Below are 41,584 nucleotides of genomic sequence, written 5' to 3'. Positions count from 1 at the left end.
TGACCTTGTCTGCTGATGCTGCCCTCCCATTACTGGTTGAACATTCCAAGGCGGACATCCGCTTGAACACTAGCGGGGAAAGGATTTTGGAGCCCTTTCCAACTCCCCCGAACGACTTCGAGTCGCGCGTATAACTATGTATTAAGTGTCAGATCAGCTAGATAAGACCCCTATTACCCGGTATTATCCAGCAGATCCACGAGATAATACCTGGATCTTAAGGAATTAAACATCATTTCTGCTGGATAAGTCCGTAACATCCGGGTGTTATCCAGTAGATTTGAGGGTTAAGTATAGGTTTTGGGGGTATTATCCAGCACTTGCACTGGATAATACCCCAAAGTTAGGGGTTATCCAGCATCTGCCTATGTCACCTCCGCCACGCCTGCTTGACCAAGTGAGGGAAGCAATTCGCCTCAAGCATTTCAGCCTTAAGACCGAGAAATCTTACGTACACTACATCCGAGACTTCATCTTGTTTCATAACAAGCGGCACCCGAAGGAGATGGGTGCTGATGAAATCCGGGCATACCTTTCGCATCTAGCCATTCAACGAAACGTAGCCTCCTCGACCCAGACGGTGGCGCTAAGTGCCTTACTGTTTCTCTACCGTCAGGTGCTTCATATTGACCTACCCTACATTGACGACATTGAGCGGGCTAAGAAGCCTGAGCGGCTACCCGTAGTGTTTAGTCGTTCTGAGGTGAAGCAAATTTTGGCCCATCTCGATGGTGTAGAGCACCTTATCGTCAGTCTGCTCTACGGCAGCGGCATGCGCTTGATGGAAGGGTTGCGACTGCGGGTAAAGGATTTGGACTTTGGTTATGGCCAAATTACTGTGCGAGACGGTAAAGGGAAAAAAGATCGCCAAACTATGCTGCCCAAGTCTCTAGAAGTTCCTCTCCAGCTTCAGCTTCAGAAGGCTAAAAAGCTACATGAGCTAGATCTATCGATGGGTTATGGCACTGTTGAGCTGCCTTATGCGTTGGATCGAAAGTATCCCAACGCTAATCAGGAGTGGAGTTGGCAGTTTGTATTTCCATCTTGGAAGCGCTCGGTTGATCCTCGAAGTAAGGTCGTGCGACGGCATCATGTCTACGAGCAGTCCGTGCAGCGTGCTGTGAAAAATGCCCTTCGGCAAGCTTGCATTGCCAAACATGGGGGTTGTCATACGTTTCGCCACAGTTTTGCTACCCACCTGCTGGAAGATGGCTACGACATTCGCACAGTGCAAGAACTGCTGGGCCATAAGGATGTCAAAACCACCATGATTTACACCCATGTGCTGAATCGGGGTGGGCGGGGGGTGCGCAGTCCGTTGGATGGGTAGGGGGCAAGGATAATTGTTACCCTACGGTTGACGGTAGAGACCTACCCCACTATGCTCTTACATTAAGCCGTTCAACCGAACGGTGACCACACAGAACTCGAAAGCTTTGGCGCTGTCCGCAGGTGTGCGACCACCTACGAACAGCTAACCCCGCAAGTCTAACCAGCAGATTGCGAGGCTAGGATCAACCCTAGCACCCAGTTTGCACGTCCAGCGTGGGTGGCTAGGGTTTTCGCGTTCTGTTTTCCTCAAACCCACCCCTGATCCTCCCAGGAGGGGATGGCGGCGAAGGGTTTGTTCTCTGCAAACGCAAAAAAGGAAACAGAACCGATGTTGCAATATCTTGAACCAGGCGCAGGGGCTGCGTCCGGCAGTGCGTCTAGCCTGCCGCCGTCGGCCAGCAATCCCCGCCCGCCTCGACCCGAGCGAGTGCGCCATCTGCTCTACGGCAGCCTGCCCGCCCTGGACCGGACGATTAAAATCCTCCATGCCCTGGGTTATGCCGAGCCCAACGACTGGAGTGAGCCCTTGCCGATTCCCCAGGGTGGAGGGGCTCCCCCAGCCGTTAACTCCACCGAGGAGACGCCACCGAGCCCAGTCGAGGGGGCTCTACCGAGCGGAGTCGAGGTATGGATGGTGATTTTGACCAAAACCATCCTGCTAGAGTAGTCTGCAGATTCAGACCTCGGCGGGTTAGCCCTGTTTTTTTGGCTCTAGAGTGCCAGTACAGGTTTTGAATTTAGAATTAACAAACCTAGAAATTTAGTAGCGTCAAGGTCCGAAATCCCCTCCTTGGGAGGGGTAGGGGTGGGTCAACTCAAACCCGAAGAACCCACCCCGCCCTTTCCTGCGGAACGCTTTTCCTCGGAACGCTTCGCGAACGCGAACGGGCACCCCTCCGTCGGAGGGTTTGAATTTGACTTAATTCGGCACAATTTCTGTGACCACACCGCCACCGTCCACCACCACGGTTTGCTGATCTAGGCGACCCACTGCCCGGGGGCCATTCAGGTTAATGGTTGGATTCACCTGGCGGTAGTTGACTCGACCTTCGGCCACGAGCACCTGGTCATTGACGGTCCAGGTCAAGTTATCGGTGGTTAAGCGGGATTGATTTTCCTGGCCAATGGCGACCACATCCTGGGACAGGTAAACCACTTCATCGGCCAGGTTCATGCGGCCCCGACGGGCCGTAACGCGCACCTGGGCTTCGGGGTGAACCACCGTCAGGGGTTGATTGATGGTGACCAATTCTGTCTCCACCTGCCAGTCCACAGCGTCGCTGGTCACCCGCAACGGCATCTCTAGCATGTCCATGGCCACCTGGCCCCGCAGGGTAACCAGGGCGTCTGCCAAGTCCACCGCTCCCCGCTGACCCACAATCACATCAGAGATACTGTTGTTTTTGAACTGCTCGACCCGTAGGGGTTGAGGGCTATCGATGCGCTCTTCCTCCCAGTGCCACACCAGTTCTTCTGCCTGAAGCTTTAGCCAGGGCTCTTGGCGAGGGTCCTCGACAACCGTACTAGCGACCACTTGGCCCAAGAGCTCCATGCGGTTATCGCGGTTGTAGACTCGGGCTTCCTGGGCTGAGGCTCGCAGTTGGGGGTGGCTGCCGGTGATTTGGTTGCGAATCACCAGTCGGTCCTCATCGGGACGCCACTCCAGTTCGTTGCCCCGTAGAATGGCATTGTTTTTGATGCCAGTGGCCACAATGTTGCCCCGCAGAAAAATTACCCGCCCGTTTTCCTGCACTTCCCCAGTGTCGGCGGTGACTTCGTAAATGGCCTCGCCGTCCTGAAACAGTTGCCCATCGGGGCGCACAATGTAGGCGATTTGTAAGTCGGGGCTGTAGGTGACCTCGTCCCCCTTCACCCGCCACATAGGGTTCCCTTCCTCGTCGGGTTGTTCTAGGGTGACATCCCGCAGGGTCAGGCCAGGTTCGGTCACCTCAGAGTCTTCCGTCAAGTCAGTGCCAGGGAGCACCGCTGGGTCGGTGGTTAGAAAGCTGTACAGCGCGATCGCAGCGCCAAGCCCCAGCACCCCTGCAGCTATGATTCGCCATTTCACCATGCTATCGACTCCCCTGTTAGGCGATTATCCCCCCGTCAGGGGGCAGGGCTGTACCCCTCCTATTCTGGCAGGTTGCCGTCAGGATTAACCATGACCGGTAGGGGCCGATACGTATAGCTGTGGTTATTCGTTGTGGGGTTGCGGGGTAGCTTTTTAATGTCATCTTTGACCCCATCCAGGTCGATGTAGCGATCGGCCACGTTAATCAGACTATCGCTCGTCATCGAGCGCAGGCTGACCACTTCAATGCGGGCTCCCCGGTAGCTGGCGGCATCGGCGGCATAAGCCAGATCACCATCGCCGCTAACCAAAACAGCCGTGTCATAGTAATCCACAAGGGCCACCAGATCGACGGCAATTTCGACATCCAGGTTGGCTTTTTTAGAGCCATCCGGCAGTTGCACCAGGTCTTTGGCAATCACCCGATAGCCGTTACGGCGCATCCACAACAAAAAGCCCTGCTGCTTTTCATTGGTGCGGTCTACCCCGGTATAGAAAAAGGAGCGGAACAGGCGAGAACCAGCCGTGAGCTTGCAGAGTAGCTTGGTATAGTCAATTTCAATTCCAAGCTGTAGCGCCGCATAAAACAGGTTGGAACCATCAATAAAAATGGCCACCCGCCCCCGGTTACCAAGCACCTGCTCGGGGGTAAATATAGCGTCTTCACTTATCAAAGAATGGGCATCTAACATGAGTTTTTATCCGTTGTCTTCTTATGGCTTTGATGTTATTGGGGCTTAAAAGGAGCAAAATAGGCTAATTAATCATCCAGCAGCTATTAAGTCGTGGGCATAGCCTGGGGTAGTTCGAGACGCTGAAATACTGGAGAGGTTTGGCCAAGGGGCTGACCAGCGGGCAAGTATCCCCAGCAGGCATGATCGCTAAAGGGGAGGCGATCGCCAATGGATTTATCGTTAAAGTCGGCATCGAACCCTAGCTGCCGGTAAATGTCGATGCTAATGGCGGGAATCACCGGCGACAACAGATAGGCCGCTAACCGTACCGACTCCAGGACGGCATAGAGCACCTGTTCAGTTTCAGCCTGCTTGCCCTGCTTGTATAAACTCCAGGGGGCTTGTTCGTCTAGGAATTTGTTGCTGGCCTGCACCAACGCCAGCACTGATGTACAGGCCCGACTAAAGTTGAGGTTGGTGTAGGCTACAGTCACAGTATCGGCCAGGGGCTGACCTAGAGCTTTTAACTTGTGATCAGGGGAAATAACGCTAGCATCAACATCAGGTACCCTTCCTTTACAATAGCGCGCCGCCATCTTGGCTGTGCGATTGAGTAAGTTACCCAAATCGTTAGCTAGATCAGCATTGAGCACATTGATAAACCGGGTTTCGCTGAAGTCGCCATCTTTGCCAAACTCAATTTCTCGCAAGAAATAGTAGCGAACGGCATCTGCACCGTACTTTTCGGTCAGCTCTACCGGATCGAGGGTATTCCCTAGACTTTTGCCCATCTTTTGGCCATCTTTGGTCAAAAAACCATGGCCAAAGACGCGCCCAGGTGTCGGCAACCCCGCCGACATCAGCATAGCTGGCCAGTAGACGGCGTGAAATCGCAGGATATCTTTGCCAATCAGGTGAATGTTGATTGGCCACCATTGGGCGATCGCGGCATCTAAGTCCGGCGTTTCTGACGGATCTTGTAGGGCAGTTACATATCCCAACAGGGCATCAAACCACACATACAGGGTGTGCTCTGGATCGGTAGGGACTGGAAATCCCCAATCTAGATTCACCCGAGAAATTGAAAAGTCCTGTAGCCCCCGTTTGACAAAGCTCAACACCTCATTACGGCGAGTCTCTGGCTGAATAAAGTCAGGTTGCTCAGCGTACAGTTTCTCCAAAGATTCCTGGTATTTAGATAAGCGGAAGAAATAATTTTGCTCATCTCGCCATTCCACCGGCTTGTTGGTATGGATAGGGCAATGCTTGTTGGGCAGCAGATCGCGCTCTTCTTTGAATTCTTCGCAAGAGACACAGTACCAGCCCTGTTGCTGCCCCTTGTAAATGTCGCCCTGGTCCCACACCCGCTGAAAGAACTGGTTCACAATAGCGTGATGCCGCTCTGCGGTTGTGCGGCTAAAGCGATCGTAGGCAATATTCAGTTGCTGCCACAGCCGTTCAAACCCAGCCGCCACCTGATCGCAATGCTGCTGGGGGGGCACATCCCGCTCTTGAGCCGTGCGCAAAATCTTTTGTCCATGCTCATCGGTGCCGGTGATCATCAACACCCTGTGCCCCACTAGCCGATGGAACCGAGCCACCACATCAGCCGCAATTGTCGTGTACGCACTACCGATGTGAGGCAGATCGTTAACGTAATAAAGCGGCGTTGTAATTGAGAATTTTTGCGTTTTAGCGGGGGATGGGGTCATAGAAAAAAAGTGGAAAATTACCCTCCTACAATGCTCTTTATCATAACAGTAGGGGTTGTTAACGATGGCCGAGAAACAGGTGACCTAAAATCCCCTAGAAAAATCTGGGTAAGTTCTAGTAGAGTAACAGCCGCAATTTAGGCCAATCGAAAATGACCCGAAACATTTAATGATCTGCCCAACGCCAGTCAACGGCCAAGGGCAAGATAACTAGCTGGGGCAGTTTACGGTTTTCGGCTTACGGCCTGCCTAGAACCTGACATCCTCAGCAACGGTGGCCGTCATGCTGCCAGCCAATACTAGTCATCAATCAGGCCAACTCGGCTGGGGGGCCAGAAGCGGACCAAGGCCCGGCCAATAATATTTTCAGCAGGTACAAACCCCCAAGAATGGCTGTCATAGCTGCTATTGCGGTTGTCTCCCAGCACCAAGTAAGACTCATCGTCAACCTGTTCAGGCCCCCACTCATAGCTGGGGGGGGCCATGATGTAGTCTTCTTCCAGGACAACGCCGTCAACAATCACCTGCCCATTACTGACTTCGACCACCTCCCCAGGTAGCCCAATCACCCGCTTAATAAAAGCATCCCGTCGTTGGCCAGGAGGTGTGAGACTGTCTGGGGGCCAAAACACAACGATGTCCCCCCGTTCTGGCGGGTTGAAGTTATAGCTGATTTTCTCCACCACCAGGCGATCGTTAATCTGCAGAGTGGGCTCCATGGAGCCCGATGGAATATACCGGGCCTCAGCCACAAAGTGACGAATTCCCAGAGCCAACACCACACTCAAGCCAATGGTTTGCAACCCCTCTACCCAAGGATTATGACGCTGCTTGGTGGGATCTACCTTGGGCAGGGGTGTCCCTGGGGGTTTTTCTACGGAAGGATCTGGTGGCAGTGGTGATTTATCAGGCTGGTCGGTCACAGGTATTATCCCCGCAGTTAGGCGATAGTAAACAGTGGATGAAAAAGAGCTTCTGAATCAAAAGCAGCTATTCACAGATCATACTCACAGATTTTACCCTTGGGGTAATCTTGGCAGACGGTTTAGAACTTGGCCCTAGGATTAGCGGGGGAGCAAATCATCTGACCACAGTCCCTTTGCGTCTAGCCAAGCACGGCTGTAAATGCGTGACTGGTAACGGGAGCCACTGTCACACAGCACAGTAACAATCCGGTGACCTGGCCCCATTTGCTGAGCCAGTTGCACCGCCGCCGCCACGTTGATCCCCACTGAACCGCCCATAAATAGCCCATCTTTATACAGCAGTTGGTAAATCGTTCGCAGGGCATCAGCGTCGTTCACTTGAAGGGCATCGTCAATCGGTACATCTTCCATGTTGGCGGTAATCCGGCTGTTACCGATACCTTCGGTGATGGAGTTACCCTCCGGTTTAATTTCCCCGGTTTTGATGTAGCTGTAGAGGCCGCTGCCCATGGGGTCAGCCACGACGCAGCGGACCTCAGACCGTTGCTCCTTTAAGAACAGGGCTGTACCGGCATAGGTGCCACCGGTGCCAGTAGCGGCAACCCAGCCGTTAATGGTGCCCTCGGTTTGGGCCCAAATTTCGGGGCCAGTGGTCTCGTAATGGGCTCGACGGTTGGCCAGGTTATCAAACTGGTTGGCCCAAATGGCGTTCTCCATCTCATCCGCCAGGCGACCCGAAACTTTCACGTAGTTGTTGGGGTCTCGATAGGGAACGGCGGGCACGGTTCTAACCTCGGCCCCCAGGGTGCGCAGCAGGTCAATCTTTTCTTGGGACTGGGTTTCGGGAATCACGATCAAGCAGCGGTAGCCTTTGGCGTTACAGATGTGGGCCAGACCAATGCCAGTATTGCCCGCAGTGCCTTCGACCACGGTACCGCCGGGTTTTAGCAACCCCTTCTCTTCGGCGTCTTTGATGATGTACAGGGCGGCCCGGTCTTTCACCGAGCCCCCGGGATTAAGAAATTCGGCTTTGCCTAAAATGTCGCAGCCGGTGGCTTCACTAACGCTATGCAGGCGAATTAGGGGGGTATTACCGACGGTGTCAACAAAACCGTGCTTGATATCCATACTCTTTGTAATCGTTGACAACAGCTGGAGGTGCTTCTTCATCCTACGGTGAAATGGCCCGCATCTCGGCTAGAATCGGGTTGCCTAAGGCGATTCGGTGCTCATGTCTGCTGATGTTTTCCTATGCTACATCCCGAGGCTTTAATTTTTGATGTGGATGGCACCCTGGCCGAAACCGAGCGGGATGGGCACCGGGTAGCCTTTAACTTAGCGTTTCAGGAGTTTGACTTGCCCTGGTACTGGCCGGTGGGCCTGTACGGCCAGCTGTTGCGGGTGGCGGGGGGCAAGGAGCGGATTTGCCACTACATTAACCGCTACCAACCGGCATTTCGGCGGCAGCAAGCGGTGACCGTTGAGTCCGAACTAATTGTGGCGCTTCATCAGGCTAAAAATTGCCATTTCCAAGCGTTGCTGGCTCAGCAGGTGATTCCGCTGCGGCCTGGGGTGAAGCGGTTGCTAACAGAAGCCCGACGGCAGGGGATACGGTTGGCGATCGCGACCACCAGTGCCAAAGATAATGTCATCCCGCTGCTGGAAACCCTGCTGGGTGCAGAGGCGCCCACCTGGTTTGAATGCATTGCCGCTGGGGATATGGTAGCCGCCAAGAAACCGGCCCCGGACATCTATCAACTGGTGCTCAGTGCCATGGATCTAGACCCGGCCCGCTGCCTGGTGTTTGAAGATAGCCAGCAGGGGTTGGAGGCGGCGATCGCAGCGGGGCTGCCCACGGTGGTCACAGTGAACGACTACACCCGCAACCATGCCCTAGAGGGGGCAGCCCTGGTGATCAGCCACCTGGGGGAGCCTAACCTGCCCTTCGAAGTGTTGCATGGAGACCCCCGCCATGCCTACTATTTTTCCCTAGAGCTAGCCCAGACCCTGTTGGCCCAGGTGAGCTAACGGATGTCCCCCCTTACCTATCCCTGCAACCCCATACCCCATCGCCATGCCCCTTTCCTCCGATCTCTGGCAAGCCCATCACACGACAGCTGTGGCCTGTCTTAACCATCCTTTTGTCCAGGGCATTGGCGATGGCACCCTGGCCAAAGCCAAGTTTGCCTATTACGTCGGACAAGATGCCTTTTTTTTGGAAGCCTTTGCCCGGGCCTACAGTGTAGCGGCAGCCAAGGCCTCCAGTTGGCAAATGTTTCAAACCTTTCATGCCCTCGCCGCCGGGGTGATGGAGGAGTTGAACCTGCATCAGGGCTATGCCCAGGACTGGGGCGTTGACCTGCGCACCGTCAGCCCAGGGGCCGCCACCCGCCGCTATACCGACTTCTTGCTCAGTACGGCCTGGAGTCAAGATGCGGGGGTGACAGCGGTGGCCATGTCCCCCTGTATGCGTCTCTATGCCTTTTTGGGGCAATCTCTGGCCCAGACGCAACCAGCCCCCCATGCCTACAGCCAGTGGATTGACACCTACAGCAGTGAACAGTTTGAGCCCTTGGCCCAACAGTTAGAGCAGTTGGTGAATGCCCAAGCCACCGATTCCCCCTTGATTCACACCACCTATGGCTATGCCATGGACTGCGAGTTGGCCTTTTTTGAGGCCGCTTGGCAGGAGGAGTAGGGGGAGGTGGGGAGGTGGGGGAAGTGGGGAGGTGGGGGAAGTGGGGAGGTGGGGGAAGTGGGGAAGGTGGGGAGATGGGGAAGGTGGGGAGATGGGGAAGGTGGGGAGATGGGGAAGGTGGGGAGATGGGGAAAGCAAAGAACTTAGGGCGGAGCCGGTGCGCAGCAGCAGGAATGGGAGAGAGGTTTCGTTCTTCTCTTTTCTTTTTTCGGTTTTCAAATCCGTAGGGGCAGACCGGTGTGTCTGCCCGGCTGCGGAATATTACTCCAGCAAGTCCAGGTTGCGGACGGCCCCCCGGTCAGCGCTGGTGGCCAGCAGGGCGTAAGCCTTGAGGGCCGCTGTGACCCGACGCTTGCGGGGCTGGGCTGGTTTCCAGGCGACTTTCCCCTTGGCTTCCATAGCGGCCCGACGGGCGGCGAGTGCCTCGGGGGAAATGTCCACATTAATGCTGCGATTGGGAATATCAATCAGGATGCGATCGCCGTCTTCCACCAAGCCAATGGCCCCACCCGCTGCCGCCTCGGGTGACGCATGGCCAATCGAGAGCCCTGAGGTGCCCCCCGAGAAACGTCCATCCGTGAGTAGGGCACACACTTTACCCAGCCCCTTCGATTTCAGGTAACTGGTGGGGTAGAGCATTTCCTGCATCCCCGGTCCTCCTCGGGGGCCTTCATAGCGGATAATCACCACATCTCCGGGTTGGACCTCGTCCTTAAGAATGCCATTGACGGCACCATCCTGGCTTTCGTAGATGCGCGCCCGCCCTGCAAACACCAGAATGCTCTCGTCGACCCCCGCCGTCTTGACGATGCAGCCTTGCTCGGCCAGGTTGCCATAGAGTACGGCCAGTCCCCCCTCGCGGCTATAGGCATGATCAAGGCTGCGGATACAGCCATTTTGCCGATCCAGATCTAAGGAGGGCCAACGGGTTGACTGACTAAAAGCTTGCTGGGTGGGAATCCCCGCCGGACCGGCTGTGAAAAAGGTGTGCACCGCTGGGTCATCGGTGCGAATCACATCCCAGCGATCGAGCGCCGCTTTCATGGTTTCGCTGTGCACCGTGGGCACGTCCGTGTGCAGCAGTCCCGCCCGATCCAATTCCCCCAAAATGCTAGGGATGCCACCAGCCCGGTGAACATCTTCGACATGGTAGAGGGGGGTGTTAGGGGCCACCTTACACAGTTGCGGCACCTGTCGTGACAGCCGATCAATATCGGTCAGGGTGAAATCAACTTCGGCTTCCTGGGCGGCGGCCAACAGGTGCAGAATGGTGTTGGTGGACCCACCCATGGCAATGTCTAACATCATGGCATTTTCAAAGGCTTTGAAGCTGGCCACCGACCGGGGGAGCACCGAGTCATCCCCCTGCTCGTAGTAGCGACGGGTAATGCTGACGATGGTGCGGGCCGCGTTCAGGAAGAGATCCTTGCGGTCAAAGTGGGTGGCCAGGGTGGTGCCGTTACCGGGCAAGGAGAGGCCGATGGCCTCGGTTAAGCAGTTCATGGAATTCGCTGTGAACATGCCGGAGCAAGATCCGCAGGTGGGGCAGGCGGAGCGCTCATACTCTTCCACCTCTTGATCACTGAGGGTATCGTTGGCGGCGGCCACCATGGCGTCTACCAGATCCAGCTTGTTCTCCGCCAGTTTTGTTTTGCCCGCTTCCATCGGACCACCGGAAACAAACACCGTAGGAATATTTAGCCGCAGGGCCGCCATCAACATGCCAGGGGTGATTTTGTCGCAGTTGGAAATGCAAACCAAGGCATCGGCACAGTGGGCGTTGACCATGTACTCCACGGAATCGGCAATGATTTCGCGGGAGGGCAAGCTGTAGAGCATGCCGTCGTGGCCCATGGCAATGCCGTCATCTACGGCAATGGTATTGAACTCCTTAGCCACCCCCCCAGCCGCTTCGATTTCGCGGCAGACTAATTGTCCCAGATCCTTCAAATGAACATGCCCAGGCACAAATTGGGTAAAGGAGTTGGCAACAGCGATAATCGGTTTATCAAAGTCTTCGGTTTGCATACCAGTGGCCCGCCAAAGGGCCCGGGCACCGGCCATATTACGTCCCTGGGTGGACGTTTTAGATCGATAGGTCAGCATGGCACAATCCTAGTCGGCTAAGGGGGTAAAGGGTGTTCTCAATTGTGATCTAGGCCAAGTCCAGCTCGAGATCTGGAGTTTTCCCGCAGACAGAACTCCAGGTCTGGACTTGGATTTGGTTTAAATCTAATTTACGCCTTGGCTGCCCTAGGAATCTACCCTGATCGGGGGCAAGGTAATGGTCAGCTCCCATCATCTGCCGGGGCCATCCTGCTGAGCATTGCTCCCTGTGCCGCAAGGGTACTGATGGGGGGCTATCTCTCTTGAGCCCAAACAGGCCAACCTGTCAGCCCCCGGTTATTGCCCCCAGGTTAGGGTAAGGGTATCACCATCAATGGAGACTTTTGAGTAGCCAGTGATCACATTTCCTGCGGTACAGCATCCCCGACGCTACGTGTGGGACTTTTGGTATGTCTTTGACGCGGCGGCTGGGCAATATCATGTGTTTTACCTGAGTGCTGAGACCGCCTTGGTGCCACTGGGGCAGCACCACTTTGCCACGTGGCTAGGCCATGCTATGACCCCAGACTTTAGCCACATCGACTGGGGGGATGGCCGCCGCGATCGCGTGTTAATCCCCCCGACCGATCACTGGGCCGAGGCCGCCCTGTGGAGCGGGGATGTGATTCGGGTAGGCAATGGCTATCTGTGGTTTTTTACTGGCCGCCGTCGCCACCAGGATGATGGCATGACCCAGGCGATTGGCATGGCCTATTGCCCAGACTTAACCAGCGATCGCTGGCAAGTGACAGCCCTGGGTATTTCCCCTGGGCACAGCTACCAGCCCAAGACGGTGCCGGGGGATAGCACCGTCCATGCCTGGCGGGATCCGTTTTTGTTTCGAGATCAGGGGCAAATCTATATGCTGGTGGCCGCTAAGGTGACCGATGCGCCCCTCGGTCGGAGCGGGGCGGTGGGGCTGCTAAAACTCAAAAATAATGACTTTAGCCAAAGTCAGTGGGACTATCTGGATCCCCTGGTGCAGCCCGAGCGATTCTCGGAAATCGAAGTACCCCAGCTCTACCAAACTGCCCAGGGGCAGTACGAGTTGGTCTTTTCCTGCTGGGCCAAGCATGATAGCGAAGCGGCGATCGCCCCGGCCGGTGGGCTACAGGGGTTTAGTGGCCCCCATTGGACCACCCTATCCCCCAGCCCTTACACCCTGCTGGCCGAAGGTTCTGGCCTCTATGCCTGCCGGGTAATTCCGGAAATGGGGGGCGAGATTGTCGGGTTTGATGGGCAGCGGGGCGGCATTCGCCGCAGCGGCATCAAGACAGGCTGGCAAGGGGTGAATCGCGATTTCTCCGACTGCTGGTTTAAAGGGATTTAGGGTGTAGACCCGGAGTGGCTTCTCTTGAGTGGGCTACAAAAGGCGGAGGCAGAGCCTCTGGGGAGCATTCCCACACAGAGCATGGGAACGAGAGACGACGTTATTATCCGAGTTTCACCAAAAGCAGGATCATGGTTTTCGTGTCTCGCTACAATGGGCGACGTACTTGATCCTTGTAGAGGCCCTATGAAACGGCTGCTGTTTGCCCTGGTTCTATGCCTAGCCCTGATTGGGTTCCCCACCCAGGCCTGGGCCCACCAGGTCGAAACCTTTTTTACCCTGGGTGACCAACTAGAATTTCAGTCAATGTTTAGCACGGGTGAACCCTTTGCTGGCGCAGAGGTCACTATCTATGCCCCCAACGACCCCAGCCAGCCCTGGCTAGCCACCTCTACCGATAGCCAGGGGCGCTTTACATTTGTGCCAGATGAGTCAATTCCCGGTGACTGGGAAATCGCCATCGAAGACAGCGACGGTGACCAAAGCCACGCAGACTACTGGACCGTACCTGTGGGCGACAAAGGCATCATCTATGACGGCATTGTGCTGGACGCCACCGAAGACCAGCACTACATGTTTGCCTCCGCCATGGGACCACTGGCCATGACCATCGGGGCTAGCTTAAGCTGGGCGTTGTATAAGCGGCTACGGCGACTAGTGTAGGCCCCAAGAAATCCAGCGAGAACTGTCCGCTAGGGGGCTGTCCATACCGCGATGCCGCACCAGGTGCAAATTGGCGCCTCCCAGTTCAGCTTCTTGCAGGTCGGTGTTTTCCACCCAAGCACTGATCAGGTTGGCATGGGTGAGATTTGCCCCGCTCAGGGCCACCTCGCGCAAAATTGCCCCCCGCAGATCAGATTGTTCTAACTCGGCGGTGCGCAGGTCGGCATAGCTGAGGTCTGCCCCAATTAAGCTGGCCCGACTGAGGTCTGCCCCAATCAGGTTGATGTGCTTCAGATTGGCCCCACTGAGATCGACCCCGGTTAGGTCGGCATCGGTCAGGTTGGCGCGTTCCAGGTTGGCCCGAGACAAATCAGCCCCACTCAGATCGGCTTGGGAAAGGTCAGCCCCACTGAGATCAATACCGCTAAGGTTGACCCCACGTAAATCGACACTGTGGAGATGCAACCCGGAAAAGTTGCGATCGCCCTGATTGTACTCGTGCAAAAACTGTTGAATATCCATGGCGTACAGCCTCCGCAATTTAACTAGGGAAGCCTTAACCGGCAACTGACATAACTGCCATCAACTCAGCCCCAACTGAAGAGGTCTCGCTGACAAAGTGCTGTAGATCCTCAAATTGGGCCTCAATCATTCTGTAGTTAAGGCTATGTTCATTGTCTCTTAGGGCTGGGTGGGCTGGGGCTGAAGTTCATAGAATGCAAGCTTGACGAGGCAGGGATCACGGAAAACACTGGCTTTAGCGGTGTGATCAGGGTTGATGTGCTATAAATGTTAAGGAATTATAAGCAATCTCATCTAAGGGTTTAGCCAGCAGCCCTGACCTGTGGGCGTTGTCTGAAGATCTGGCCGTGCGGCGGATGAGGTATTTTGGCTTGTGGCCACATTGCTCACCGATGTTTCCCCTGTGGGGCAATTCCTTGGGCGAGAACTGGCTTGGTGCTAAACATGGCTTAGAAGTTGGCCTGGTGGCTCACTGGTGGCCTCCAGGCCTTTTTGGGCTGAAATCAAATATCAAATATTGACGTTATTGACTTTGTGGAGATTATTCCTTGACTGCAACGATTGAGCCATCATCCGCTCGGATTTCAGATGCTATTTTGGATCGCCCCTTGACCCTGAAACAGGTGATTCAGACAATCCCTAAAGTTTATTTCCAAAAAGATCCCCGCAAAGCCTGGTTTTCGGTGTTGCTGAGTATGGTAGCTGTAGCCATCAGCTATGGCGCGATCGCGCTGTCGCCCTGGTTTTTGCTGCCAGTGGCCTGGTTTTTGACCGGAACTGCTCTAACCGGTTTTTTTGTAATTGGTCACGACTGCGGCCATCGGTCCTTTGCCAATCGGCGCTGGGTGAATAATTGGTTGGGCACAGTGATTATGCTGCCGCTGATGTATCCCTTCCATAGCTGGCGGCTGCTGCACGATATTCACCACCGCCATACGAATAATATGGATATCGATAATGCCTGGGCTCCCTGGCCTGAGGACGAGTACATCAACGCCAACCGGGTCTTGCAGTGGATTTACCAGGGCATGCGAGGCTGGCTCTGGTGGTTGGCGTCAGTGGCCCACTGGGCGGTGTTGCATTTTGATCTACGGAACTTTGAGCCCCGCGATCGCAAGAAGGTTAGCCGCTCAATTTTGGCGGTAGCGTTGTTTGCCGCTGTCTTTTTCCCTACCCTGTACTGGCTGGCTGGTCCCTGGGGTATTGTCAAATACTGGCTGATGCCCTGGCTGGGCTACCACTTTTGGATGAGCACCTTTACCCTGGTGCACCATACCATCCCCGAGATTCAGTTTCGCCCCGGGGAAACCTGGAATGAGGTCGAGTCACAGCTCTCAGGCACCCTGCACTGTGACTATCCCCGCTGGGTCGAGGTGCTGTGTCACGATATTAACGTCCATGTTCCCCACCATGTTTCAGTGGGTATTCCGTCCTATAACCTGCGGCCGGCCTATGCTTCGCTGAAGCAGCATTGGGGGCCACTAATGAGGGAAACTCACTTTTCCTGGGATTTGATGTGCACCATCACCCAGCAATGCCATATCTACCATCCCGAGCAAGCCTACCAACGGTTTCGGGACATAACTCATCAATCACGATAGAAAAGCCCTATCCCCCTTGAGGAGAGCTGTACCGGCCCAGGATCCCTGGGCCGGTTTTGTGTGTGCCTTGTTTAAGGTCAAGGACAATTGGTAAACTGCGACACCTAAAACCGCAATTGTCGTGAGGCCACCCAAAATCAGGATTAGGATTGGAGATTCTAGGTTAGCTTCAAGCCTGGCTGGGGTTTACTTGGGGGCTAGGTCATCGCTTACCCATGGTTTAGGCCGAAGACCAGGGGTTACCTCTCTCACCACGGCGGCCTGAACCCTACTCCACCTGATGGTGCTCTCTTCGTCATTCCGGCTTTCGCAACTCACGCCCTGTTTCGCAACTCACTATGGCAACCTTGTCTCGTTCCTTGTCTCGTCCATTGACAGCCCTGGCAGCTACGGCAGCGGCCATGGTTACCAGCCTGGCCCTAGTCCCTGAAGCCCTAGCCCAGCAGTTTGACCAACAGCCCATTCCCCCAGACCGGGTAGTGGCGATCGCCAGCCCAGTGAGAGATGGGGCCTTCCATAACCTGATGATTTTAGAGCAGGTGCCGAATCAGCGGCAGTGCTGGCAAGAACAACAGCAGGGAGATGGGCCGGTGGTGGTGGACCCGCTGCTGGTGAATTTTGACTTTACCGGGGCCTGCAAGCGCAAGACCGACAGTAACGGCTATTCGGTCCGGGTGAATGGGGCAGATCTGGGGGTACAGTACCGGCTAGAAATTTCCACCCGGCAGAACGATCTAGTGCTGTTTGCCCGCCATAGCCGCGATCGCAGTCAGCCGCCGATTGAAATTGGCCGTACCCATGGCCGCGCCGATGGGTTTCTACGCTTTCGGCTCAATCCTGGCTGGCAGTTGGCCCGCCGCATCTATAATGGCCAGCCCCTGGGCCACATTTACCTCAGCCACGATGGCCCGATGAATGTGGCCACCGCCACCCGTGGAGATGGGGAGTCTGGACCAGTAGCCAGTGCCCCAGGGCTCAGCGCCACCATGACCGCCCCCCCACCATCTTCGCCGCCATCTTCCCCGTCGGCTACGGCCCAGACCCCGGTATTGCAAACGCCGCCTCCCAGCGGTGGTGCTGCCAATGCTGGCAACCACTTCCGGGTGGTGGTGCCGATCGCGGGTCCGGCCACCCTGCCGCAGGTACGCAATATTGAACCCAGTGCGTTTCGCACCACGGTGGATGGTCAGGCGGTGGTGCAGGTGGGGCTATTTAGTGAACGCCAGCGGGCGGACGAGGTGCATCGTCGGTTAGTTAATGCCAATCTGCCCGCCCAAATCCTCAGTGCGGCGGCCCCTGCGGTGGCGGCTACCCCCACCCTCCCCCCCGTGCCCCGAGGGTCCACCACGGTGATGATCGACCCCGGCCACGGCGGGCGCGACCCTGGGGCCATCGGCATCGGCGGCCTGCGAGAAAAGGACATCAACACCACCATCTCGAATCGGCTGCGGCAGCAACTCCAGGCGGCGGGTCTGACGGTGCTAATGACCCGGGACAGTGATGTCTATGTCAGCCTGGAAGGGCGGACCCAAATGGCCAATCGAGCCGGGGCCGATCTGTTTGTCAGCATCCACGCCAATGCCATCAGCATGTCTCGCCCCGAGGTGAATGGCCTGGAAACCTACTACCTGTCCAGCGGCGAGCGACTGGCCCGCAGTATCCATAGCAGCGTTTTGCGGAATACGGATATGCGCGATCGCGGTGTGCGTCAGGCCCGGTTCTATGTACTGCGCCATACCACCATGCCCGCCGTGCTGGTGGAAACTGGTTTTGTCACCGGGGCCGAAGACGCCGCCCGCTTCCGCGATCCCGCCGCCGTGAACCGCATCGCCGATGGCATTGCCCGCGGCATCTTGGACTACCTGGGGCGGTAGGCAGAAGGCAGAAGGCAGAAGGCAGAAGGCAGAAGGGGGTTGCCTGTGCATCGCTGGTTGGATTTGGGGGGAAGCAACCCATGGCGGACAATTGCATCCTGGGCGGATGGTATCCCTAGAGTTCACTCCGTGGTCCCCTGTCTGGCAGACCTATCTGGCAGAATAGAGTTACAGGCAATTCCCCCCAGTGCCAGCGGTGGCAAGCGAGTGAGCCATGACACCCCACGTTGCAGTAGCCAAGTGGACCCTTGAGCAATACCACCAGATGATCGAAGTCGGCATTCTCGCCGATCGCCGGGTAGAGTTACTGAACGGAGAGATCATCGAAATGTCGCCGGAGGGAGAACCCCATGCCTACTACAGCCGCACCGCAGCGAAATATCTAGAACAGGTGCTGGGCGATCGCGCCGAAGTTTTGCAAGGTAAGCCCATCACCATTCCTGCAACCCAATCTGAGCCAGAGCCAGACATTGCCGTGGTGCAGCCCTTAGGGCGCGAGTATTTACAGCATCATCCCTATCCAGAAAACATTTTTTGGCTGGTTGAATTTTCCAACGCTAGCTTCAAGAAAGATGTTGACCCCAAGGCCAAAGCCTATGCCGCGGCGGGCATTGCTGAATATTGGATCGTTAACCTGAAAGCCATGGAGCTGATGGTGATGCGCTACCCCGATGACGGGCTTTATCAAGCCAAAATGACCTTAACCACAGGCATACTCACCCCCCTGGCGTTTCCCGATATTGAGGTATCTGTGCGGCGCCTGCTGGATGAGTGAATAAGACATAAGTCGACATACTCGCGCACCAGTTGCGCCGCCGTCGCCGCACCGCCGACCCAATTTGCCAGATTGGGGCTGCACCGCCTAACTTAGACCTAACCTGCATTCTCCCTTCCCCATGACCGCAGACGCCTTCCCCCCGGCCCAGGTGTTTATTAGCTATCGCAGCCAAGACCCCGACCAGGCTCTGGCGCTTGAGCTTCAGGCGGCCCTGGAAGCGGCAGGCCATGTACCGTTTATGGCGGCGGCTAGCATTCGGTTGGGGGATAACTGGGCTAAACGCATTGATGAGGCCCTAGAGCGCTGTGACTATTTTGTGGTGCTGCTGTCGGAGCGATCGGCCACCAGCGAAATGGTCACCGAAGAGGTGCGGCGGGCCAGGGAATTGCGGGATGCTCGCCCCAACGACAAGCCCCGCATTTTGCCAATTCGGGTGAACTTCCCGCTAGATTCTCCCCTCAACTATGACCTGCGGGGCTACCTGAACCGCTTGCAACAGCGGAGCTGGCATTCTCCGGCCGATACGCCTGGGATCGTCCAGGAAATGCTGACCCTGATGGCGACGGACACCGCCCCACCCCCAGCCCCGGAGGAGACCCAATTGCCGGTCGCCCCACTGCAGGACAGTCCTGATGCCCCGCCCCTGCCCGTGGCTGAACCAGAACTGCTGCGGGAACCCGGAGGCGTGGTGCCGATTAAATCGGGCCTCTACATCGAGCGGCCCCCGGTGGAGCAAGACTGCTATGCCGAAATTATGCAGCCGGGGGCGCTAATTCGGATTAAAGCACCCCGCCAGATGGGCAAAACCTCCCTGATGGCTCGGATTTTGAACTATGCCAGCCAGCAGGGCTACGCGGCTGTGCCCCTAAGCTTGCAGCGGGCCGACAGTAGCCTGTTTACTGACCTGGATCAGTTTCTACGCTGGATCTGTGAACAGGTGCGCCGTAAGCTGAAGCGACGAGACAACCTGGATGATTACTGGCAAGGGTTTGGCAGCAAAGATAAGTGCAATGCCTATTTTGAAGACTGTCTGCTGGAAGACCTGGATACCCCCCTGGTGCTGGCCTTGGATGAGGTAGACATGGTGTTTCCCCACCGGCAGGTGGCCGATGACTTTTTTGGCCTGTTGCGATCGTGGTACGAGTCGGCCCGCTACGGCGACTTTGGCAGCGACCTATGGGAAAAGCTACGGCTGGTGATTGTTCATTCCACCGAAGCCTATGTGCCGCTGAACATCAACCAGTCCCCCTTTAACGTGGGTAAAACCGTCGAGTTGGCCGAGTTTACCTCGGCCCAGGTGCAGCAGTTGGCCCAGCGCTATGGCCTGAGTTGGGGCGACCCCCAGGCCCAGCAACTGATGACCCTGATTGGCGGCCATCCCTACCTGGTGCGCAAAGCCCTGTACCACCTGCGCCGAGGGGAAGCTAATCTGGATAACCTGAGTGCCACTGCCGCTACGGAGTCGGGGATCTACAGCGACCACCTGCGGCGACACCTGTACAATTTGCAACGCTACCCCGAGCTGGCCGAGGCCATGCGGCAGGTGGTGGTAAAGCGGGAAGCGGTGACGGTGGCCGCCGAAGCCGCCTTTAAGCTAGACAGTATGGGCCTGGTGGAGCTCCAGGGCAATGAGGCGCTGCCCCGCTGTGATGTCTATCGGCAGTATTTTCGAGAGCATTTGCGCTAGCCTTGGGGAGACCAGTTGCTTTTAGGCCGGGCTTTGCCCTCTGTCAAACCCCCTGTCAAACCTCTGTCAAACTTGCCCTATTGATGGCGGAGCTTACCCATGACCGCTTTCACTGTCACCCTCGAACCGGTCGGTGCCCTGACTGACGAAGCCTTTTACCAGCTTTGTCAGGCCAATCCTGACATCAAGTTTGAGCGTTCTGCCCAGGGAGAGTTGATCATTATGGCACCCACCGGAGGCGAAAGCGGTCGTCGTAATGCCGACATTACCATCGAGCTGGGACTTTGGAACCGCCAAACCCAGCTTGGCTACGTCTTCGACTCCTCGACTTGCTTTAAGCTGCCCAATGGGGCTGAGCGATCGCCCGATGCCGCCTGGATTGAAGCCAGCCGCTGGCAAGCCCTGAGCCCCGAAGACCGGGAAAAATTTCCGCCCATTGCCCCTGACTTTGTGATCGAGCTGCGATCGCTCAGCGACAGTCTGGCCAGGTTGCAGGCCAAAATGGCAGAATACCGAGATAATGGCGTCAGGCTGGGCTGGTTGATCAACCCCCAAGACCAGCAGGTGGAAATCTACCGCCCCGGTCAGGATGTTGAAATTTTAAACGCTCCTGCGGAACTCAGAGGCGACCCGGTTCTCCTGGGCTTTAGCCTGCCTCTAACCTCAATCCTTACCTAGCAAACAGGTATGGCCATCACTCAAGTTAATGTTGGCGGCTATCTCAAGATGGCTAAAGCACTACAAACTGTGGAACAACGCCCCTGCTGGATGATGTTTGATGCAGAGGCTGATGTCCTGTACATCAACTTTGATCAGCCAGCCCGATCCGCTACTGATAGCGAGGTCACTGACGATGACGTCGTAATTCGCTATGCCGATGATCAGGTGATTGGCCTCACCATTTTGTCAGTAAGCCAGCGGTAGTGGGCGGGGATACCCAATGGGATGCATGAAGAAAATCCCAAGCTTGGGGCTGTCAATCCGAAAGCGCCCCTATGATGGGCGTAGTCTAGGGTAATGTGCCCCCCTTTGCCCCATGCCTAATCGCTACAACGTCGGCGGCAGCTTAGCCAAAGATGCCCCCAGCTATGTCTATCGCCAGGCCGATGAGGACTTCTTCCAGGCTCTGAAGCAGGGGGAATTTTGCTATGTGTTGAACTCGCGGCAGATGGGTAAGTCGAGCCTGCGGGTGCGCACTACCCAGCGCTTGCAGGCAGAGGGCATCGCCTGTGGCATCATCGATATCACTGCCATTGGCAGCCACGACATTACCCCAGAGCAGTGGTACCTGGGGGTAATGCGGCGACTGGCCCGTAGCCTGGGCCTGAAGGTCAAGGTGGTGCCCTGGTGGAACGAACACAGCGGCCTGTCGCCGGTACAGCGGCTAGGGGAGTTTTTAGAAGATGTGGTACTGGCCACCCTGTCCCAGCCAGTTGTAATTTTCATTGATGAAATCGACAGCATTCTGCGGCTAGATTTCAAAGACGACTTTTTTGCCCTGATTCGCGCCTGCTACAACCAGCGGGCCGACCACGACGCCTACCACCGCCTCACCTTTGCCCTGCTGGGGGTGGCCACCCCCTCGGACCTGATTCAAGATAAAAAGCGCACCCCGTTTAACATTGGTCGAGCGATTGAACTCTATGGCTTTCGACCTGGGGAAGTGGAGCCGCTGACGGCGGGGCTGAGGGATAAAGCCGACGATCCGGCAGCGGTGCTGCAAGCCATTCTGACCTGGACCGGCGGCCAGCCCCTACTGACTCAAAAGCTGTGCCAGCTGATGGCTGAATCGCCGGAGTACCTGGCGGCGGGGGACGAAGCCCAACGAGTGGAACAGTTGGTGCGCACCCGCATCATCGACAATTGGGAAGCCCAGGACGAACCCGAACACCTGCGCACGATTCGCGATCGCCTGTTTCGGGACGACAATGCCGTGGCGCGGTTGCTGGGGCTGTACCAACAAACCCTGCAGCAGGGCTACCTGGAGGCCGACGGCAGCCGAGAACAGATTGAACTGCGCCTCTCGGGCCTGGTGGTGGAGCGCAATGGTCAACTGCGATCGTTTAACCCGATTTACCAGGCGGTGTTTAGCCCTGAGTGGGTGGCCCAACAACTGGCGGAGCTGCGCCCCTATGCCGCTAACCTGACCGCCTGGGCAGCCTCGGCCAGAGCCGATGAGTCGCGGTTGTTGCGGGGTCAAGCCCTGGAAGATGCCCAGGCCTGGGCCATGGGCAAAAGCCTGGGGGATGATGATTACCAGTTTTTGACCGCCAGCGAAAAGTTAGATAAGCAAGCAATTCAGGAAGCCAATCGGATTTTAGCAGCGGCCCAGCGGGAAGCGGAACAGGAACTACAAGCGGCCAGGGAAACCAACCGCAAAGCGCGGCGTTTGCTGGCAGGCACGGTAGCGGTGGCGGCGATCGTCGCTACTGCCACCGGAGGAGCGGCTATTTTTGCCACCCGCGAGGCCCAGGAGGCTAGGGCCGATGCCACCGACAGCCAAATTAAAGCCGAGCAACAGCAAAGAACCGCCAGCTTTGCAGAACTGAAGGCTGACTTTAATGTAGGGGTAGCGAGCATGCGAGCCGGGATTGCTGACCGGCGATCGGTGGCAGCGATCGAGCGGGAGCAGGAGGCCCAGCAGCAGGTGGACGAGGCGGCGGCGCAACTGGCTGAGATTGATCGGCAAGCTCAACAGGAACAGCAGGCGGCTCGGGAGGCGGTGGAAAGGGCCACTACCCAACTCACTCAGGCCCAAGCCGCTCGGGCTGAGGCTGAAACGGCGGCTTCCCAAGCCAAGGTTGAGACGGAAGCGGCCCTGGCTGAGCGAGAGCGAGCCAGCGATGAAGCCACCCTGGTCAGGCGTGTGACAAATCTAGAACGGGCTGGGTTTGCCGCTAGCCAAACGTTTCGGTTTCAAGAGACGGAGGGATTGTTCGCAGCCTATAGGGCAGCTAATGGGGCGATTCAGGTGATGAATCAAGCTAGCAAGATGTTGGCCACTGATAAAGTCGATTACTTGGCCGCTAGTCCTCTATTGGCTTTGCAAACGAGCTTGAATGAAATCCGCGAAACCCGGCTGGAAGGCCATCAAAGCAGTGTTTGGCAGGTGACGTTCAGTCCCGATGGCGACCTGATCGCGACGAGCGGAAACGACGGCACCGTCCGTCTGTGGGACTTAAGCGGCCATCAACTCGCCCTCATGGAAGGCCATCAGGGCAGCGTCTGGCAGGTGGCGTTCAGTCCCGATGGCGACCTGATCGCGACGAGCGGAAACGACGGCACCGTCCGTCTGTGGGACTTAAGCGGCCATCAACTCGCCCTCATGGAAGGCCATCAGGGCAGCGTCTGGCAGGTGGCGTTCAGTCCTGATGGCGATCTGATCGCCACTCGCGGGGCGGACGGTACGGCGCGGCTGTGGGACCTACAGGGGAATCAGGTTGCAGTGATGGAGGGCCATCAAGGCAGTGTCTGGCAGGTGGCGTTCAGTCCTGATGGCCGCCAGATAGCGACGAGCGGAGACGATGGCACTATCCGGCTGTGGGACTTAAGCGGCTATCAACTGGCGGTGATGGAAGGGCATCAGGGCTCCGTTCGGCAAGTTTCGTTCAGTCCCGATGGCCGCCAGATAGCGACGAGCGGAGAGGACGGCACCGCCCGGCTGTGGGACCTAAGGGGCAATCAACTGGCGGTGATGGAAGGCCATCAGGGGAGGGGCTGGCAAGTGCGTTTCAGCCCCGATGGCTCCCAAATTGCCACGAGCGGAGAGGAGGGCACCGCCCGGCTGTGGGACCTAAGGGGCAATCAACTGGCGGTGATGGAAGGCCATCAGGGGAGGGTCTGGCATGTGGTGTTCAGTCCCGATGGCCGCCAGATAGCGACGAGCGGAGAGGACGGCACTGCCCGGCTGTGGGATTCAAGTGGTAATCAACTGGCGGTAATAGAAGGTCCTCAGAGAGGCATTTTAATGAAGCTATCTGAGCCTGGTGGCGGCACAATATTCACGAATATGCAGATAGTTTTCAGTCCCAATGGTCGCCAAATTGCCACGGGCGGGCCTGATGACACGGTGCGGCTGTGGGACTTAGGGGGCAATCAGTTAGCAGTACTAGAAGGTTATCAGGGTAATACCAGGGAAGTTGTTTTCAGTCCTGAGAGAGATAAAATCGCGACGAGCGGTGTGGATGGGACGGCCCATCTGTGGGACTTAAGCGGCCATCAGCTAGCGGTGATAGAAGGTCATCAGGGCAACATCTGGCAAGTGGTTTTCAGTCCCGATGGCCGCCAGATAGCGACGAGCGGGGAGGACGGAACGGCACGGCTATGGGATTTGCAGGGGAACCAGTTGGCGCGGCTAGAGAATCATCAAGGCAGTATTTTTCAAGTAGCGTACCGTCCGGATGGCCGCCAGATCGCGACGAGCGGGGAGGACGGAACGGTGCAGCTGTGGGATCTCCAGGGAAATAAGTTGGGGCAGTTGGAGGACGTGACGGCGTGGAGAGGAAGTAATCAAGGCAGGGTCAGTCAGGCTGTGTTCAGCCCAGGCGGCTCCCATCTCGCGATGCGCGGTGCGGACGGGACAGCGCGACTGTGGAACCTACAGGGTAATGAGTTGACTCGGCTAAACGGCCATCAAGGCCCTATCTTTCAGGTAGCGTTCAGTCCCGATGGCAACCTGATTGCCACGAGCGGTGCGGATGGCACGGCGCGGCTGTGGGACTTAAGCGGCCACCAACTCGCTCTCATGGAAGGCCATCAGGGCAGCGTCTGGCATGTGGCATTCAGTCCCGATGGTGACCTGATCGCGACAAGCGGAGAGGACGGCACGGCGCGGCTGTGGGACCCTTCGGGCCAGCAACTGGCGGTGTTGGAAGGCCATCAAGGCGGTGTCACTCAAGTGGCGTTCAGTCCCGATGGCGACCAGATTGCCACCAGCGGGGGTGACGGCACTACTCGTATCTGGGCCTTAAACGGCCAACAAATTGCCCAATTTGAAGGAACGGGTGACTTCAATGCAGATTGGACTCAGATAGCCGTTGCCCTGCCCCCCGATCGCATGCGAGAAAATGGCGTCGTTAAACTCTGGCCGGTCTACACCCTCGATCGCATTGACGATCTACTTGCAGCGGCTTGCCACCGCCTGCGGCCTTACCTAACCCATAACCCCGACCTTTCCGACGAAGACCGAGCCTTATGCGAGGGAAGGTAGCCTGCATTAGGCTAATGGGCAAAGCCAAACGTACTTTATTCTGTTGGTACAACGACAGGTGGCTGTAGCTGTAGCTTTCGGGCTCTACGGGCAAAGCGCTGATCGTCAAAGCTCACCAGGTTTTCACAATGGTTACTCCCATGGCTTTGGCAACATCAAAGTCAGTAAGATGACGGGTAGGGCCAGGGGGACAAACCAACATGCCAAACCCCTCGTCAATGGTGGTGTGAGCGATCGCGCGTTTGACCTCTACTCGAATGGTGTTGCCTTCCAGGGAAAAAGTAAGTTGGCTTCCAGGCGTAATCCCCAAGTGTTTGCGGATGGCAGCCGGTATAACCACCTGGCCATTGTCTGAGACGGTGACAGTAGACATAGGAACTGCCTCTTACTTGGTAAGTCGATTCTATCGTAGTGGACAACAGGTATCGGACTTAGACCGTCATGGCTGCTGTTTGCCAGGTTCTGTCTACAGTTGGCTACCAATGAGGCAGAGCCTCTGGGGAGCGTTCCCACGCAGAGCATGGGAACGAGGGGCATGGGAACGAGGGGCATGGGAACGAGGGGGAAGCAGGAGGGCGGACGGCTGGGGCAACTCGATGCCCAGGGTAGCGGCCAACATGGGATCGCAGGCGGGGCGAGCGGTTTCGACGGCCCGTTCTAACTACAGTTCTAACTACAATGGATAAAATATGACGCTCGCCCTATTTGAGCCATGATTGCCGCTGCTGACAATCACCCCCTCACCAAGCAGGCCTATCTGGCCCTAGAGCACAGTAGCCCAGAACGCCATGAGTACGTAGCGGGGCAGGTCTATGCCATGGCTGGGGGCAGCGAGGAGCATGACCTGATTGCCGGAAATTTTTATACTCGCCTGCGTGCCCACCTGCGCGGCACCGACTGCCGGGTCTTTTCGGGCAACATGAAAATTCACATTGCGGCCCTAGACATTTTTTACTATCCCGATCTATCGGTAACCTGCGACCCCACAGATGCCGAGCGATACTTTAAAGAACGCCCCAAGCTTTTGGTCCAGGTGTTGTCCCCCGGCACCGAACGGATCGATCGCAGCGAAAAGCTGATCAACTCTCGCCAGATTGAATCGCTGCAAGAGTATGTGCTGGTATCACAAATAGCGGCAGTGGTCGAGGTTTACCGACGAGAGGCCAATGGCAGTTGGGGCCGCGAGGTACTGAAAGATAACAGCCCCTTGCGGCTAGAATCCGTGGGGCTGATCATGACGATGGCGGACATTTATGAAGACATTGTTTTCCCCCGGTCGGGCTGAGAGTGTTCCAGCTAATACGTTATCCAGGGCGTTGGTGAGACCTGACTGTAGGACTGAGTTCGGCATCTCTACTGCGGATATTTTTTTAGATGGAATACTCTGAGGCTTGAACAATCGCCTCCATGGTTCTAGTGCAGCATCAAGTCTTGAATTTAGGGTTAGCAGATGTAGAGACTTGTTGGCATCAAGGTCCGAAATCCCCTCCTTTGGAGGGGTAGGGGTGGGTCAAGCAAGCCCGAAGGAACCCACCCCGCCCTCCGGGCACCCCTCCGTGGGAGGGGATGGTAAGTCCTGATGTGTTGAAACAACCTCTCTGAAGATCTAAAGACTTTTGCAAAGCACTTACCCTAATTTTTAGTCTTGACGGACCACTAGACCAAGGCCTGTTCCGAGGCCCGATCAAACAGGTGAAAACGGTTCATATCGAAGCTCACCTGCACCGTCTGCCCCGGTTGAAAGCGAGAGCGGGGATCAATCCGGGCCAAGAACTCATGGCCATCGACCAGGGCCAGGTAGACAATCACCTCATGGCCCATCATTTCGACCACGGACACCGTCGCCTTGAGCTCAACTGGATTAATGCCGGGGGGGGCAAACTGCGGATCATAGATATTCTCGGGCCGGATGCCAAACACCAGGGGCTGACCCAGGTAAGGCTGGAGACTGGCTTTGACCGAGGCCGGGACCGGCAGCCGCAGGGTACCGGCTTCGATCCACAGCTGATCGCCAGCGGGTTGCAAACTGGCCTGGAAAAAGTTCATGGCTGGACTGCCCATAAAGCCCGCCACAAACATGTTATTGGGTCGTTTATAAAGGTTTTGGGGGGTATCGACCTGCTGCAAAATCCCCTGGTTCATCACAGCGATGCGGCTGCCCATGGTCATGGCCTCCACCTGGTCGTGGGTGACATAGACGAAGGTGGTGCCCAGCTTTTTGTGCAGCTTGCTGAGTTCGGCTCGGGCTTGCACCCGCAGCTTGGCATCCAGGTTAGATAGGGGTTCATCCATCAAAAAGGCGGCTGGATTGCGGACGATGGCCCGACCCACGGCTACCCGCTGTCGCTGACCGCCAGACAACTGTTTCGGTTTGCGGTCTAGCAAGCCCTCAATGCCCAGTTGGGTGGCTGCCGCTTGGACCCGCTGCTGAATATCAGCCTTGGGGGTGCCCTGCAACTGGAGGCTAAAGGCCATGTTGTCGAACACGCTCATGTGGGGATACAGGGCATAGGACTGAAACACCATGGCGATGTCCCGTTCTCGGGGGGAACGCTGGTTAATCCGCTGGCCATCAATATAGATGCTGCCCTGGCTGATGGTTTCTAGCCCGGCCAACATACGCAAACAGGTGGTTTTGCCGCAGCCAGACGGCCCCACCAGCACCAGAAACTCATCGGCCTCAATCGCCAGGTTGAGGTCTTTGACTGCCACAAAACCGTTCTCGTACTGTTTGGTGACCTGCTCGAACACAATGTGCGCCATTATCCCTTCACTGAACCTGCCAATAAACCGCGAACAAAGTACCGCTGTAGCCCCAGAAAGACCAGCAGTGGCACCACCATAGAAATAAAGGCCCCTGCGGTCAGCAGGTGCCAGTCCTGGCCTCGATCGCCCACTAAGTTGCGCAGAACCAGGGTGACGGGGGCCACCTCTTGGTTGCCGCCCAGGTAGACCAGGGCGACCAGCAGGTCATTCCACACCCAGAGGAATTGGAACACCGCAAAGGAGGCAATGGCTGGGGTAGAGAGGGGCACCACGATGCGGGTAAAAATTTTCAGGTGGGAAGCTCCATCCACGGCGGCGGCTTCAATCAGATCCCGGGGTAGGGTGCCGATGTAGTTGCGCAGCAGGTAAATGCCCAGGGGCATGCCGTAGCCCGTGTGGGCCAACCACACCCCCAAAAAGGTACCAGATAGTCCCAGACTGTTGTAGGCCCGCAGCACAGGAATCAGGGTCATTTGCAGCGGCACCACCAGCAACCCGACAATCACCACAAACAGCAACTGTCGTCCGGGAAACTGCATCCAGGCCAGGGCATAGGCGGCAAAGGTGGCGATCGCAATCGGCATCACCGTCGCTGGAATGGTGATGATTAAACTATTTATGAAGGCCTGCCCCATCCCCTGACGGGTGAGCACAGTGATGTAGTTGCCCAGGTGAAACTGGGTGGGATCCAAAGGGGGCACAAACACGGACCACCAGCCACTGGTGAGCAGGGCGTCGGGCTGGCGAAAGGAGCTGATCAGCAGGCCAGCGGTGGGCAGGGTCCACAGCAGGGCAATGACAATTACCACCAGATGGACCGGGGCAGTGGTCAGCAGCGTCTCTAACCGATCGACCCAGGTGCGGGCCTGGGCTGGGCGTTTTGGAGATAGGCTGCTCATCGGTTAGCCTCCTGCTGCTGAAAGCGACGAATGTTGGCCACCATGACCGGAATGACAGCCAGGAGCAAAATTACCGCGATCGCGCTGCCCCGGCCAAAGTTGCGGAAGTTGAACATCTCTTTAATCATGCGGCTGGCAATCACATCCGTGTCTAGATTGCCACCGGTCATCACAAACACAATGTCGAACACCTTCAACACCAGCACAATGATCGTGGTCGAAACCACCACAATGGTGGAGTTGATCATGGGAATAGTAATCCGCCAAAAAATCTGAAACTCGTTGGCCCCATCGATGCGGGCCGCCTCAATCACATCCTGGGGAATGCCCTTAACGGCGGAGGAGAGCAGCACCATGGCAAAGCCGGTTTGCAGCCAGATCATAATCGCAATCAGGGCGAAGTTATTCACCGTTCTGTTTACCAGCCAGCCTACGGGCTCGAATCCCAGAGCCACCACAATCGCATTCAGTAAGCCAATCTGCTCGAAGCCCGGCGGTTGGTAGGCATAGACAAACCGCCAGATGACGCTGGCCCCCACGAACGAAATGGCCATGGGTAAAAAGATCAGCGCCTTAGCCAGGGGCTCGTAGGGCACCCGATCCACCAATACCGCAATCACCAGGCCCAAGCTGACACTGATGCCAGTCACCAACACCAGCCACAGCAGATTGTTGCGGAAGGCAATCAACATGGCGGAGTTGGTAAAGGCAAAGATGTAGTTGTCCAAGCCGACGAAGGCTTCCGATCGCCGGTCCATAAAGCTGATGATCAGGGTGCGAATCGTCGGTAAGATCAAAAAGGCCGCCAACACCGCCAGGGCCGGGGTCATGTAAACCCAGGGCAAAACCCGCGATCGCAGCCCATAGGGCAAGTAATTAACCAGCCAGTTAGCCCCGTAGAACAGGGCAATAATCCCCCCGGAACCTAGGACAATGGCGGCGATCGCGCTTAATAGCCGCATGAGGTTGGCAGTATCTTGCATGATGTTTTGTGATGCCGTTGGTCACGAATGCCCGCTCAAAATCCAGGCGCTAATTGGGCCAGCTGTCATCAATATTAGCCAGCACCCGATCCAAATCTTGACCGCCGACATAGTCGACAATGCCACTCCAGAAGGTGCCGGTACCCACCACCCCCGGCATCATATCAGAGGCATCAAACCGGACGATCTCCGCATCGGCCAAAATCTCAGCCTGTTGCCGGGTAACCTGATCGGGATACACCTCCAGGCCGACCGCCTCGTGGGGCGAGATGAATCCCCCCAGCGAGGCCCAGATCTCATGGGGTTCCGGAGTCGCCAGGTAAGCCATCAAGGCTTGGGCTTCAGGGGTGTCATTGAACATGGCAAACACATCCCCCGCCACCAAGACCGGGGTGCCAAATTCCGGGTTAATGCCTGGTAACGGAAACACCGCCACCGTTTCTCCGGGCACCACCGTCTCCGGTAAGAAGCTGGCGATAAAATTCGCCTGCCGATGCAGATAGCAGCGAGGCGGATCCGTAAATAAGCCGCGAATTGAGTCGCCAAAGGGGGTGCTGATTGCCCCCACCGTGCCGCCAGAGATGTAATCGGGGTTGAGCACAATCTCGCCAAACCGCTCAAAGGCGTTGCGCACCGGCTCAGAATCAAAGGGAATCTCGTTCGTAATCCACTGGTCGTAGACCTCTGGCCCAGCAGTACGCAACATGATGTCTTCCACCCAGTCAGTACCTACCCAGCCCGTGGCATCACCACTTTCCATCCCCAAACACCAGGGGGTATTGCCATCGGCCACAATCTGGTCGCTGAGGGCGATCATTTCATCCCAGGTGGTGGGTATGGCATAGCCTGCTGCCTCAAACTCCTGGGGGTTGTACCACACCAGACTTTTCACCGAGGCCCGCAGCCATACCCCATACAGCTGATCATCAATGGTGGCCAGATCGAGCCAATCCTGGGCATAGGCCACCTGCAAATCTGCTGGGTCTAAGGCCGTATCAACCGGCACCAGCTGCCCGGCCTCAGCAAAATCGGCCATCAACCCCGGTTGGGGAAACATGGCAATGTCTGGCGCATCGCCCGACTCCACCCGCACGGGCAGCAGGGTGGCAAAGGCATCGGTCCCTTCGTAAAGCACAGTAATGCCAGTTTCTGCCTCAAAGGGGGCCAGGGCTGCTTCCAACCGGTCCTGCTGTTCTCCCACCACCACACCGAGGATGGTTACGGTGCCTGGCCCACTAGCCTCAGTGTCAGTTTGGGTTTGGTTGCCATTGCAGGCTGCTAACAAAGACAGGCTGAGACCAAGGGTAACCACCTGGCTCCAATGCCTGCTTAAGGTTGCACTGTTCATATTTTGTCGTCAAATTTTATAGTTAAATGGTTTTTATCCTTTCACCATAGAGGAGGATGGCACCCAGGGCAAAACGTGCAGACGGCCCTTGGGAGACAATCCACGACCGCTTACGGGCTTGGAGCGGGTATCGGCAGGGCAGCCAGAAAGCCCGTCGGAGGTGACTTTTGACAGTCAAAGCATGGAACTGTGCCGATTAAGAGTAAGGCTTCAGCCGAAGACTTCTCTCACCTAATCCAGCAGGCACGGTGGTTGAGATAGGTGACATAAGTAGATGCCGGATAACTTCGACAGGAGCAGGTATTATCCTGTAAATCCGGTGGATAGTATCCATCACGATAGTGGTTATCCACCGGATATGACGATTAATTAATATGTAATATATGGCTGGATAGCTAGTGATTCTTGTGCCGAGCCATGAGCAGCTGTAAACCGAAAAACCTTAACAGAATCGACGATATGTCCGCAGAGATTCTCTCGCGGCTTAAAGAGCATACCCAGCTGTTGCAACAAATCGAATTCTCAGAGGATTTCGAAACGCACCCTGCTCTAAGTGAAATCGTCCGAGAATTGGATGCTATTGCTATATGTGAAGCAGAGGGGATCGTAGGCGTTCACTACACGAGAGGAGAACAAGGGCACTTTTCGCGTGACGGGCTCGTTCCTTGCAGCGGATACGAGCGTCGCATCAAATTTCTGGAAGAACACGGCTATCGGTTCAGCTCAGCTCAGCTAGAGAGACTCAAACAAGGTTGGCAGTCCTATTTCACCCACGAACAGAACAAAGTTCGCGATGGACGCGTTTGGTTCAACCTGACGAGAGTGGCCATGTCCAATGGTGGCGCGGAGCCACTACTCTCTCATTACGGAGGGGAGGTAGTATACATGCCGTTCTCTCAGGATACTGAGATTGAGTCGATACTTCGTGAGATCGGGAGCCCGCTTATTATTGAGTGCGCGCTGTACCCCCGAAACGCCCGTACATTCTGCGAGCACCCATGGGGCCGTACTTGGCTGTCCAGTTATCACTGCACTGTAAATCCGGACGCACTTCAGTGGGACGTAGACCTCTACACTGAGGAGCCCATTGACCCCGGTGCAATACTCAACATTGAGGTGGTGGAAGTTGATTGAAGCGATTTATCATCGCTGTCTCAAATTGTTCTGAACTCTGGCGTTAGGTGGCTTAGAGCTGGCTGACCTACAAAAGTTGATTACAGGTAACTGAGCACCCTACTGTGCGGTGGTTGGGGAAATTGAATGGAAAAAGGGGAAGGCACCGGGTAGTGCATTAATGCGTTACCCGGAGCTAGAGGTTGTTGCCGATGAATTGGGACGCCCGCACTCTACACAAAGTGTCAGTGTAGGGTCGTTTATGCAAGCATTGACTCAAACCAGGCGATGAAGCGATCGCCCAAGGCCGTTAGGGAATACTCCGTCGAGCTGATCGACAGCTTTCATTAGGGCACATTCCGCAACCACTATAGGTGGCATTGAAGTACACATGTACACTCTTGATATAGAGTGGTTTATCTGGTGCATGCACTAAGGCGAGTGTAGTGCTGATATACTATGCCACCCCTGGGGGCAACCTGCGGAATGTGCAATTAGGGAACGGCTGCGGTTATTCGATGCCCAAGGTATTGGCCAACATGCGATCGAAGGCGGGTCGTGCGGTCTGGACAGCCCGCTCTAAATTCGGGTCGGGGTAGAGTTCAGTCATAAACCCCAGATCCAGCATAGATAGTGTGGGTACGCCGTCCTCCTCGTAGAAGGCCAGATGACCACAGGGCATCATGGCCATGGTGTGCAACCCAGCGGCCACAATATCGCTAGCGATGGCGGGATAGCAGATTTTGAGGGCGGTCACATCGCCGCCGAGGAGGCTAATCTCAGCTAGAAACAGCCAGTCGTCTTGGCTTTCAGTATACTCGCGCACCAGTTGCGCCGCCGTTGCCGCCGGTTGGTTGAGCTGATAGATCAGGAAGTTATCTGGGTTGGTGGCAGTCGGAGCCGCTGGTGGCATATCCGGGTCATACCCTTTGGCCACGGGCAAATCGGCCTGGGCCGAGTACTCTGTCCAGGAACCTTCGTAAACCCGCACGTTGGGATAGCCCAGCAGATGCTTTAGCACCACGTAGGGCAGGGTAGCTTCCCGGCCAGTACTACAGGTGACAATGATGGTGTCTTCCGGGGTAATGCCTCGTTCCACCATCAGGGCTTGCAGCTGCTCGCGGGACTTCAGCTGGTGCAGGTTATCGTCCCCAGCGGTCAGCAATGGCCAGGGAATATTTTTGGCCCCAGGGATGTGGCCGTTGCGGATAAAGACGTTTTCTTCTCCGGCAAACAACGCTGCCGGACGGGGGTCAATAAACACCACATCCGCCGCTTCGTTAACGTATTGCCGCACCTGGTCTAGGGTGACGCGAATCGCGTCATTGTCTTGCATCGTCAAGGAGCCCGGTTCGTACTGGGGAAAGGTTTGGCTGACGGGCAGCCCCGCCGCCTGATAGCCCTTAAAGCCGCCATCTAGCACGGCGGCCCCATGGCCGCTACGCTCTAGCAAATAGGCCACCATGGTAGCGCCCAGAATGTTGGGACCATCGGCGTAGATCACCACCTGGCTATCGTCGTTGACCCCCGCCTGGGCAAACAAACTGGCAATCTTTGGCTCTGACCAGTACTGTACCGGTAGTCGGCCATTTGGCCCGCGAAAGGTATTGTCAGCCAGGTGCACAGCCCCAGGTACATGACCGGCCATATATGCCAGGGGGTTAAGACGCACATCCAAAACCCTCAGGTTCGGATCATCCCTGTGATCGGCTACCCACTGGGGACTAACAACACTAATGGCAGCAGGGCTGGGACTGGCTGACCAACTAGGCGCGGCCAGTAAGGGCACTAGGGCAACTGTGGCCAGGGTCAGTACAAAGGCCACCAGTCGGCCTTTCCATGAGGTTATTCGCGACAACATCGCTCAACTCCAATAACACTTATCAACTATCTGTGAATCCATCTAGCTGGCAGCGAGCTGAGACAAACGTTTTTGGCCGGTTTAGGATAAAGAAGAGGAGGCTGGGATGTCTGCAGCTTCTCCATCGGGTTCATCATTGGGATCCATCCATACCAGGTCCACCTCAAGACCTGCTCAGCTTGAGGCGTGACGTTTTCCCACGGGCAGAACTCCAGCGCTTGGTTTGGGCCGGGGTTCTAGGCTGACCAGCAGCATAGAGTCAAGACCGCTCAATGCTAGTGCTCAGGCAGGACCCCTGTCTTGAAGAAAATTGACCTCAACCCCTAAATCCCCAAGAATGAGGGGAAGAGTTTCAACTATCGCTCTCCGTGGACAACAGCACAACCTTTGTCGTGGCCCTAAATGGGCTGAAAACTTTGGAGGCTGACTATGTTTCACTGGCAATACGCAATCAGACAGCCTCCCCCTGGGCTGAGCAGCTTGGTTTGCCCTTACATTCGTCATTCACAAAACTTAAAGCAGCCAGTTCGGCTCTTTCAGGTTCCCAGCCCCAATATTTATGTTGTGATCGGCTTGGGGGAGGCCTGTTCGTTGAGCGGCCAGGGTATATCAAGGCAGCTGCAATCCTTTCTGGTAGACGTCAAAACCTTTCCCCTGGTCACAGAGCATAGTGGACAACAGTGTTTCATCCTGATTCCTTTACCCCCTTTGTCGGGCTATCAGCTCTTGGGGGAACGCTTGCTCGACTGTACCGAAAAAGTGATTCCCTTAAGCGACATTTGGGGAAGAGAGAGCGATTTGCTTATGGAACAGCTGGCCGACCAGCCCTCCTGGCCAGAGCAGTTTTCTATGATTGACCATTTCCTGATGGAGAAGTTTGCCCAGTCTGAGTATGACGTTTGTCCAGAAATAGTCTGGGCCTGGCAGCAGTTGATAGCCCAAAGCGGTCACGCCTCTCTTCAAAAAATGGCTAAAACCATCGGTTGGAGCTATCGCCATTTCTCGAGACGCTTTCAGCAGCACATTGGAATTACGCCAAAGCTAGCAGCCCGTCAGATTCGGTTTTATACATCTCTGCAACTCCTGAGCATGTCCCATGAGTATCCCCTCAGTCAGATCGCATTGGCGAATGGATATTCTGACCAAAGCCACTTTACCCGGGAGTTTCACGCTTTTTCTGGCTGTTCTCCAAAAACCTTTCGAGATTCCCATAAGGCTGGTTTGGCAGGTATTTCAGGGTATGTCTTATGATCCATACTCTATGGAATGGTGCACCATCATCTGTCGTCGAGCTGAGAAATCCTATGGCCACTGACTTTACCATCGGCGATCGCGTTACCCTAATCGCCCTGCCCCCCTACTTTAAAACCGCTGAGCCCATGCCCATGTTGCGACCTGCAGACACCCTGGAGGTCGGAGACGAGGGGGTGATCCTCGATCGACGGCCCGCTGGCTATTGGGGGGTCAAGTTTGGGCGGGGGGCATTTTTGGTGGACAGCCAGTTTTTGGCTAAGGCGGAGCCAGAATCTGCCGACGGAGAAGAGGTCTAGAAAGGCAGCGGACGCCCAGGTTAACCCCTGCCCATCCACCCACCACTCATCCACCCTCCAAATAAAGCTCTATTCAGCAGAACTGTCTTCCGTTGCCGTGTCCTCAGATGCCGCCGTATCCTCTGTCGTGGCTTCGCCCTCGGCTTCGGTGGCATCTGGCTGTTCGGGCTCCGTCGCTTTGGGCTGGGGCCGAGGGCCACGCATTAGGGCCGGGGGTACCGCTGGCTGGCGATCTTCATCGCGATCGCGACCACCCCGTCGCCCTTTGCCGCCACGACGCTCTTTGTTCGGGCGATCCTTGTTAGCCAGTCTATCTACCCCTACGGTGATGACTTTCTTTTTGGGCTTTTCAGAAGATGTGTCGGGGGATGTATCAGGGGTATCGGCCATGACTTCCTTGGGGTTAACGCCGTGACGATCTTACCGTGAATTGCTAGTCCCTTGGAGACTCGACCCGAACTCAGCCTAAGGATAGGGGCCACCCCTAGGGTGGGGTTATCTTGGGTATGACAGAGGTTAGGAGAAACCCTGCTGGCGCAAAAACCGATCCAGCTGGTTGGCAAAGGCCCCGCGATCGCGCTGACTAAAGGCCGGTGGACCGCCGGTCTCGACTCCGCCCCGGCGCAGTTCCTCCAGAAAATTGCGCATGGACAAGCGCTCGCGAATATTGCCCGCATCGTAAAACTGACCTCGGGGGTTAAGGGCAACGGCCCCCTGCTCGATGGCTGCGGCCGCCAATGGAATGTCGGCGGTAATCACCAAATCCCCCCCCTGGAGATGCTGCACGATGTAGTTATCCGCCACATCTAGGCCGGCCCTAACCAGCACCGTGTCGATGTAGGGCGAATTGGGGATTTGCAGTTCTTGGTTGGCCACCAGGGTGGTTTTCACCCCAACCCGTTTAGCGGCCCGAAACAGAATTTCTTTGATCGCATTGGGGCAGGCATCGGCATCGACCCAAATTTCCATGGCGTCCAGGGGAGTAAATGTCCCGATTGTAGCTGGAGGGGGAATATACCCTCACCCCTGAGCAAATTCAGGCCCTTAACAATGGCATGGTGTATTTGGATGTGCACACCACTCGCTACCGGGGTGGCGAGCTGCGCGGCATTCTAATGCCCATGTAAGGCTGCTCGAAAAACTAACCTTCCCAGGAAGCAGAGGACCTGACCCAGGAAATCTGCAAAAACCATGGTGACTCCCCCCATTTTGAGTTAGAAGGAAGAGGAGGTACCATTGCTTTTTTCCCATGGCAGACGCTCCCCAATCCATTTGTATTCTTGGCGGCGGCTTTGGCGGGCTCTACACCGCCCTACGCCTGAGCCAGCTTCCATGGGGGGCCACGCCTCCCACCATTACATTGGTCGATCATCGCGATCGCTTTTTGTTTTCCCCCCTGCTATACGAACTGGTAACAGGGGAGTTGCAAACCTGGGAAATTGCCCCCCCCTACGAAGACTTGCTAGCCGCTACCCAGGTGCAGTTTCGTCAGGCCGATGTCACCGCCATTGACTTAGACCAACGGCAGGTCAGCCTCAGCCAGGGGAGGCCCCTCACCTATGACCGGTTGGTGTTGGCTCTGGGGGGCGACACCCCGATGGATATGGCCCCCGGTGTGGCCGAATATGCCTTGCCCTTTCGTGCCCTGCAAGACGCCTATCAACTCAAAGAGCGGTTGCGACTGCTGGAGGCTTCTAGCGCCGACAAAATCCGAGTGGCTGTGGTGGGCGGCGGCTACAGTGGGGTAGAACTGGCCTGTAAGCTGGCGGAACGGCTGGGCGATCGCGGTCGGGTGCGTCTAGTCGAGCGGACCGACACTATCTTGCGCACCTCCCCAGAATACAACCGCAAGGTGGCCCAGAAAGTCCTGTCGGACCTGGGGGTGTGGATCGACTTTGAAACCTCTGTAGACCAGGTGACCGCTGACAGCATCAGCCTCACCTTCCGGGAGCAAACCGACATTTTGCCGGTGGACCTGGTGCTGTGGACCGTGGGCACTCGGGTCAACGCTGTCATGGCTAACCTGCCCGTGAACCACAGCGAGCGCCAGCAAATTGTGGTGCAACCCACCCTAGAAGTGGTGGATCGGCCTGGGGTCTATGCCCTGGGAGATGGGGCGGACTGCCGCGATGCTGAGGGACAGCAAGTCCCCGGTACGGCCCAAGCTGCCCTGCAACAGGCAGACTATGTGGGTTGGAATATTTGGGCGTCCCTTAGCGATCGCCCCCAACTGCCCTTCCACTATCGCCACCTGGGGGAAATGCTGACCCTGGGCACCCACCAGGCCACCCTCACCGGGTTGGGGGTGCAACTGGACGGCGACTTGGCCCACATTGCTCGCCGCTTGGCTTACCTGTACCGCATGCCGACCTTTTCGCACCAGGTGCGGGTGGGGCTGAATTGGATGACCAAACCATTGCGGGATCTGCTATCGGCCTAGGCCTGAGTGCTGAGGGAATAGCAAAAGCGATCGGCCCGGGAGATGGTTTCGCCATAGAGCACTGGCTGCTGGTTGGTGGACAAGGCCGTGTAGCGATACACCATCAAGGGATGCCCCAGGGGCACCTCTAGATAACCGCCCATGGCGTAGTCGGCGTGGGTACATTCGATCACCGCATCCACCTGGTCAATGGGGATGTCGTTTTCTGCCAGGGTGGGGAAGGTCATCTGTTGGGTCAGAATGTCAGCTAACCGCTTCCCCAGGTCTGCAATCAAATAGGACACATCCACCGCCCCAGCCGCCCCATCCATCCGGAACAGTTTTTTCTGGAGGTATACCTCAGCACCGGGGGCGATCGCCAGGGCAGCAGCCACGGGTTCTGGGGCGGCTACGGGCTCCAGGGTCAGGTTTTCAAAGCCAAAGTCGATACCCTGGCGGGCCATGTCTTGCTCGAGAAACACCAGGGGACTGGACAGGGAATAGGCGACTTTTTTGCGGGGGGTGACAAAGACCCCCTTGCCCCGGTAGGCGATCGCCAATCCCTGACTAACCAAATTAGCGATCGCCTGGCGCACGGTAATCCGGCTCACATCAAACATGTCCATCAGCTGGTGTTCGCTGGGCAGCTTATCCCCTGGCTGATAGTCCCCAGCGGCAATCTGGCGGCGTAGCTGCTCTGAAATGCTGATGTGCAGTGGGGGAGACATAACAATAAAGACAAATGGGTGGTCAGCATCCGAGGTAGGCGGTGGCAGCTTTGTCACCCCAGGGCAAATGTGCTAAAGTAACTTGTCATAACAAGTTACCGCGCCAGGGGCGTTGCCCCAGCCTGCAGCCAACTTGGCCAGATTTCTGGCGGGTCTGCTGCATAGGGCCCAGGTTCGGGGAAAATTAGCGCTTGAGTCAGTTATTGTTCCATCCTTTGCCCTCAGAATTTTAGCCATGCTTCCGAATGCTACCCCTGCCACGGCTACCCCTGCCACTGAGCCTAGTTTACCGGCCATCAACCCCCGACAGATATTATCCGCCTCAGACCTGACCCAGTTAAACCAGCGGTCTAATCGGGCTGGGGCGGTGCAGTTCGGTGGTCACCTGGGGGCGATCGCCCTGAGTGGCTATCTCTGGGCCACGGCCCCCCTGTGGCTGGCTCTACCGGCTCTGGCCTTCTATGGCACCAGCCTTGCCCTGATGTTTTGCGCCATGCACGAGTGCTGCCACCGTACCGCTTTCGCGAACCCCCGCCTGAACGATGGGGCCGCCTGGCTGGCCGGGTTGCTGTCGTTTTATAACAGTACGTTTTATCGGCGATATCACAAGTGGCACCACCGCTATACCCAGATTCCGGGCAAAGACCCCGAACTGGAAGACCCCAAACCCGCCACCCTGGCCACCTACCTGTGGCAATTAAGTGGGATTCCCTGGTGGATCGGCAAACTGCGGGGGCACAGCCGTGTGGCCCTGGGCAACCTGGAGGGCTGCTATTATTTGCCGGAGAGTGCCCATGCCGAGGTGATTCGCTCTGTGCGACTCCAGCTGGCTGTATACGGGGTGTTGATGGCGATCGCTACGCTATGGGGGCATCCCTGGGGTTGGATCACCTACTGGGTGCTGCCCCTGGCCATCGGTCAGCCGCTGTTACGGTTCGTGCTCCTGGCCGAACATACCGGCTGCCCCAACGAGGCCAATCCCCTGGTCAATACCCGCACCACCCTGACCCGCTGGCCCCTGCGCTGGTTGATGTGGAATATGCCTTTCCACGCCGAGCACCACCTGTACCCGTCGATTCCGTTTCAGGCGTTGCCCCAGGCCCATCAGCAGCTAAAGTCCTACTTTGAGCGGGTCGCACCTGGCTATACCCAAGTCCATCGCCACCTGATCGCCGCCTTGAAATAACCCGGAGCAGTCTATGGCTGAACAATATGTACTGGCAAACTTTCCCTTGCAATGTGGGGTGGTGTTGCCCAAGGCGGAGTTAATTTACCAGGTCTATGGCGAGCTCAACCGCGATCGCACCAACGTCATCCTGTACCCCACCTCCTACGGGGCACAGCATCCCGACATCGACTGGCTGGTGCGCCCCGACGGCATCCTAGACCCCAGCCGCTGGTGCGTGATCATCGTCAACATGTTTGGCAATGGCCTATCAGCCTCTCCTAGCAATTGCCCAGCGGTAGCCAAGCCAGGGGTTTATGTCACCCACTACGACAATGTGCGAGCCCAACACGCCCTATTAGAAGCGCTGGGCATCGACCAACTGGCCCTGGTCTATGGGTGGTCGATGGGGGCACAGCAGGGCTATCACTGGGGGGCACTGTACCCGAACCAGGTGCAACGCATCGCCGCCCTCTGCGGCACCGCCAAAACCACTGACCACAACAAAATTTTTCTCTACAGCCTGCGGGCCGCCCTGACCAGCGACCCGACCTGGAACGGGGACCGGTTTGAGGGCGTGCCCGATCGCGGCTTCCATACCTTTGCCCACATCTATGCCAGCTGGGCGGCCTCCCAGGCCTATTACCGGGCCAAACCCTACCTGGCCCTGGGCTTTGGTTCGTTAGAGGACTACCTGCAACGGGGTTGGGAAGCCAACTACCGGAAGCGTGACCCCCACAACCTGTTAGCGATGATCGATACCTGGCTGCACTGCGATGTCAGCGATAACCCGGTCTACCAGGGGGATTATGGGCGGGCTATGGGGGCGATCGCCGCTCAGACCCTGGTGATGCCCGCCACCACCGACCTGTACTTTACCCCCGAAGATTGCGCCGCCGAAGCAGCCCTGATTCCCAGGGCCGAATATCGTCCGATTCCTTCTATCTGGGGCCACCGGGCCGGTAACCCCTACCAGAATCCGGAGGATGAGGCCTTTATCCGACGCGCGATCGCGGAGCTACTGGCTCAATGAGGTCAGCCTGAGTCCTCAGTGCCACAGCTCACAGGCAAGCCGATCCAGGTCAACCGCCAATTCATCCCAGGGGATGTAAGTGACGGCGATCACAATCGGCCCTAAACTTGATAAACCCCACGGCTGAGCCAGGTTTCGATGAACATGCCAACGCTACCCCTGCGATCAGAGCTGGTCTAAGGCATTCTAAGGGTGGCGACAGCCGCTTCTTCTAACACTCTCACCTATAACGAAATCTATATAACGAAACCGCCCCTGGTGCTCCGGCACTGGGGGTTATTTAATGGGCTCCACCAAAAGCCCCACCATTCCTGGTGAGGCTCTAGTTCAGGTAGGTGGGCTCGATAGCAATACTGTTCGGATAAGGTTCAGGTTGGTATTAGGATCGAGAAATTAAGTTGGGGTCGAACCGTTCCCCTCCCCCGATGGGAGGGTTTTCGGGCGGGGAATTTTGCCCGAGGCTTTTTCACGACCCGTGGATTACTGCGCCCCGCTCGGGGCGGAATGCGTTGTTCTGCCAACTCCGTCATGAGCCA

General features: G+C 56.6%; 36 protein-coding genes and 1 pseudogene. 21 read left to right on the top strand and 16 right to left on the bottom strand.

The features are described 5' to 3' along the window. Positions 1-367: 367 nt before the first annotated feature. On the top strand, positions 368-1,330 hold the full coding sequence (locus tag E1H13_RS19130; RefSeq protein ID WP_169615607.1) for an integron integrase: 963 nt from the start codon (positions 368-370) through the stop codon (positions 1,328-1,330). Between the two features lie 330 nt (positions 1,331-1,660). Beyond that, on the top strand, positions 1,661-1,999 hold the full coding sequence (locus E1H13_RS19125; protein WP_240966728.1) for a hypothetical protein: 339 nt from the start codon (positions 1,661-1,663) through the stop codon (positions 1,997-1,999). 252 nt (positions 2,000-2,251) lie between these two features. Here E1H13_RS19125 and lptC read toward each other — a convergent pair whose 3' ends face one another. The 5 genes from lptC to E1H13_RS19100 form a co-directional block, all read right to left on the bottom strand. Next, entirely contained in the window at positions 2,252-3,403 is a 1,152-nt protein-coding gene (gene lptC, locus E1H13_RS19120; protein ID WP_169615605.1) for an LPS export ABC transporter periplasmic protein LptC, read from the bottom strand. Between the two features lie 59 nt (positions 3,404-3,462). Further along, on the bottom strand, positions 3,463-4,095 hold the full coding sequence (locus E1H13_RS19115; protein WP_169615603.1) for an NYN domain-containing protein: 633 nt from the start codon (positions 4,093-4,095) through the stop codon (positions 3,463-3,465). Between the two features lie 86 nt (positions 4,096-4,181). Then, on the bottom strand, positions 4,182-5,789 hold the full coding sequence (gene metG, locus E1H13_RS19110; RefSeq protein ID WP_169615601.1) for a methionine--tRNA ligase: 1,608 nt from the start codon (positions 5,787-5,789) through the stop codon (positions 4,182-4,184). A 299-nt stretch (positions 5,790-6,088) separates the two neighbouring features. Beyond that, positions 6,089-6,643 carry a signal peptidase I gene (gene lepB, locus E1H13_RS19105; RefSeq protein WP_206070709.1) on the bottom strand — a complete coding sequence of 185 codons (555 nt, stop codon included), beginning with the start codon at positions 6,641-6,643 and terminating at the stop codon, positions 6,089-6,091. 210 nt (positions 6,644-6,853) lie between these two features. Next, positions 6,854-7,843, bottom strand: a complete 990-nt coding sequence (locus tag E1H13_RS19100) for a cysteine synthase A (RefSeq protein ID WP_169615598.1) — start codon at positions 7,841-7,843, stop codon at positions 6,854-6,856. 123 nt (positions 7,844-7,966) lie between these two features. Here E1H13_RS19100 and E1H13_RS19095 point away from each other — a divergent pair, with 123 nt between their 5' ends. Both E1H13_RS19095 and E1H13_RS19090 read left to right on the top strand, forming a co-directional pair. Continuing rightward, positions 7,967-8,743, top strand: a complete 777-nt coding sequence (locus E1H13_RS19095) for an HAD family hydrolase (RefSeq protein WP_169615596.1) — start codon at positions 7,967-7,969, stop codon at positions 8,741-8,743. Between the two features lie 46 nt (positions 8,744-8,789). Next, entirely contained in the window at positions 8,790-9,413 is a 624-nt protein-coding gene (locus E1H13_RS19090) for a TenA family protein (RefSeq protein ID WP_169615594.1), read from the top strand. A 261-nt stretch (positions 9,414-9,674) separates the two neighbouring features. Here E1H13_RS19090 and ilvD read toward each other — a convergent pair whose 3' ends face one another. Next, complete coding sequence (ilvD, locus tag E1H13_RS19085; RefSeq protein ID WP_169615592.1) at positions 9,675-11,519, bottom strand: dihydroxy-acid dehydratase; 1,845 nt, start codon at positions 11,517-11,519, stop codon at positions 9,675-9,677. A 355-nt stretch (positions 11,520-11,874) separates the two neighbouring features. Between ilvD and E1H13_RS19080 the strand changes: the two genes are divergently transcribed. Further along, positions 11,875-12,849, top strand: coding sequence for a beta-fructosidase (locus E1H13_RS19080; protein ID WP_347404189.1), 975 nt, complete (start codon positions 11,875-11,877; stop codon positions 12,847-12,849). A gap of 186 nt (positions 12,850-13,035) precedes the next feature. Further along, positions 13,036-13,512 (top strand): carboxypeptidase regulatory-like domain-containing protein, encoded by a 477-nt coding sequence (locus tag E1H13_RS19075; RefSeq protein ID WP_169615590.1) that lies wholly within the window; start codon positions 13,036-13,038, stop codon positions 13,510-13,512. On the opposite strand, the gene E1H13_RS19070 is transcribed toward E1H13_RS19075, so the two are convergent. Next, positions 13,504-14,034, bottom strand: a complete 531-nt coding sequence (locus E1H13_RS19070) for a pentapeptide repeat-containing protein (protein ID WP_169615588.1) — start codon at positions 14,032-14,034, stop codon at positions 13,504-13,506. The two genes, E1H13_RS19075 and E1H13_RS19070, sit on opposite strands and share 9 nt — an antisense overlap. Before the next feature lie 548 nt (positions 14,035-14,582). Between E1H13_RS19070 and E1H13_RS19065 the strand changes: the two genes are divergently transcribed. The 7 genes from E1H13_RS19065 (at position 14,583) to E1H13_RS26955 (ending at position 25,183) form a co-directional block, all read left to right on the top strand. Next, complete coding sequence (locus E1H13_RS19065; RefSeq protein WP_169615586.1) at positions 14,583-15,635, top strand: fatty acid desaturase; 1,053 nt, start codon at positions 14,583-14,585, stop codon at positions 15,633-15,635. 338 nt (positions 15,636-15,973) lie between these two features. Continuing rightward, positions 15,974-17,509 (top strand): DUF3747 domain-containing protein, encoded by a 1,536-nt coding sequence (locus E1H13_RS19060; RefSeq protein WP_169615584.1) that lies wholly within the window; start codon positions 15,974-15,976, stop codon positions 17,507-17,509. Positions 17,510-17,723: 214 nt separating this feature from the next. Next, positions 17,724-18,284: a Uma2 family endonuclease gene (locus E1H13_RS19055; protein WP_169615582.1), complete on the top strand. Its 561-nt coding sequence runs from the start codon at positions 17,724-17,726 to the stop codon at positions 18,282-18,284. A gap of 121 nt (positions 18,285-18,405) precedes the next feature. Beyond that, positions 18,406-19,974 (top strand): AAA-like domain-containing protein, encoded by a 1,569-nt coding sequence (locus E1H13_RS19050; RefSeq protein ID WP_169615580.1) that lies wholly within the window; start codon positions 18,406-18,408, stop codon positions 19,972-19,974. Between the two features lie 99 nt (positions 19,975-20,073). Continuing rightward, a complete protein-coding gene (locus E1H13_RS19045) occupies positions 20,074-20,652 on the top strand; it encodes a Uma2 family endonuclease (RefSeq protein ID WP_169615578.1) in 579 nt (192 codons plus the stop codon). Positions 20,653-20,661: 9 nt separating this feature from the next. Then, positions 20,662-20,898 carry a DUF2283 domain-containing protein gene (locus E1H13_RS19040; RefSeq protein ID WP_169615576.1) on the top strand — a complete coding sequence of 79 codons (237 nt, stop codon included), beginning with the start codon at positions 20,662-20,664 and terminating at the stop codon, positions 20,896-20,898. Between the two features lie 112 nt (positions 20,899-21,010). Next, a complete protein-coding gene (locus E1H13_RS26955) occupies positions 21,011-25,183 on the top strand; it encodes an AAA-like domain-containing protein (RefSeq protein ID WP_206070705.1) in 4,173 nt (1,390 codons plus the stop codon). Positions 25,184-25,295: 112 nt separating this feature from the next. On the opposite strand, the gene E1H13_RS19005 is transcribed toward E1H13_RS26955, so the two are convergent. Beyond that, positions 25,296-25,556 carry an AbrB/MazE/SpoVT family DNA-binding domain-containing protein gene (locus E1H13_RS19005; RefSeq protein ID WP_169615574.1) on the bottom strand — a complete coding sequence of 87 codons (261 nt, stop codon included), beginning with the start codon at positions 25,554-25,556 and terminating at the stop codon, positions 25,296-25,298. Between the two features lie 339 nt (positions 25,557-25,895). Here E1H13_RS19005 and E1H13_RS19000 point away from each other — a divergent pair, with 339 nt between their 5' ends. Then, the gene (locus E1H13_RS19000) at positions 25,896-26,468 is read left to right on the top strand and encodes a Uma2 family endonuclease (RefSeq protein WP_169615572.1); all 573 of its coding nucleotides are present in this window, start codon (positions 25,896-25,898) and stop codon (positions 26,466-26,468) included. 371 nt (positions 26,469-26,839) lie between these two features. Here the strand turns inward: E1H13_RS19000 and ugpC are convergent, their stop codons facing one another. The 4 genes from ugpC to E1H13_RS18980 are packed head-to-tail and all read right to left on the bottom strand — an operon-like array spanning position 26,840 to position 31,179. Continuing rightward, complete coding sequence (ugpC, locus tag E1H13_RS18995; protein ID WP_169615570.1) at positions 26,840-27,946, bottom strand: sn-glycerol-3-phosphate ABC transporter ATP-binding protein UgpC; 1,107 nt, start codon at positions 27,944-27,946, stop codon at positions 26,840-26,842. After that, positions 27,946-28,848: a carbohydrate ABC transporter permease gene (locus tag E1H13_RS18990; protein WP_169615568.1), complete on the bottom strand. Its 903-nt coding sequence runs from the start codon at positions 28,846-28,848 to the stop codon at positions 27,946-27,948. Before E1H13_RS18990 ends, ugpC begins: the two co-directional genes overlap by 1 nt. Further along, positions 28,845-29,831 carry a sugar ABC transporter permease gene (locus E1H13_RS18985; protein ID WP_169615566.1) on the bottom strand — a complete coding sequence of 329 codons (987 nt, stop codon included), beginning with the start codon at positions 29,829-29,831 and terminating at the stop codon, positions 28,845-28,847. The genes E1H13_RS18990 and E1H13_RS18985 overlap by 4 nt, the downstream gene beginning before the upstream one ends. Positions 29,832-29,880: 49 nt before the next feature. Continuing rightward, positions 29,881-31,179, bottom strand: coding sequence for an ABC transporter substrate-binding protein (locus tag E1H13_RS18980; RefSeq protein ID WP_169615564.1), 1,299 nt, complete (start codon positions 31,177-31,179; stop codon positions 29,881-29,883). A 417-nt stretch (positions 31,180-31,596) separates the two neighbouring features. Here E1H13_RS18980 and E1H13_RS18975 point away from each other — a divergent pair, with 417 nt between their 5' ends. Then, complete coding sequence (locus E1H13_RS18975; protein ID WP_169615562.1) at positions 31,597-32,313, top strand: hypothetical protein; 717 nt, start codon at positions 31,597-31,599, stop codon at positions 32,311-32,313. 889 nt (positions 32,314-33,202) lie between these two features. Here the strand turns inward: E1H13_RS18975 and E1H13_RS18970 are convergent. Further along, positions 33,203-34,153: pseudogene (locus E1H13_RS18970) on the bottom strand (sulfurtransferase); the annotation flags it as partial. A gap of 429 nt (positions 34,154-34,582) precedes the next feature. Between E1H13_RS18970 and E1H13_RS18965 the strand changes: the two are divergent. Both E1H13_RS18965 and sipA read left to right on the top strand, forming a co-directional pair. Next, a complete protein-coding gene (locus E1H13_RS18965) occupies positions 34,583-35,404 on the top strand; it encodes an AraC family transcriptional regulator (protein WP_169615561.1) in 822 nt (273 codons plus the stop codon). A gap of 53 nt (positions 35,405-35,457) precedes the next feature. Beyond that, positions 35,458-35,703, top strand: coding sequence for a regulatory protein SipA (gene sipA, locus E1H13_RS18960; protein WP_169615559.1), 246 nt, complete (start codon positions 35,458-35,460; stop codon positions 35,701-35,703). Positions 35,704-35,772: 69 nt separating this feature from the next. Here sipA and E1H13_RS18955 read toward each other — a convergent pair whose 3' ends face one another. Both E1H13_RS18955 and E1H13_RS18950 read right to left on the bottom strand, forming a co-directional pair. Next, positions 35,773-36,093 carry a hypothetical protein gene (locus E1H13_RS18955; RefSeq protein WP_169615557.1) on the bottom strand — a complete coding sequence of 107 codons (321 nt, stop codon included), beginning with the start codon at positions 36,091-36,093 and terminating at the stop codon, positions 35,773-35,775. Between the two features lie 126 nt (positions 36,094-36,219). Then, positions 36,220-36,672 (bottom strand): YaiI/YqxD family protein, encoded by a 453-nt coding sequence (locus E1H13_RS18950; RefSeq protein WP_169615556.1) that lies wholly within the window; start codon positions 36,670-36,672, stop codon positions 36,220-36,222. A 32-nt stretch (positions 36,673-36,704) separates the two neighbouring features. Here E1H13_RS18950 and E1H13_RS27730 point away from each other — a divergent pair, with 32 nt between their 5' ends. Next, positions 36,705-36,830, top strand: a complete 126-nt coding sequence (locus E1H13_RS27730) for a CHRD domain-containing protein (protein ID WP_169615608.1) — start codon at positions 36,705-36,707, stop codon at positions 36,828-36,830. 122 nt (positions 36,831-36,952) lie between these two features. Further along, positions 36,953-38,143: an NAD(P)/FAD-dependent oxidoreductase gene (locus E1H13_RS18940; RefSeq protein ID WP_169615555.1), complete on the top strand. Its 1,191-nt coding sequence runs from the start codon at positions 36,953-36,955 to the stop codon at positions 38,141-38,143. Here E1H13_RS18940 and E1H13_RS18935 read toward each other — a convergent pair. Beyond that, positions 38,140-38,850 (bottom strand): GntR family transcriptional regulator, encoded by a 711-nt coding sequence (locus tag E1H13_RS18935; protein WP_169615553.1) that lies wholly within the window; start codon positions 38,848-38,850, stop codon positions 38,140-38,142. The genes E1H13_RS18940 and E1H13_RS18935 overlap by 4 nt on opposite strands. A gap of 235 nt (positions 38,851-39,085) precedes the next feature. Between E1H13_RS18935 and E1H13_RS18930 the strand changes: the two genes are divergently transcribed. Together E1H13_RS18930 and E1H13_RS18925 are read left to right on the top strand one after the other, a co-directional pair. Next, on the top strand, positions 39,086-40,036 hold the full coding sequence (locus tag E1H13_RS18930) for a fatty acid desaturase family protein (protein ID WP_169615551.1): 951 nt from the start codon (positions 39,086-39,088) through the stop codon (positions 40,034-40,036). Between the two features lie 13 nt (positions 40,037-40,049). Beyond that, positions 40,050-41,048 (top strand): alpha/beta fold hydrolase, encoded by a 999-nt coding sequence (locus E1H13_RS18925; RefSeq protein WP_169615549.1) that lies wholly within the window; start codon positions 40,050-40,052, stop codon positions 41,046-41,048. Positions 41,049-41,584 lie beyond the last annotated feature (536 nt).

It is taken from the genome of Nodosilinea sp. P-1105, assembly GCF_012911975.1.
GTDB lineage: Bacteria > Cyanobacteriota > Cyanobacteriia > Phormidesmidales > Phormidesmidaceae > Nodosilinea.
Note: the sequence above shows the minus strand (reverse complement) of the source record. Positions and strands in the feature narration are given on the sequence as shown.

Excerpts from the sequence above, each read along its gene's own strand:
- E1H13_RS19130 (WP_169615607.1), top strand. The coding sequence starts at position 368 with ATGTCACCTCCGCCACGCCTGCTTGACCAAGTGAGGGAAGCAATTCGC.
- E1H13_RS19125 (WP_240966728.1), top strand. The coding sequence starts at position 1,661 with ATGTTGCAATATCTTGAACCAGGCGCAGGGGCTGCGTCCGGCAGTGCG.
- lptC (WP_169615605.1), bottom strand. The coding sequence starts at position 3,403 with ATGGTGAAATGGCGAATCATAGCTGCAGGGGTGCTGGGGCTTGGCGCT.
- E1H13_RS19115 (WP_169615603.1), bottom strand. The coding sequence starts at position 4,095 with ATGTTAGATGCCCATTCTTTGATAAGTGAAGACGCTATATTTACCCCC.
- metG (WP_169615601.1), bottom strand. The coding sequence starts at position 5,789 with ATGACCCCATCCCCCGCTAAAACGCAAAAATTCTCAATTACAACGCCG.
- E1H13_RS19100 (WP_169615598.1), bottom strand. The coding sequence starts at position 7,843 with ATGGATATCAAGCACGGTTTTGTTGACACCGTCGGTAATACCCCCCTA.
- E1H13_RS19095 (WP_169615596.1), top strand. The coding sequence starts at position 7,967 with ATGCTACATCCCGAGGCTTTAATTTTTGATGTGGATGGCACCCTGGCC.
- E1H13_RS19090 (WP_169615594.1), top strand. The coding sequence starts at position 8,790 with ATGCCCCTTTCCTCCGATCTCTGGCAAGCCCATCACACGACAGCTGTG.
- ilvD (WP_169615592.1), bottom strand. The coding sequence starts at position 11,519 with ATGCTGACCTATCGATCTAAAACGTCCACCCAGGGACGTAATATGGCC.
- E1H13_RS19075 (WP_169615590.1), top strand. The coding sequence starts at position 13,036 with ATGAAACGGCTGCTGTTTGCCCTGGTTCTATGCCTAGCCCTGATTGGG.
- E1H13_RS19070 (WP_169615588.1), bottom strand. The coding sequence starts at position 14,034 with ATGGATATTCAACAGTTTTTGCACGAGTACAATCAGGGCGATCGCAAC.
- E1H13_RS19060 (WP_169615584.1), top strand. The coding sequence starts at position 15,974 with ATGGCAACCTTGTCTCGTTCCTTGTCTCGTCCATTGACAGCCCTGGCA.
- E1H13_RS19055 (WP_169615582.1), top strand. The coding sequence starts at position 17,724 with ATGACACCCCACGTTGCAGTAGCCAAGTGGACCCTTGAGCAATACCAC.
- E1H13_RS19050 (WP_169615580.1), top strand. The coding sequence starts at position 18,406 with ATGACCGCAGACGCCTTCCCCCCGGCCCAGGTGTTTATTAGCTATCGC.
- E1H13_RS19045 (WP_169615578.1), top strand. The coding sequence starts at position 20,074 with ATGACCGCTTTCACTGTCACCCTCGAACCGGTCGGTGCCCTGACTGAC.
- E1H13_RS19040 (WP_169615576.1), top strand. The coding sequence starts at position 20,662 with ATGGCCATCACTCAAGTTAATGTTGGCGGCTATCTCAAGATGGCTAAA.
- E1H13_RS26955 (WP_206070705.1), top strand. The coding sequence starts at position 21,011 with ATGCCTAATCGCTACAACGTCGGCGGCAGCTTAGCCAAAGATGCCCCC.
- E1H13_RS19005 (WP_169615574.1), bottom strand. The coding sequence starts at position 25,556 with ATGTCTACTGTCACCGTCTCAGACAATGGCCAGGTGGTTATACCGGCT.
- E1H13_RS19000 (WP_169615572.1), top strand. The coding sequence starts at position 25,896 with ATGATTGCCGCTGCTGACAATCACCCCCTCACCAAGCAGGCCTATCTG.
- ugpC (WP_169615570.1), bottom strand. The coding sequence starts at position 27,946 with ATGGCGCACATTGTGTTCGAGCAGGTCACCAAACAGTACGAGAACGGT.
- E1H13_RS18990 (WP_169615568.1), bottom strand. The coding sequence starts at position 28,848 with ATGAGCAGCCTATCTCCAAAACGCCCAGCCCAGGCCCGCACCTGGGTC.
- E1H13_RS18985 (WP_169615566.1), bottom strand. The coding sequence starts at position 29,831 with ATGCAAGATACTGCCAACCTCATGCGGCTATTAAGCGCGATCGCCGCC.
- E1H13_RS18980 (WP_169615564.1), bottom strand. The coding sequence starts at position 31,179 with ATGAACAGTGCAACCTTAAGCAGGCATTGGAGCCAGGTGGTTACCCTT.
- E1H13_RS18975 (WP_169615562.1), top strand. The coding sequence starts at position 31,597 with ATGAGCAGCTGTAAACCGAAAAACCTTAACAGAATCGACGATATGTCC.
- E1H13_RS18965 (WP_169615561.1), top strand. The coding sequence starts at position 34,583 with ATGTTTCACTGGCAATACGCAATCAGACAGCCTCCCCCTGGGCTGAGC.
- sipA (WP_169615559.1), top strand. The coding sequence starts at position 35,458 with ATGGCCACTGACTTTACCATCGGCGATCGCGTTACCCTAATCGCCCTG.
- E1H13_RS18955 (WP_169615557.1), bottom strand. The coding sequence starts at position 36,093 with ATGGCCGATACCCCTGATACATCCCCCGACACATCTTCTGAAAAGCCC.
- E1H13_RS18950 (WP_169615556.1), bottom strand. The coding sequence starts at position 36,672 with ATGGAAATTTGGGTCGATGCCGATGCCTGCCCCAATGCGATCAAAGAA.
- E1H13_RS18940 (WP_169615555.1), top strand. The coding sequence starts at position 36,953 with ATGGCAGACGCTCCCCAATCCATTTGTATTCTTGGCGGCGGCTTTGGC.
- E1H13_RS18935 (WP_169615553.1), bottom strand. The coding sequence starts at position 38,850 with ATGTCTCCCCCACTGCACATCAGCATTTCAGAGCAGCTACGCCGCCAG.
- E1H13_RS18930 (WP_169615551.1), top strand. The coding sequence starts at position 39,086 with ATGCTTCCGAATGCTACCCCTGCCACGGCTACCCCTGCCACTGAGCCT.
- E1H13_RS18925 (WP_169615549.1), top strand. The coding sequence starts at position 40,050 with ATGGCTGAACAATATGTACTGGCAAACTTTCCCTTGCAATGTGGGGTG.